This window comes from bacterium, assembly GCA_024224155.1.
Lineage (GTDB): Bacteria > Acidobacteriota > Thermoanaerobaculia > Multivoradales > JAHEKO01 > CALZIK01.
The window spans coordinates 1-51,058 of record JAAENP010000263.1 but is presented as its reverse complement, the minus strand read 5'-3'; the positions used below and the strand labels follow the sequence as shown (position 1 = coordinate 51,058).

The 51,058-nt window shown below is 63.7% G+C and carries 46 protein-coding genes and 1 other RNA gene; 10 read left to right on the top strand and 37 right to left on the bottom strand.

The features are described 5' to 3' along the window. The 32 genes from GY769_13940 to GY769_13785 all read right to left on the bottom strand — a co-directional run. A partial coding sequence (locus GY769_13940) for a glycosyltransferase family 4 protein (protein MCP4203019.1) occupies positions 1-904 on the bottom strand: 904 nt, incomplete at its 3' end. Further along, positions 901-1,830, bottom strand: a complete 930-nt coding sequence (locus tag GY769_13935) for a glycosyltransferase family 2 protein (GenBank protein ID MCP4203018.1) — start codon at positions 1,828-1,830, stop codon at positions 901-903. The genes GY769_13940 and GY769_13935, both read right to left, overlap by 4 nt. A 96-nt stretch (positions 1,831-1,926) precedes the next feature. Next, a complete protein-coding gene (locus GY769_13930; protein MCP4203017.1) occupies positions 1,927-2,472 on the bottom strand; it encodes a uracil-DNA glycosylase in 546 nt (181 codons plus the stop codon). Positions 2,473-2,608: 136 nt separating this feature from the next. Further along, on the bottom strand, positions 2,609-3,841 hold the full coding sequence (coaBC, locus tag GY769_13925) for a bifunctional phosphopantothenoylcysteine decarboxylase/phosphopantothenate--cysteine ligase CoaBC (protein ID MCP4203016.1): 1,233 nt from the start codon (positions 3,839-3,841) through the stop codon (positions 2,609-2,611). Positions 3,842-3,872: 31 nt separating this feature from the next. Continuing rightward, positions 3,873-4,100 (bottom strand): DNA-directed RNA polymerase subunit omega, encoded by a 228-nt coding sequence (gene rpoZ / locus GY769_13920; GenBank protein ID MCP4203015.1) that lies wholly within the window; start codon positions 4,098-4,100, stop codon positions 3,873-3,875. Between the two features lie 16 nt (positions 4,101-4,116). Beyond that, on the bottom strand, positions 4,117-4,770 hold the full coding sequence (gmk, locus tag GY769_13915) for a guanylate kinase (protein ID MCP4203014.1): 654 nt from the start codon (positions 4,768-4,770) through the stop codon (positions 4,117-4,119). A gap of 5 nt (positions 4,771-4,775) precedes the next feature. Further along, entirely contained in the window at positions 4,776-5,645 is an 870-nt protein-coding gene (locus tag GY769_13910) for a YicC family protein (protein ID MCP4203013.1), read from the bottom strand. An 18-nt stretch (positions 5,646-5,663) separates the two neighbouring features. Then, positions 5,664-7,499, bottom strand: a complete 1,836-nt coding sequence (locus GY769_13905) for an ABC transporter ATP-binding protein (GenBank protein MCP4203012.1) — start codon at positions 7,497-7,499, stop codon at positions 5,664-5,666. Further along, a complete protein-coding gene (gene lpxB / locus GY769_13900; protein MCP4203011.1) occupies positions 7,496-8,629 on the bottom strand; it encodes a lipid-A-disaccharide synthase in 1,134 nt (377 codons plus the stop codon). The genes GY769_13905 and lpxB overlap by 4 nt, the downstream gene beginning before the upstream one ends. A 27-nt stretch (positions 8,630-8,656) precedes the next feature. After that, a complete protein-coding gene (locus tag GY769_13895; GenBank protein MCP4203010.1) occupies positions 8,657-8,848 on the bottom strand; it encodes a hypothetical protein in 192 nt (63 codons plus the stop codon). Between the two features lie 9 nt (positions 8,849-8,857). Then, complete coding sequence (locus tag GY769_13890) at positions 8,858-9,268, bottom strand: hypothetical protein (GenBank protein MCP4203009.1); 411 nt, start codon at positions 9,266-9,268, stop codon at positions 8,858-8,860. Positions 9,269-9,292: 24 nt separating this feature from the next. Next, positions 9,293-9,574, bottom strand: coding sequence for an integration host factor subunit beta (locus GY769_13885; GenBank protein MCP4203008.1), 282 nt, complete (start codon positions 9,572-9,574; stop codon positions 9,293-9,295). Positions 9,575-9,658: 84 nt separating this feature from the next. Next, on the bottom strand, positions 9,659-11,626 hold the full coding sequence (locus GY769_13880; protein MCP4203007.1) for a 30S ribosomal protein S1: 1,968 nt from the start codon (positions 11,624-11,626) through the stop codon (positions 9,659-9,661). Between the two features lie 161 nt (positions 11,627-11,787). Continuing rightward, on the bottom strand, positions 11,788-12,969 hold the full coding sequence (gene queG / locus GY769_13875; protein MCP4203006.1) for a tRNA epoxyqueuosine(34) reductase QueG: 1,182 nt from the start codon (positions 12,967-12,969) through the stop codon (positions 11,788-11,790). Beyond that, the gene (locus GY769_13870; GenBank protein ID MCP4203005.1) at positions 12,947-13,609 is read right to left on the bottom strand and encodes a hypothetical protein; all 663 of its coding nucleotides are present in this window, start codon (positions 13,607-13,609) and stop codon (positions 12,947-12,949) included. The genes queG and GY769_13870 overlap by 23 nt, the downstream gene beginning before the upstream one ends. A gap of 140 nt (positions 13,610-13,749) precedes the next feature. After that, entirely contained in the window at positions 13,750-14,895 is a 1,146-nt protein-coding gene (locus tag GY769_13865; protein MCP4203004.1) for a winged helix-turn-helix domain-containing protein, read from the bottom strand. A gap of 115 nt (positions 14,896-15,010) precedes the next feature. After that, on the bottom strand, positions 15,011-15,694 hold the full coding sequence (locus GY769_13860) for a (d)CMP kinase (protein MCP4203003.1): 684 nt from the start codon (positions 15,692-15,694) through the stop codon (positions 15,011-15,013). An 8-nt stretch (positions 15,695-15,702) separates the two neighbouring features. Beyond that, positions 15,703-16,491 (bottom strand): rRNA pseudouridine synthase, encoded by a 789-nt coding sequence (locus GY769_13855; GenBank protein MCP4203002.1) that lies wholly within the window; start codon positions 16,489-16,491, stop codon positions 15,703-15,705. Continuing rightward, complete coding sequence (gene scpB, locus GY769_13850) at positions 16,488-17,159, bottom strand: SMC-Scp complex subunit ScpB (GenBank protein ID MCP4203001.1); 672 nt, start codon at positions 17,157-17,159, stop codon at positions 16,488-16,490. The genes GY769_13855 and scpB overlap by 4 nt, the downstream gene beginning before the upstream one ends. Before the next feature lie 28 nt (positions 17,160-17,187). After that, the gene (locus GY769_13845; GenBank protein ID MCP4203000.1) at positions 17,188-17,961 is read right to left on the bottom strand and encodes a segregation/condensation protein A; all 774 of its coding nucleotides are present in this window, start codon (positions 17,959-17,961) and stop codon (positions 17,188-17,190) included. Further along, positions 17,958-18,977, bottom strand: a complete 1,020-nt coding sequence (gene trpS / locus GY769_13840) for a tryptophan--tRNA ligase (GenBank protein MCP4202999.1) — start codon at positions 18,975-18,977, stop codon at positions 17,958-17,960. Before trpS ends, GY769_13845 begins: the two co-directional genes overlap by 4 nt. A gap of 13 nt (positions 18,978-18,990) precedes the next feature. Further along, the gene (locus GY769_13835) at positions 18,991-19,695 is read right to left on the bottom strand and encodes a site-2 protease family protein (GenBank protein MCP4202998.1); all 705 of its coding nucleotides are present in this window, start codon (positions 19,693-19,695) and stop codon (positions 18,991-18,993) included. Further along, on the bottom strand, positions 19,695-20,189 hold the full coding sequence (locus GY769_13830; protein ID MCP4202997.1) for a hypothetical protein: 495 nt from the start codon (positions 20,187-20,189) through the stop codon (positions 19,695-19,697). The genes GY769_13835 and GY769_13830 overlap by 1 nt, the downstream gene beginning before the upstream one ends. 2 nt (positions 20,190-20,191) lie before the next feature. Then, entirely contained in the window at positions 20,192-21,349 is a 1,158-nt protein-coding gene (locus tag GY769_13825; GenBank protein MCP4202996.1) for a glycosyltransferase family 4 protein, read from the bottom strand. Further along, positions 21,346-23,427, bottom strand: coding sequence for an ATP-dependent DNA helicase RecG (recG, locus tag GY769_13820; GenBank protein MCP4202995.1), 2,082 nt, complete (start codon positions 23,425-23,427; stop codon positions 21,346-21,348). Before recG ends, GY769_13825 begins: the two co-directional genes overlap by 4 nt. Before the next feature lie 22 nt (positions 23,428-23,449). Next, positions 23,450-24,259, bottom strand: coding sequence for a cyclic nucleotide-binding domain-containing protein (locus tag GY769_13815; GenBank protein MCP4202994.1), 810 nt, complete (start codon positions 24,257-24,259; stop codon positions 23,450-23,452). Continuing rightward, on the bottom strand, positions 24,256-25,176 hold the full coding sequence (locus GY769_13810) for an LD-carboxypeptidase (protein MCP4202993.1): 921 nt from the start codon (positions 25,174-25,176) through the stop codon (positions 24,256-24,258). Before GY769_13810 ends, GY769_13815 begins: the two co-directional genes overlap by 4 nt. 27 nt (positions 25,177-25,203) lie before the next feature. Further along, positions 25,204-25,599: RNase P RNA component class A (gene rnpB / locus GY769_13805), an RNA gene on the bottom strand. An 8-nt stretch (positions 25,600-25,607) separates the two neighbouring features. Beyond that, on the bottom strand, positions 25,608-27,065 hold the full coding sequence (locus GY769_13800) for a DnaJ domain-containing protein (protein ID MCP4202992.1): 1,458 nt from the start codon (positions 27,063-27,065) through the stop codon (positions 25,608-25,610). Between the two features lie 21 nt (positions 27,066-27,086). Then, positions 27,087-28,895, bottom strand: coding sequence for an excinuclease ABC subunit UvrC (gene uvrC / locus GY769_13795; protein ID MCP4202991.1), 1,809 nt, complete (start codon positions 28,893-28,895; stop codon positions 27,087-27,089). Positions 28,896-28,914: 19 nt separating this feature from the next. After that, positions 28,915-30,906 (bottom strand): excinuclease ABC subunit UvrB, encoded by a 1,992-nt coding sequence (uvrB, locus tag GY769_13790; protein ID MCP4202990.1) that lies wholly within the window; start codon positions 30,904-30,906, stop codon positions 28,915-28,917. Beyond that, complete coding sequence (locus GY769_13785) at positions 30,893-31,384, bottom strand: hypothetical protein (protein ID MCP4202989.1); 492 nt, start codon at positions 31,382-31,384, stop codon at positions 30,893-30,895. Before GY769_13785 ends, uvrB begins: the two co-directional genes overlap by 14 nt. A 53-nt stretch (positions 31,385-31,437) precedes the next feature. Between GY769_13785 and GY769_13780 the strand changes: the two genes are divergently transcribed. The 5 genes from GY769_13780 (at position 31,438) to GY769_13760 (ending at position 38,162) form a co-directional block, all read left to right on the top strand. Next, positions 31,438-33,813, top strand: a complete 2,376-nt coding sequence (locus GY769_13780) for a PBP1A family penicillin-binding protein (protein MCP4202988.1) — start codon at positions 31,438-31,440, stop codon at positions 33,811-33,813. 124 nt (positions 33,814-33,937) lie between these two features. Continuing rightward, positions 33,938-35,386 carry a hypothetical protein gene (locus GY769_13775; protein MCP4202987.1) on the top strand — a complete coding sequence of 483 codons (1,449 nt, stop codon included), beginning with the start codon at positions 33,938-33,940 and terminating at the stop codon, positions 35,384-35,386. Between the two features lie 152 nt (positions 35,387-35,538). Continuing rightward, a complete protein-coding gene (locus GY769_13770) occupies positions 35,539-37,008 on the top strand; it encodes a DNA-3-methyladenine glycosylase 2 family protein (GenBank protein MCP4202986.1) in 1,470 nt (489 codons plus the stop codon). After that, a complete protein-coding gene (locus GY769_13765) occupies positions 37,005-37,484 on the top strand; it encodes a methylated-DNA--[protein]-cysteine S-methyltransferase (protein MCP4202985.1) in 480 nt (159 codons plus the stop codon). The genes GY769_13770 and GY769_13765 overlap by 4 nt, the downstream gene beginning before the upstream one ends. Positions 37,485-37,493: 9 nt before the next feature. Then, entirely contained in the window at positions 37,494-38,162 is a 669-nt protein-coding gene (locus tag GY769_13760) for a hypothetical protein (GenBank protein ID MCP4202984.1), read from the top strand. Here GY769_13760 and hydA read toward each other — a convergent pair. Further along, a complete protein-coding gene (gene hydA, locus GY769_13755; protein ID MCP4202983.1) occupies positions 38,159-39,529 on the bottom strand; it encodes a dihydropyrimidinase in 1,371 nt (456 codons plus the stop codon). The genes GY769_13760 and hydA overlap by 4 nt on opposite strands. A 146-nt stretch (positions 39,530-39,675) precedes the next feature. On the opposite strand from hydA, the gene GY769_13750 reads away from it, so the two are divergent. Continuing rightward, positions 39,676-40,278, top strand: coding sequence for a nucleoside deaminase (locus GY769_13750; GenBank protein MCP4202982.1), 603 nt, complete (start codon positions 39,676-39,678; stop codon positions 40,276-40,278). Here GY769_13750 and GY769_13745 read toward each other — a convergent pair. Continuing rightward, a complete protein-coding gene (locus GY769_13745) occupies positions 40,275-41,441 on the bottom strand; it encodes a diaminopropionate ammonia-lyase (protein MCP4202981.1) in 1,167 nt (388 codons plus the stop codon). The genes GY769_13750 and GY769_13745 overlap by 4 nt on opposite strands. A gap of 96 nt (positions 41,442-41,537) precedes the next feature. Next, on the bottom strand, positions 41,538-42,500 hold the full coding sequence (gene arcC, locus GY769_13740; protein MCP4202980.1) for a carbamate kinase: 963 nt from the start codon (positions 42,498-42,500) through the stop codon (positions 41,538-41,540). Between the two features lie 168 nt (positions 42,501-42,668). On the opposite strand from arcC, the gene xdh reads away from it, so the two are divergent. After that, positions 42,669-45,305, top strand: a complete 2,637-nt coding sequence (gene xdh / locus GY769_13735; protein ID MCP4202979.1) for a selenium-dependent xanthine dehydrogenase — start codon at positions 42,669-42,671, stop codon at positions 45,303-45,305. Between the two features lie 69 nt (positions 45,306-45,374). Here xdh and GY769_13730 read toward each other — a convergent pair whose 3' ends face one another. Continuing rightward, positions 45,375-46,202 carry a hypothetical protein gene (locus tag GY769_13730; GenBank protein MCP4202978.1) on the bottom strand — a complete coding sequence of 276 codons (828 nt, stop codon included), beginning with the start codon at positions 46,200-46,202 and terminating at the stop codon, positions 45,375-45,377. Positions 46,203-46,554: 352 nt separating this feature from the next. Here GY769_13730 and GY769_13725 point away from each other — a divergent pair, with 352 nt between their 5' ends. Both GY769_13725 and ygeW read left to right on the top strand, forming a co-directional pair. Next, positions 46,555-48,033: a pyridoxal-phosphate dependent enzyme gene (locus GY769_13725; GenBank protein MCP4202977.1), complete on the top strand. Its 1,479-nt coding sequence runs from the start codon at positions 46,555-46,557 to the stop codon at positions 48,031-48,033. 56 nt (positions 48,034-48,089) lie between these two features. Beyond that, a complete protein-coding gene (gene ygeW, locus GY769_13720) occupies positions 48,090-49,283 on the top strand; it encodes a knotted carbamoyltransferase YgeW (GenBank protein ID MCP4202976.1) in 1,194 nt (397 codons plus the stop codon). 56 nt (positions 49,284-49,339) lie between these two features. On the opposite strand, the gene pyrB is transcribed toward ygeW, so the two are convergent. Further along, positions 49,340-50,293 carry an aspartate carbamoyltransferase gene (pyrB, locus tag GY769_13715; GenBank protein ID MCP4202975.1) on the bottom strand — a complete coding sequence of 318 codons (954 nt, stop codon included), beginning with the start codon at positions 50,291-50,293 and terminating at the stop codon, positions 49,340-49,342. A gap of 242 nt (positions 50,294-50,535) precedes the next feature. Here pyrB and GY769_13710 point away from each other — a divergent pair. Continuing rightward, positions 50,536-51,058 (top strand): carbamate kinase (locus GY769_13710; GenBank protein MCP4202974.1); only part of this gene is annotated, 523 nt, incomplete at its 3' end.

Below are 51,058 nucleotides of genomic sequence, written 5' to 3'. Positions count from 1 at the left end.
GTACGAAGATATCGGCGGCCCGGTAAAGATCCGGGAGGGTGTCCCGGAGCACGATACCGGGCAGGTGAACACGATCGGTCCACTTCGCGGTCCGTTCACGAAAGGCGGCCAGCAGATCGCCCTCTCCAGCCAGGCAGAAATGGCTCGATGGGAACTCCTCAAGCAGGCTCGGCAGAATCTCGAGCAGAACATGAAATCCCTTCTTCGTCACCATCCGGCCGACACCCAGAACCAGTGGCGCACCCTCCGGGACGCCCATCCGACTGCGCCACTCCATGCCCTGTTCGGCACCGGGCGAGAAGGTGTCCACGTCGACGCCGTAGGGAATCACGTGGGCCTGTTCGCGTGGGAATCCGAGGGCGCATACTCGATCCACCAGCTCCGGCGAGCAGCCCGTCAGGAAAGAGGATCTTGCGAGCACCCTGCCGACCAGCCGCCGCACACCGGCGCGCTCCGCTAGAAAGACATCGCTACCATGCAGCCCCGGGCCGATCGGCAGCCGCCGGGCGAACGGCGCGGCGACCAAGGCATTGGGCACTACCCAATGCGCATGAAGCAGGTCGAAGGAATCGCGCGCCGTCACCTGACGAAGCTTGCGCCTCGCTCCCAGTACGTACAGCGGCGTCGCCAGGAATACCCCGAGCCGGATCGACTCGTCGCGATCGAGACTTCGGCTGTAGCCCACCAGCTCGAGCCGCTCCGGCGCGTAGCGAAAACTCTCCACCCGCACACCATCCACGTTCCAAGCCGCTTCGACACCCGCGGCATGAGGCGTGAGTACCGTGACGGAGTCGCCGCCGGCTACCAGACCGCGCGCAAGCTCTCGAATGAAAGGACCGGCGGTGTCGTCCGCAAAGCGAGGAAAAGTCTGGGTGAGAAAAAGGACCTTCAGGGGGCGATTCAACCCACTTTTTCCTTGATCGAGTACGAATCCCGGCGATCGAAGCTCTTATAGGTGATCATCTCGCCGATCAGCCCGGTGGTCAGCACCTGAATGCCCACCAGCATCATCAGGATGCCTAACAGGAGGAGGGGCCGGTTTGACAGAGTCTCGTTGTTGAACCAGAGAATGGCCAGGTAGGTGTTGATCGCCAGCCCGATGGTCAGGGAAAGCAGGCCGATCGCCCCGAAAAGGTGAAGCGGCCGCCGAGTGTATTTGGTGATGAAGAAAACGGTGATCAGGTCGAGCAGGCCCTTGTAGTACCGATCCCAACCGTACTTGCTGACACCGTGCCGGCGCGGATGGTGCTGAACCGCGAGCTCTCCGACTCGAAATCCCTTCCGACTGGCGAGAACCGGGATGAATCTGTGCAGCTCGCCGTAGACCGCGATCTGGTCGAGAACCTCTCGCCGGTAGGCCTTGAAGCCGCAGTTGAAGTCATGCAGATCCATGTTTCCCATGATCCGGGTCGCCCAGTTGAAGACCTTCGACGGCAGACGCTTCGAAATCGGGTCGTGGCGCTTTTTCTTCCACCCGGAGACCAGATCGAGATCCTCGGCCTCCAGTCGCTCGAGGAATCGCGGAATCTCGGCGGGGTCGTCCTGAAGGTCGCCGTCCATGGTCACCAGAATCGCACCATGAGACGCGTCGAACCCGGCCGAGAGAGCAGCCGCTTTACCGAAGTTTCTCCGCAGCCTGACCAAACGAACCCGTGCATCCACCTGATTCATTTCCCGAACCCGTGCACAGGTCTGGTCGGACGAACCGTCGTCGACGAAGATAATCTCGAAGGCCTTGCCGAGGCCCTCCAGAACCTCGACGACCCGGGCCGACAGCGTGGCAACCGTGTCCTGCTCGTTCAGGACCGGCACCAGGACGCTGACGTCCAGATCGGATCCCGAGGCCCGCCGAACGCTCTCGCCTCGGTCCCGCTCCACAAGGCGCTCTAGTTCCATAGAGTGCAATGTTAGCAGTCCTGGGCGGCCCTACTTATTGAGCCGATCGCGCACCACCTGCATGTCTTCCCAAGTCGGTCGCTTCCAGGAAGCGTTCCGCAGGAGAGCCGCGGGATGATACGTCGCTCGCACCGGCACACCCTTGAAACTGTGCCAGTCGTTGCGTAGACGCCCCAGCGGAGCCGAGCTGTCCAGGAGGTTCTGCGCCGCCACTCTGCCCAGGGCCACGATAACGCGAGGCCGGATGAGCTCAACCTGACGCTCCAAGAACCCTCGGCAGGCCTTGGCCTCGTCGGGGTGGGGATCCCGGTTCTGCGGCGGCCGGCACTTGACGACGTTAGCGATGTAGACGTCGTCTCGCTGGAGACCTATGGCCTGAATGATCTTGGTCAGGAGCTCTCCGGCAGGCCCCACGAAAGGCAGACCCTGCCGATCCTCCTCCGCGCCCGGTCCCTCGCCAATGAACATGAGATCGGCGTCCGGGTTTCCCGAACCGAAGACGACGCTTTTCCTGGTCTTGCTCAGCCGGCACTCCTCGCAGCCGTTCGCCTCTTTGGCGACACCGGCAAGAGACAGCGCCCGTTCCGCCGCCGGTGGACTCTCTGCCCGCCGAAGGTCGACCTTGAGTTCTAGGTCGCTTCCGGCAGACTCGCCGGCAAGAACGTCGGCCGAGAGATCCTGATAGCCCAGGTCCCGCAAATAGGCCAGGGCCTCAACCAGAGATCGAGACAACTTTTCCACTCTTGGACTCCAGTTCCTCCGCGATGGCGTCGATGATTCTCCCAGCGATTTCCGCCTTCGCCGCTTTGGGCACGTCCAGAGAGTCTCCTCGCGCCCTCAGAATCGTCACCTCGTTGTCATCGCTCGCGAAACCGATATCCGATCGCGAGACATCGTTGGCGACAATCAGGTCCAGCCGTTTGGACCGAAGCTTGTCTCGAGCGAATTCCTCGAGCCGCTGGGTCTCGGCGGCAAAGCCGACGAGAACGGCGCTGGGGACGAGATCGCGAAGCCCGCTCAGAATATCCTCCGTGCGCTCGAGCTCGAGTCGATCGGAGGCCAGGGCCTTCTTGATCTTGTGATCCGCGGGCGAAGCCGGGCGCAGATCCGCAACCGCGGCCGCCATTGCGACTACGTCGCAGCCGATCGCCAGCTCACGAATCGCGTTCGCCATCTCTGCCGCGCTCACGATGTCCACGCGCTCGACGCCCGCCGGGGTCTCGAGCGCCACCGGGCCTGTAACCAGAACCACTTCCGCGCCCTCCGCCGCCGCCGCCGCGGCGACGGCGAAACCCATTTTGCCAGTGGAGCGGCTCGAGAGGAATCGAACCGGATCGATCGCCTCGCGCGTCGGGCCCGCGCTCACCAGCACTCGAACGCCCTTCAACGCCCCCGTCCGTTGCAGCAGACGCGCCGCCTCGGCGGCAATATCCTCCGGCTCGAGCATCCGCCCGATGCCCTTGTCCCCAGACGCCAGCTCACCGCTTGCCGGCCCGAGAAACCGGACCCCGCAGCGGTTGAGAGTGGCGACATGGGCCTGGAGCGCTCTCTGTCCCCACATCTTGGGATGCATCGCCGGTGCGGCAAGCACCGGACCGTCAAATGCCAGCAGCGAGGTCAGCAGGAAATCGTCGGCGATCCCGAGCGCGAATTTGGCAAGAAAGTTCGAGGTTGCGGGAGCGACACAGACCGCTTCCGCCCACTCCGCGGCCTCGATGTGGAGCTCGCGGCCGCTCTCGTTGGCTTCGAGGTAGCTCTGTCGATACACCGCAGCCTCCGAAACCACTTCCAGAGAGAGGGGCGCGACGAAAGACTCGGCCGCACGCGTCATGGCGCAGCGGACGTCGAAGCCTTGCTCTCGCAACCTACGTACGATCGCCGGCGCCTTGTAGGCGGCGATTCCCCCGGTGACCCCCAGCAGTAGGTTCCGTGATCTCATCGGCACCGAAGAAAAGGCCTTCTTTTCAGCCGGTCGGCTACGACTCGGTCTCTTCCGCCGGCTCCTCTTCCTCCTGGGGCTCGGGAGCCGGTCCGTAGTCCCAGTCGATCAGCTCTCGCCGGATCTCCTTCATGGCAACGCGACTCGGTTTGCCGGGGCCGGACTCGGTTTTCGGCTTCGCTCCACGCACAAGCTGTTCCGCCCTCGTGGCGGAAAGCAGAACGAATCTGAACTTACTGTCAATCTTGTCGGGATACTTCAACACGTCGGCCTACCTCCGGTCAGAATCCCTCCGTGCCGGCTTTGCCGAGTGAGCTCCGAAAGTCCTCAAGGATTTCGGCGACGCACTCGCTCTGCCGCTCACGGCGGTGTCGGATTGCTATGAGAATTGCGCGCAGGGTTTCCTGCGCGCGTATCAGATCATCGTTGATCATAACATAGCCGTACATCTCGTAACGCTCGATGGCCGGAAGAGACAGGGCGAGCCGCCGGGCCAGCTGGTCGGGTGGGTCTCCGCCGCGCTCGCGGATTCTCCTCTCCAGCTCGGCAAAGCTCGGTGGCAGAATCAGCACACTTTCCGCCTCGGAATAGCTTTGGAGCACCTGCGCGGCGCCCTGCACGTCGATGTCGAGAATGACGTCGAAGCCCCGCTCCAAGAGCGGCAGAACCGCGTTTCGGGAAGTGCCCTTGAGCTGGCCGTAGACATCCGCCCATTCGAGAAACTCGTCTCGCTCGAGCATGCTTCTAAAGACCGATTCATCCACGAAGTGGTAGTCGCGACCGTCGACTTCGTCCGAGCGGGCGGCCCGGGTCGTGTGGCTGACGGAAAAACGGACGCCCTCGAGCGCCGAGTCCTCTCCGGTCAGCGCGCGCCGAATCAACGTGGTCTTCCCGACCCCTGACGGAGCCGACACAATCAAGAGTGTTCCCCTCACGTTCTCTACTCTACGTTCTGTACCTGTTCCCGAAGCTGTTCACAGAGAACCTTGCCGTCGAGAACCAGCTGCGTCGCCTTCGAGTCGCGACACTTGGAGCCGATCGTGTTCAGTTCTCGCAGAATCTCCTGCGCGAGGAAGTCGAGGCGCTTGCCCACCGCATCCTCGGCGTCGAGGAGGGCCGCGAATCTCTCGACATGGGCATTCAGCCGATCGATCTCCTCCTGAACGTCGGCTCGATCGACCAGCAGCGCCACTTCTTGCGCCAACCGGCTTTCGTCAACGCCGACTTCGCCGGCCAGATCTTCGAGGCGATCACGTGTTCTTTCGTAGAGTGTCTGCTGGAGCCCGGAACGCAGCTGCGCCAGACGAGAAACCACCTTGGTCAGATCGCCCACCGTTCTTTGCAGCACTCCGGCCAGGTCAGCTCCTTCTCTCGATCGAACCGCAAGCAGGTTTTCGAGCGCTTCGTCCAGTGCCCTGCCGAGAGCCTCCTTGTCCCGGCTCGGTGTCGCAGCGTCGGCCGGTTCGACCGATACCACCTCTGGCAGGCGCAACAGGTCGCCACTCGCCAGGCCTTGCGCGACGCCATCCCTCTCGGCGAGCCGGTTCGATACCTCGACGTAGCGCGCCGCGACCTCTTCGTCGATGTGGACCCTGACCGCTCGTTCGCCCCTGGGCGTGACCGTGAGCCTGAGCTCCACTCGGCCCCTATCGAGCGCGTCCCGCAGCCTCTGGACCAACTCCGGCTCGTGCATCCTGAACTCCTCGGGCATGCGCACCGACAGGTCCAGAAAACGATGGTTGACCGTGCGCAAGACGGCGACAACCTCGAGCCGTTCGTTCTCGGCTCTTCCCTCACCGAAACCCGTCATGCTTCGCACACTCTTCCCCTACTCCTGAAACTGCAAGTCGTACAGTCGCTTGTAGACGCCACCGCCGGCCATCAACTCGTTGTGCTGCCCCTGCTCGACAACCCTCCCGTTATCGAGCACGACAATCCGATCCGCGATCTGCACCGTCGCCAAGCGATGCGCGATGACCATTGTCGTCCGGCCCTCCATGAGGTTCACCAGCGCCTTCTGGACCAAGGCTTCCGACTCGGCATCGAGCTGCGAAGTCGCTTCGTCGAGAATCAGAATCGGCGCGTCTTTGAAGAGCGCTCGCGCGATCGCCAGCCTCTGACGCTGTCCACCCGAAAGGTGAAGCCCCGACTCGCCGATAACGGTGTCGTACGCCTGTGGCAATCGCATGATGAACTCATCGGCGTAGGCGGCGGCCGACGCCTCGCGGATTCTCTCGAGCGAAACGTCTTGCTGTCCGTAGGCAATGTTGTTTCGCACGCTGTCGTTAAAGAGAATCGTGTCCTGGGTTACCAGGCCGATCAGGCCGCGCAGACTCTCGAGAGTGAAGTCGCGGATATCGATGCCGTCGATGCGAACACAGCCGGAGTCGGGATCAAAGAAGCGCGGCAGAAGGTTGACCAAAGTGCTCTTGCCGGCTCCGGACGGGCCCACCAGCGCCACCACCTCGCCCTTGCGAATTCGAAGGCTGACGTCGCGCAAGACGACCTGCTCGGTATAGGCAAAGGAAATGTTCTCGAAGGCGATGTCGGCCTCGACGTTCGGGATGACTTGGGCGTTGGGTCGATCGGCGATCTCGAGCGGGAGCTCGACCAGACCCTTGACCCTCTTGACCGCCGCCAACGACTGCTGGATCACGAGATTGACCTTGTTGAGCTTCCGGATCGGCTCATACATCCAGACCAGATTGAACAGGAACGCAATGAAGCCGGAGGCAGACATCGCGCCCTGGCGAATTTGAAGTCCCGCGTACACCAGCAACCCGCACATGCCGATCACACTCATCGTCTCGATCACCGGACTGGAGAGACTGTTCAACATCGAGGCCCAGAGATTGACTCGCAGGTGCCGGCGCGTAGCTTCGGCAAAGCGCCCCTGCTCGAAGTCCTCCATCCCGAAGGCCTTGACCACTCGATGCCCGCGCGCTCCTTCGCCCACCAAATTCGCCAGATCGGCCACGCGCTCCTGGCTCTTGTGACTGGTCCGTCCCATTCCCTGGCCGAATCTGACAATCGGAAACAAGACCGCCGGGATGCCGATGGCGCAAACAAGGGCGAGACTGCGGTTGTTTTGAAACAGCACCACCATCAGCACGACGAGCGTCATCGACTGCTGCACGAGATCGACGGCTCGCGTCGATACCGCGGCCTGCATCACGGCGATGTCGTTGACGATCCGGCTGGTGAGCTCACCGGACGGGTGCTGGGCGTGAAAGCGGCTGCTCTGCTCCAGGATTCTGCGATAGAGGCTGTTGCGAATATCGGTCATCACGCGCAGACCGATGTGCTGAAACAGGTACGAGCTGACGAAGGCCGCGACGCTTCTGAACAGGAACACCGCGATCACCAACAGCGGCACGAAGTAAACGACCGTGTCCTCGGTGACACCCCAGTAGTCCTTGAGCTGCTCGTATGCCTTGGCGGCGGCGGAGCGAACCGCGCTGGTCTTTTCTCCCGCACCCTCTAGAATGTCCCGAACCTGTTCGACGTCCTGGGCATTGGTTTGGAGGACCTCTTCGAAGACCGGCTCGATCAACACGACCAGTGCGCCGGTGGCCAGGGCGAAAACGCCCGCGGTAGCTGCGGCGAAGATGATCCACAGCCAGTAGCGCTTGAAGTAACCGCCCAGGAACCCGAGCACACTCATGCCGTCCCGCCTCCGAGAAAACTCGCGACCTCGGCGGCGGCGCGGGCGGCGGCGCCGGATTCCCCGAGCGCGCGCCTCAGCCCGCCCAACTCGGCACGCATCGTCTCGCGCCGAGCCTCGTTTCCGAGGAGATCCAGAGCCTCAGCAGCTATCTTGTCGGCCGCCGCTTCGCTTTGAATCAGCTCCGGCACGGCGGCCTTGCCCAGGACCAGGTTCACCAAACTGACGAATGGAACTTTCACCACGATCCGCCCCAGCCAATAACTGAACAAGCCAATTCGATACACGACGATCATGGGCGTTCGCAGCAATCCTACCTCCAGGGTAGCGGTTCCCGAAGCACACAGGGCGAGGTGGGCCGACGCGATCGCTTCGAACCGGTCGGCCTCCGGGACTCTTTCCACCTCGACACCGCTGTCCTCGAGGAGCCGCTCGATCACCCCAGCTCTCACCGTCGAAGCCTCGACCAGCACGACCTGAAGCGCGTCACGCACTCGCTTCAACTCACGGACGGCCGGCAGAAGGACCGGAAGAAGACGCTTGACCTCGCTGCTGCGGGAGCCGGGGAGTAGAACAACCTTGAGCGGCGTTTGTTCGCCCTTCGAATCCCAAACCTGCGGTCTCGACGGCACTTCGTCGACCAGGGGGTGACCCACGTGGATCACGTCGACTCGACCCCGATAAAAGGCCTCTTCGAATGGAAAGAAAACCAGCATCCTGTCGACGCACCGTGCCATTGACTTGACTCGCCCCTTCCGCCAAGCCCAGACCTGGGGGCTTACGTAATAGACGACCTTGATGCCCAACTCGCTCAGAACGGGCGCCAGGCGGAGGTTGAACTCGGGGAAGTCGATCAACACCGCGACGTCGGGGGGTTCGGCTTTCGCACGAGCCACGACCTCTCTGAAGATCTTGCGCGCCCGTGGAAGTACCCTGGCGACTTCCGCCAGTCCGATAACCGAGATCGTCGAGACGTCGGCGATGAGATCAACGCCCTGCGCCCTCATTCCCTCGCCCCCCAGGCCATACAGGTCGAGCTCGCCGACCTGGCTGCGCAGCTCGCGCAACAGTCGCGCGCCGTGGAGATCGCCCGAAGCCTCACCGGCGACAATCAGAACCCGCTTGTTCATCGTACCGTAGCGGCGCGGACCTAGGCGCTAGGTTCCCGGAGGCCCCGAAGGGAATGGGTACATCAGCCAGGCGAGAAGGATACCGCCACCCATGAGGCCGATAAACAGCTGAACGAACAACCGTATTCGCGCGGCCCTGGTTCGACGCCACAGAAAGGCGAAGAACGTGCTGACGATCAAGGCATACACGGTCATGAGCAAGACGTGGTTGACCGGCATCTCGCTACCCTAGTCCTTCTGCCCGGTGGCCAGATCCCAGCAATCCAGGACCAGCAACAGGTTCATCAGGCCGGCAGTGAGAATGAAGGCACTGCCGTACTCGTACGCCGGCGCCGTAATCTCCCCGGCGTAGCCCGCCAAGTAGCGCAGCACGAAGTAAGGGAACCCCACGCCCATCGATGCCAGTGTCGCCAGAACCGTAAGCGGTCGATCTCCAACGACCGTGTACAGATTGCCGTCCAGGCTGTAGCCGATCCAGAGGGAGACGAGGACGAGAGCCGAGAAAAGCAACGCGCGGCGGCGTTTCCCCAGATAGAAGTGGCCGGCTCCCGGAATCGCCCATGCCAGCAGAATCGTTCTCACGAGTTCACCCACTTTGGCGCCGGCGGCGCCGGAAATCTCTTTAGCTTGTTCTGCCACGAAAGCGCTGTCGCCGAGTCCCGACTACCCGTGAGTGTTCAACAGCTCCTTCAGTTCCTTGCCGGGTTTGAAGTAGGGAATCCGCTTGGGTGGAACATCGACACGATCACCGGTCTTGGGATTTCGGCCGATCCGGGGACCTCGATTGCGAATCCGAAAGCTGCCGAAGCCCCGCAATTCGATCTTGTCACCGTCTTTGAGCGAAGTAACGATGCTCTCGAAAACGGTGTTTACGATCAGTTCGGCGTGCTTCTTGGTGAGCTGTGTCGTTTTCGCCACCTCTTCAACCAGTTCCGCTTTCGTCATTCCTTTCGTCATCACCTACCTGGCTCCCCTCTCTATCTAGGTCTCCGTCTGTCGGGCATCGCAGAATGCACTATTCTAGGCGCGCTATTCTTCTTCGGCTGTCACTTTCTCCACTTCCGTCTCGTCTGAAGCATCGACGCCTTCCTCTTGCGCCTCTTCAGACGTCTCGGCCGCGGCCGTTTCCACCGCCGCTTCGCCCTCGTCCTCTTCGGCCTCGGCCTCCGGCGTGATCTCGGCGGCATCTGCGACAGGGGCGACCGGGGCGGCCTCGACGCTCGGCTCCGCTTCAGCCGAAACCTCGGTCGCAGAAGCCTCGGATGGCACCTCGTCCTCCACTGACTCGTCCGTGGACTCCGTGGTGCCGAGCTCGCGCTCGTACTCCGCCTGGAGCACCGCCACCTCATCCTCGTTCGGCTGGTCTACTCCACGCATGGTCAGACCGATCTTCTTATCGTCTTCTTCGATCCTGAGGATTCTCGCAGAGGCCCAATCTCCAACGCTGTAGAGATCCACCAAGGACTCGCCTTCGAGGTCGATCTCGCTGACGTGAGCCAGGCCCTCGAGGCCGCTCGCTATCTCGACGAACAACCCGAAGTCGGTGACGTTGACGACTCTTCCGGTAACCCTGTCACCGACCTTGTGAGCCGAAGCGAAGTCGTCCCACTCATTGGGCATGAACTCCTTGATCGACAGCGACACGCGCTGATTCTCGACATCGATACCGGTAATACGAGCCTTGATCTTGTCGCCCTTGTTGAGGACCTCGCCGGGGTGCTTGACACGCTTCGTCCAGCTCATATCCGAGACGTGGATCAAGCCGTCGATCTCGTCGGTGATCTGCACGAAGGCGCCGAACTCGGTGAGGTTCCTGACCTCGCCGTCGATCACATGGCCCACCGGATGGGACACCGAAAGCTCTTCCCAAGGATTCCGCTCAGCCTGACGCAACGAGAGACTGATCCGGCGCTGGTTGAGGTCCAGCTCCGAGACGATCGCCTCGATCTCGTCGCCGACTTCCAGGATCTTGGACGGGTTCACGACTTTCTTGGTCCACGACATTTCGCTGACGTGAATCAGGCCCTCGACACCGTCCTCGAGCTCTATGAAGGCACCGTAGTCGACCAGGCTGACAACCTTGCCGCGCACCCTCGAGCCGAGTGGATATTTCTTCTCCACGACGCTCCAGGGGTCCTCGGAACGCTGCTTGTAGCCCAGCGAAACCCTCTCCGAGGCCGCATCGAACTTGAGCACAACGACCTCGACCTCGTCGCCGACACCGAAATACTCCGAGGGGTGATTGACCCTTCCCCATGAGATATCGGTGATGTGCAGCAGGCCGTCGATTCCACCGAGGTCGACGAAGACTCCATAGTCGGTGATGTTCTTGACCACCCCCTGGATTCGCGCACCTTCGGCGAGCCGGTCCAGGGTCTCCGCCTTCTTCTTGGCGAATTCCTTTTCCAGTACCGCCTTGCGGGACAGCACAACATTGTTGCGACGCCGGTCGATGCTGATGACTTTGAATTCCAGCTCTTCACCGCACAGCGACTCGAGATTCTTGATCGGCTTGATATCGACCAGCGAACCAGGCAGAAAAGCTCGAATCCCGATGTCGACGGTCAAGCCGCCCTTAATTCGCTCGAGGACTCGCCCCTGAATGATCTCACCGGCGTTATGGCTGCGTTCCACTTCGGCCCAGACCTTCATCCTCTCGGCTTTGCGCTTCGAGAGCAGCACGTGGCCCTCGCCGTCTTCGGCCTTCTCCAAGAGAACGTCAACGTCCTGGCCGACTTCGACGTCGACCTTGCCGTCTCGCTTCGAGAATTCCGCTATTGGCACCAGTCCTTCGGACTTGTAGCCCACATCAATGATGACGTGATTGTTGGTTACATCGATCACCTTGCCGGTGACGATCTCGCCTTCACTCAGATGACGCATGCTCGCGTCGTAGAGCGCGACCATCTCGTCGTAGTTCATCTCTTCCTGAGTGTCGGTAGCGGCTGGAACGTCGGCCTCATTGGGCGACTCCGGCCGCTCTTCCGTCGGGTTCATCTAACAATACCTCCTAGTGCGATTTGATCGGGCCGAGAGCCCGTCGCCCGCGCGTTTTGCGGGTGCCGAGTACCACCTAAGCGCTTGGAAACTCGGAATTTGGGAGTATAGACACCCCTCTGAACGAGTGTCAAGAAATCGTTCGCCTCGACAACGGAGGCTCATTTTCGAGCGGCCGCGGACTCCCGCGACCGCCCCGGCTCGGTGGCCTCGAGCGCGACCTGGATTTCGGCGCGAACCTTGGCCACGGCTTCTCTGGCCAGTGCCGCTTCGAGCCTGGACCGGCGACCGTGGATCGTCTCGTCGTCGCTCACAACGAGCCGGCCCAGGGCCCATGCCGCGTGCTGCCGCACACCATCGTCATCGTCTTCGAGAGCCTCCGAGAGCGGCTCGAGATACAGACGATCCGCCCTGTTTCCCATGGCCACGGCCGTGTTTCGCTTGAGGCCCTCGAGTTTTGCCCGCTTCATCGGGCTGCCCCGGAATCTTTCCACGTATTCCTCGCGGTCGAGCCGAAGCAAGTCGGTCAGCGAGAGCTCGCGCCGTTTGTCGGCCAGCTCGAGCTCCGGATGGTGGGCCGGCTCCAGGTCGACGTTGGCCGGACAAACTTCCTGACAAACGTCACAGCCGAACACCCAGTCGCCGATCCCCGGGCGCACGGCCTCCGGAATCGTCCCCCGATGCTCGATGGTCCAGTAACTTATGCACAGCCGGCTATCCAATCGATACGGCTCGATGAGAGCTCCGGTGGGGCAAGCTTCGAGACACCGGGTGCAGGTCCCGCAGAGATCCGCGATCGGAGAGTCGGGCTCCAGCTCCGCCGTTGTGAGGACCTCGCCGAGCAGGAAGTACGACCCCATCTCCGCATCCAGCAGATTGCAGTTCTTCCCGAAGGCTCCCAGACCGGCCTTGGCCGCTAAATCCCTCTCCAAGACCGGTCCGGTATCGACATAGCGCCTGGTTCTCGTGCCAGGAATCGCCGCGGCGATCTCCTTCTCGAGCCGCTCCAGACGTTCGAGCATCACGTCGTGGTAATCGAGCCCTCGAGCGTAGCGGGCGACTCCGGACCAGAGATCGTCGCCGGCTTCCGCTTCCGGCAGAGCCCCCGACAGCGGCCAGTAACGCAAAGCCACGCACAGGGCGCTTTGCGCGCCGGGAAGCACTTCTTTGGGGTCGAGCCGCTTCTCCACCCGCCGCGCCAGGTACCCCATGCCTGCCTGCTCACCGTCCGCCAGCCATTTGAGAAAGGCCCGACCGGTTGCGGCCGGACCAACCGCGGCCACGCCGACGCGATCGAAGCCGATGCGCTCGGCGACTCGCTTAAGGCTCTCGGCCCGAGTCATCTCGACCGCGCTCCAGCGACACCAGCGTATCGGTGCCCAGGTAGCCGCCTCCCTGGTTGTAGTACCAGGCTCGCCTCTTCGGCAGCCTGAGGACGCCCACCGCCGCGATGTCCTGGAGCGTTATGTGCTCGCCGTCGTTCTTGCTCTCGTCATGAAAGAACCGGTAACCCACGAGGGCCGAGGTCACCGGGTCGAAGTAGAAGTACCAAGTGTCGCCGCCCACCGCCTCGTCATAGGTGACCTTGAGGGAAAGCACGTCGAGGCCCTGAAACTCGGTCGCCACCACCTCTTCGGCTAGGTGAGTACCGGCATCTCGGAGCTTCATCGGCAGGCCCCACAGATAGGTGTAGTAATTCCGAATCCACCTCAGACGCTCGCAGGTGAGCCGGTGCTCGTCTCGCTCGCCGTCGGTGATGTTTGTTCGGCCGTCGAGAAGAAGCTCGCAGCTCTTGCCATCGAGGCCTCCGGCGAGCCGATGGCCATCGCGGGTCGTCGACCAAGAGAATCGCTCGCCGGCGATATCGATTCCGACCTCCGTCGTCCGGGCGGGTCCCTCGGGCCGGGTCTCCTCGATCGTCAACTCGAGCGCGGTCGAGCTCCAAACGCCCTCCGGGTCATGAACAGCGATTGACGCCGCCATCAACTCTTCACCCGAGGGCAAGCCTGCGGCTTCACAGATCGCAGAGCACATAACGAACGGAAAAAACCATGCGAAGCCTCGGCGGCCGAGATTCATAAGGCCGATTCTAGACAATCTCCGCGCATCTCTTCCGCCCGGAATCAGCGTAATCGCCAACCCTTCGGCTCCAACCCGAGCGCGCCGGCGTAGCGATCGAGAGCGCTGCGGGCGGCCTCGCCGTCCGCGGGGGTCGATGGACGACCGTCTCCGGTGCCCTCGAAGCGGCACGAAAGGACGCGCAGCGCTCGTTTCTTGCGATCGGCCTTCAGGTCGAAACGCGCCACAAAGCGCTCGCCGGCGAGCACCGGCAGGCAGTAGTAGCCGTAGATTCGCCTGGGTGCCGGCTTGAAGATCTCGAGCATCTGCTCGAAACCGAAGAGGCGTTTGACCCTGAGCCGGTCCCATAACACCGGATCGAAAGGCGACAGCAGCACGCCCCTGTCCCGGCGCGGCCGGACTCTCTCGAGCCGCGCGGCCAGTTCGAGGTGACTCGTCCGAATCCAGCCCGGCGTCGGCTGGCCGGCCGGATTCTCGAGCCCGCAGCGCACGATCTCGCCGCGCTCCGACAGACGACCGAGCGCTCCGAGAATCTCCTTCTTCCGATTCACCAGCCGCCAGGTCTGGGCCAGCGTGCCGGTGGGTGCCCAACCGTGCCCATCGAGGGCTTTGAGAAGCAAAACGTCTTGAGCATCGCGCTTCCCGAGCGGATGCGACCGAACGGACTCCGGGATCACGCGCTCCGCCAGGTCGTAGGTCCTCTGAAAATTCCTGCGCTCCCGGATGGCGAGCTCCCCACTGGACCACAGCGCCAGGGCCACGCGCTTGGCCACTTTGAGGTCCCACCAGCCACTGCTGCCCTTTCCCTCCATGTCCACCGAGCGCAGGGGCCCTTCTTCCCGAATGCGCTGGCGCAGTCTCTGCGCCACCCTTCGGTTGCGAGCCACGACGTTGCCCCACCAAGGGTGCCGTCCCAGGAACTCCCGGCGGCGAAACTCGAAGGCCGGATATAGCTCGATGGGCATCCAGCTCGCCTCGTGCCCCCAGTACTCGAAAACCGGCTCGCCCGGCTGCAGCAGTTCTTCACCCAGCGTCGGATCCAAGCCCTCGAGCCGCGAAAGCAGGACGATGGCGTGACTTCGAGCACCGGCGATAGCAACGGTATCGAGCTGGAGATAGCCGAAGCCCCGCACCACTGAATGAGCGGCCTCGCGCGCCCGCGCCCCCCGCCCTTTCGCTCGCCTCGGCAAACCGGTCCACTCCGGCTTCAAAAGGCCGGCTCGGCACAACGCCAGCCGCCGCGCCGATCTGATGCTGAGCGTCTCCACGGAGGCACATCTTGCCACGGTCCGAGAACTGCGCCGCTCAGCCGTCTTCCGAAGCGTTCGGCTGCGACCCGACTTCGGTTGTGATCTCGGCGATGACCTCATCCACCGAGAGCTCGCCGGTGTCGATGACACGGTAGGTCTCGTCCCAACTCAGGGGCGAGTCGTCTCTCGAACTGTCGCGCTCGTCACGCTCGCGGACCTCGCGCTCGATGTCGGCCAAGTCGGGGGTCTCGACACCGGCCTGCCGCAACTGACGCCAACGGCGCTCGGCTCGGACCTCGGGTGCGGCGGTCAGGAAGAACTTGAAGGGCGTTTCCGGCACCACCCGGGTGCCGATATCGCGGCCCTCGAGGACTCCTCCCCGCTCCATCGCACAGGACCTCTGGAGCCGCCGCATCTGCTCACGCACACCGGGATAGGCCGAGATCTTGGAGGTCGCGTCGGTGACCCTCAGACCGTAGATCCGCGCGCCCACCGGCTCGCCGCCAACTTGAATCGCGAACGACCCGTCCTCGAGCGGCTGGAGATGAAGGTCGAAGGATGCCGCCAGATCCTCGACCGAGTCCCTATCCTCGGGATCGATACCTCGCTCGAGGACCTCGAGACCGAGAGCGCGATACATGGCTCCGGTCTCGAGGTAAGGCAAGCCCAGCTCCCGAGCCACGGCCCGGGCGACCGTGGATTTGCCGACTCCCGACGGCCCATCGATCGCGATGATCATCGTGCCGCTCACGTCCGTCTCTTTCTCGCGGGCGGTCCTTTCGGGGAGCTCACGCCTGCCAGCTGGCGGACCTCGGCCTCGGACAGGTCCCGAAAGGCCCCTCGCGGCAGATCGCGATCCCCGACGCGCCCGATCGCGGTGCGACGCAAACGCAACACGGGATGACCGATCCGAGCGAACATCTCTCGAATCTGCCTTGTTCTGCCCTCCGTGAGCTCGACTCTCCACCAGGTGTTGGACTCCGCCGCACGCCGGCCCCGGGTGCCCCCCAGAGCCGCGATTCGGGCCGGCCGGGTGCGCCTGCGGTCGAGCCTGATTCCTGACCTGAGCCTCTGGATCGAGTCCTCCGAAGGCCTTCCCTTCACCTTTACCTCGTAGGTCTTGGCACAGCCGTGCCGAGGATGACTCACAAGCTGCGCGAGGTCGCCGTCATCGGTCAAGAGCAGCAGGCCCTCGGTCTCGAAATCCAGCCGACCGACCGCAAACAGGCCCCGCCGAGCCTGGGGCGGCAACAGGTCGAACACCGTCGCGCGACCCTCCGGGTCGGACTTCGTGGTCATGTATCCGGCCGGCTTGTTGAGCAGCAGGTAGCGGTTGCGCTCAGGCTTCTGAATGCGCTTACCGTCGACCTTGACGAAATCGGTGCGCAGGTCGACCTTCTGTCCGATCCGTGCGATCTCGCCGTTGACCGTCACCCGTCCCTGTCGGATCAACTCCTCGGACGCGCGGCGCGAGGCCACACCGGATCTGGCAAGAGCCTTCTGGAGCCTCTCCACGCCCTCAGAATCCCGACTCACCCCTCCTCCGGAGTCTCGGGTTCGGCCGCGGCGGGCCCGGACTCTCCAGCCTGCGGTGACTCGCCAGAGACCGATTCGGCCGTGGACGCCCTCTCCTCGAAGGGCAGCACGTCCGCCTCGATGGTTGCCATTTGTCCGAAGGTCTCTTCGAACTCCTCGAGGGGCGGCAGGTCGTCAAGGCTCTTGAGTCCGAAATGCATCAGGAACTCTCGCGTCGTCGCATAGAGAAACGGTTTACCCACGACCAGTTTGCGCCCAGCGATCCGAATCAGCCGCTTCTCCAGCAATGTCCGCAGCACACCGCTCGAGCTCACGCTGCGCAGCTCCTGGATCTCGGGTCCGGTGACCGGCTGTCGATAGGCGATGATCGCCAGGGTCTCGAGAGCGGGCATCGACAACCGGTTCTGGCCGGTGATCTCGAACAGCTTGCGCAGGTAGCCGTGAAGCTCCGGCCGAGTTACCAAGCGGAGGCCGCTGGCCACCTCCTCGACTACTACGCCCCGATTCGCATCCGCCCGGTAGCGTGCGAGAACTCTCTCCAGAGCGGCGCTGGCTTCCTCGCGAGCGCGAGCTCCGAAGACCTCCAGAATCTTGCGCCGTCGTATCGGCTGGGGTGTCACGAACAGGGCCGCCTCGATCGCGGCTTCGATTTCCTGAGGATCCGTCATGTCATTGCGTCCCAATTGATTCGACTGCCTATCCAGTAATGGCTTCAAGCTCGTGGGGCTCGAGTTGCCGGTCCGTCCGGTACATCAGAACCTGTTTCGTCGAAGTCTGGTGCAGGTGGATGAGACTAAGCCGTGACAGCTCCAAAACGGCGAGAAACGCGGCGACAGCCTCGGCCCGGCAGCTCCTCCCACCCAGATCGTCGAGCAGATCCACCGGACGGCCTCCGGCGAGCGCTCCGAGGAGGCGCTCGAACTGGTCCCGGGTCGAAAAGCTCTCGGCGCTCAGGTGAAGAGCCGGCGGGTGCTCGCGGTCGTAGCGAACCAGAACGGACTTGAGTGCGCCGAGAAGATCGTAGAGCGATATCTCGCTGAGATCGACGGCTTCGTCGTCTCCGCCCGAGAGCCGCTCCTCGGGCCGCGTCCAGACTCCGCGCCGTACGCTGTGAATCTCGGCGAGCGACTGGGCGGCGTCCTTGAGCTTGCGGTACTCGAGAAGTCGCTCTACCAGATCCTGGCGCGGGTCCTCTTCCTCGCCATGTTCGTCCTTGGTGGCCGGCAGAAGCAGCTTCGACTTCAGGTGAATCAGATACGCCGCCTCGTAGACGTAGTCGGCGGCGATGTCCAAATTGAGCTCCTCCATGAGACCGAGGTATTCCTGGAACTGGTCACAGATCAGCGCCACCGGGATGTCGGTGATCTCGACTTCGTTGATCCGAACCAGATGCAGCAAGAGGTCGAGCGGGCCCTCAAAGGCCGGCAACTTGACCCGCCAGTCTGCGGGGAGAGCGCCGGCCGGAGTCACTCGGCAACCGCCTTCGGCTCGAGGCGGTCGTAGTCCAGTTTCATGCCTTCACGGACTCTGGCCATGGTCTCCGCCGCTCTTTCCCGAGCCCTGTCGCTCCCCTTCTTCAAGATATTGAGGAGCTCGCCCTTGTCTGCGGCGAGCTCTTCCCGCCGGCGGCGAATCGGCTCCAGGAAGGCGATCAGCTGATCGGCGATCAGTGCCTTGTCGTCGACACAGCCGATCTGCGCCAGCGGACACTCTCGCAGAACCCGTTGCTTGACCTCCGGCGTCGAGACCAGCTCATGGAACTCGAAGAGGTTGCAGGTGTCGGGGTGCCCCGGGTCGGTCCGGCGCAACCGAGTCGGATCGGTGAACATGCTCTTGCACTTGAGCCTGATCTCGTCGGGAGTATCGGCCAGGTCGATCGCGTTGCCGTAGGACTTGGACATCTTGCGCCCATCGAGGCCCGGCACTTTGGGCGTCGGAGTGAACAGGGCCTTCGGCTCGGGGAATATGTCGCCGAACTTGCCGTTGAAGCGCCGCGTGATTTCGCGGCTCAACTCGAGATGGCTGGCCTGATCCTCCCCCACCGGAACGAAATCGGCCCTGTAGAGCAGGATGTCGGCCGTCTGCAGCACGGGATAGCCCAGAAAACCGTAGGTCGACAGATCTCGCTTCTTGAGCTCGCGGATCTGATCCTTGTAGGTGGGGACCCGCTCGAGCCAGCCCAACGGCGTCATCATAGAGAGCAGAAGATGCAGCTCGGCGTGCTCGGGCACGAACGACTGCAAGAAGATCACCGAGCGCTCGGGGTCGAGGCCGGCCGCCAGCCAGTCGGCCAGCACCTCGAGAGAGTTCTCGGCGACCTGGGTCGTGTCGTCGTAATCGGTGGTCAGGGCATGCCAGTCCGCGATGAAGTAGTAGCACCGGTATTTCCCCTGGAGGTCCACCCAGTTCTTGACCGCGCCAAAGTAGTTTCCCAGATGTAGCCTTCCGGTCGCACGATTCCCGGAGAGCACAACTTTTTCCTGCACCACAAATACCTCGTTAGCCTGAGATCTGAATTACCAGAGCGATGATCAGATAGACCGGCAGCACCATCACGGAGAGCACATTCAAAGCCGCCAGCGCGAGCACGATCATAAAGCCATAGGGCCGGATTACCGAATACTTGCTCGCCCAGGCTCTTGGCAAGAGATGAAGAGTCACCTGCCCGCCGTCGAAGGGTGGAACCGGGATCATGTTGAAGACGCCAAGAAAGCCGTTCAAGAAGGCGAACTGGACCATCGTGTAGAGGATCGGGAAGTTCGCCCCCTGCGCCGCGCCATCGATGTCGCCAACCAGGCACAGACCCGCGGTGCGTGCCCCATCCGGTCCAAGCACCGAGATCACCGCGGAGAGCGACACCAGGGCCGCCATGCCCACCAGCAGGTTGGACAGTGGCCCCGCCAGAACCACCCGCAGGTGGTCCCTGTCCGGGTGCCGGAGGCTCCCTACCCTGACCGGAGTCGGCTTGGCCCAGCCGAACACGGGACCGCCGGCGAAGATCAGAACCACGGGGACCACGATCGAGCCCAGAACGTCGATATGCCGCAGTGGGTTGAACGAAATCCTACCGAGCTCCGCACCGGTCGAGTCGCCCGCGCGCAGCGCCGTGATGGCGTGAGCGGATTCGTGAATCGAGATGGCTAGGAGTAGAACCAGGAACTGGATGGCTCCGGCGAAGAGTCCGTTCTGGCCGGAATCGAGCATCAGGGCCCGATTCCCTCGCGCTCGCGCACGCTTCGATTCGCGAGGTTCATCAGATTCTCGTTCTGGGTCAGCACCAGAAACTCGAGGTACAGCGCCCTGAACTGCGCGGCCACGGCCAAGTAGAACAGGCTCCAGTGGACCCACTTGGGCAGGACCCGGGTCTCGACGCCTCCGCCGAGGATGAAAGTGGCCATCGCGAGACCCATCGCGATCATCAACCACGGGTAGGACCGGTTCTTGAACTCCTTGGTCCTCTCGATCCACTCTTCCGGCAGTCCGTGCTCGGCCACCGCCTCTTTGAGCACCTTTCCGGTACCGATTAGATAGAACATGATCCAGGAGTGCGAGAACAGGAGTAGGAAGCCCGCGGCCAGACCCAGCACGACATGCCGGTCCACGGTCGGCGAATCGACAACCATGTAACCGAGGACACCCGTGGCGATAAACGCGAGCGTCGCCAGAGCTCCGACCATCAGCAGGGCTCGTCCCATCATCTCTAAGTGTCCTCTCTGAGCATTCCGTGTTTCGAGGGCTCGACGGCCTCTTCCCAGAGGCTCGCCACCTGCTCCGGCCTGTAGTCGCGCTCCAAGCGCTCGCGTCCAGCGGCTCCTCTCCGACGCGCTTCCGTCGGGTCGCCCAAGGCGTCCTCGAGGGCCCGAGCAAGAGCCACCGGATCCTCGCACGGAACCAGCCACCCGGTCTCGCCGTCTAGCACGACCTCGGGGATTCCGCTGACCGCGCTGGCAGCCACGGCGAGACCGCGCTGCATGGCCTCGACAATCACCAGCGGCATTCCCTCGTAGAGAGACGGAACGACCAGGACCGTGGACGAGTCCATCAGGGCCTGGACCTCCTCGCGGGACCTGCGCCCCAGAAACTGCACCCGATCCTCGAGGCCAAGCTCTCGCGAAACCCGCTCGAGGCGGAGACGATGCTCGCCGTCGCCGACAACCAGGAGGCGGGCCTCGAACCCGGACGACTCCAACAAGGAGACGGCGTGAAGCGCAACCTCGACCCCCTTGCGCAGGCGCAAGCGCCCGACGAAGAGCGCTGCTGGATGGCGGGGAACAGCGCCGGCCTCTGGACTCCGGTCCACGGGCGCCGTCGCATTCGGCACCACCCAGACCTTCGAAACACCGTAGTCGCGCCGCAGCTCCGCAGCGGTGGCTGCGCTCGGAGCCAGAACGGCGTCCGCAAGCCAGGCGGTCAACCAACCCAAGGCGATCTGCAACGGTGCCTTGAACCAGCGAAACCGCCGCTCTTCCCAGCCCGGCCGTCCCAGCACCCGACCCTCATGACGAATTGCGCGAACCGCGAGGAATTCCTGCCAGTAGCTCACCTGCAACAGAGCCAGCAGCTTGGGCTCGGGGCATAGAGCCGAGCCCAACGTCTTCAACGTCAAGGCCGCCAGCGCTCCATCGGACTCGTGCACCTGCACCACCTCCGGCCGGAAGCGGCGCACCTCACGAAGAAACGGAGGCACGACGGCGAGCGGAAAAAACAGCTTCGGTCCGCGGGCTCCACCCACGCCCCGCCCCAGGATCCGGACCTCGTGTCCTCGCTCCTCCAGGCCACGTGAGAGCTGCAGCACCTGCTCTCCGACCCCCGAAAGATCTTCGGGAGGTAGGGTGTTCGCCACCAGGAGGATTTTCATCCGCCCGCCAGGTGCTCCTGGGCGCCGACCCGTGATTCGAGATCCGCGAGAAAGCCCTCCCCGTCCCGGGGCCGGTCCCTGACCAGGCGGCGCGCGTCTTGTCGTGCCAGCTCTATCCAGTTCCGGTGCTTGGCGAGATCGGTGAGGCGCAAATTGGGCACTCCGGCTTGGCGCGTGCCGAGAAGATCGCCTGGTCCTCTCATCTGCAAATCCGCTTCGGCCAACTCGAAGCCGTCATGGGTCGAACAGAAGGCGCGCAAGCGCGCCTGCGCGTCTTCCGAAAGCCGTCCGTGGATCGCGATACACGTCGAGGGCCGGTCGCTCCGACCGACCCGGCCTCTGAGCTGGTGGAGTTGAGCCAGACCGAATCTCTCGGCGCTTTCGATCACCATCACGGTTGCCTCCGGTACGTCGACCCCGACCTCGATCAGCGTCGTGGCGATCAGAACCCCAGAGCCCCCCTGCGCGAAGGACTTCATCAACCTGGATTTGGTCGCCGAGTCCATTCGTCCATGCAAAACGGTTGGCCGGTGGGCGGCGAGCCGCGCGGCGAGATCTCGCCCCAGTCCCTCGACCGCTTCAGCCTCGACGCGGTCGCTCTCTTCGATCAATGGCAGCACGACAAAGGCCTTGTTCCCGCGTTCGAGCTCGCCCCGCAGCCACTCGTATACCTCGTCCCGCGCTTCGAAAGACTCTACTCTGGTTTCGACCGGCCGTCGTCCGGGAGGCAGCTCGTCAATGACCGAGAGAGACAGGTCTCCATAGATAGTCATGGCCAAGGACCGTGGAATCGGTGTCGCGGTCATCACCAGAAGGTCAGGCCGTTCTCCCTTGGCGAGTAGCTCTCGACGCTGAGCCACGCCGAAGCGGTGCTGCTCGTCCACCACCGCTAGGGCGAGGCGCTCGAACTCGACCGCATTCTGCATCAACGCGTGGGTACCGACGGCCAGTTGCGCGCGGCCGCTTCGCAGATCCTCACGGGCCTCCCGCGTGGCAGCCGACGAGGTCAACAATCTCAAGCCATAGCGATCGCCTAGAAGGCTGCTGAGGCTGGCATGATGCTGCTCGGCGAGAAGCTCGGTGGGCGCCATCAGAGCCGCCTGAAGACCGCTCTCGGCAGCCGCAGCCATCGCGACGCCGGCGACCACCGTCTTACCACTACCGACATCTCCCTGCAGCAATCGCATCATCGGCGAGCGACGATCCAGGTCGGCGATGATCTCGTCGAGGACCCTGTCCTGGGAGGCGGTGAGGCAAAACGGCAGGTGCCCCGCCACCCGGGCTCGAACGCCCGTGAGGTCAGCGTAGCCATGGCTCTTCTCCAGGCTGCGGACTCCGCTGCGCGCGAGCGCAAGCTCGGTCTGCAATCGGAGCAGCTCTCCGTAGACCAGCCGGCAGTGAGCACGGCTCTCACGAGCGTTGAGCTCCTCCACGGCGCCATCTCGAGCGGGCCTATGAAGCTCTCTGAGCGCGTCTCCGAGCGCGGGCAGATCGTGCTCCTTTCTTAGGTCGGCCGGTAGAGGCTCTTCGAGATCGCGCAGCACGATCGATTGCACCGCGTTCTGAACGATTTGCCTGACGAGCGCGGGCCCCAGGCTCCCGATTGCTGAATACACGGGCACGATGTTGGTGCCGAGTCTGGCTTTGTCGCGCGGCTCGAGGCTCGGGTTCACCAGCTCCAGGATCTCGCCTCTGCGCCGGACCTTCCCGTGCAGAAGATACTCGGCGCCCTCCGTGACCGTGCCCGCCAGATACGGCCGATTGAACCAAGCTACGGCGAGGCTGCCCTTGGCACCGCACAATGTCGCCCTGACCAGCGTCATTCGACGGCGATACACACGAACCGTATTCACCTTTTCCAGCCTACCGACGAGCGTGTAGGCACCCTCGACGTCGACCTCGCCCACCTCGGTCACGGTTCGCCGGTCTTCGTAACGGAGAGGCAGGTGCAGTATGAGGTCCAGAATGGTCTCTACGCCGGCTTCCCGCAGAGCCTTCTCGCGCGCCGGCCCAATGCCTTTGAGCGCGCTCACGGGGCTGTGCGCGGCCAGCGCCTCGCCGCTCGAATCTCTTGTCATCGACCCGGGGAGTCGTTCGCGACTAGGCTGTGAACTCCAACGTGACCAAGCCGAACCGAACGCGATCGCCCGAGGCCATGCGTGCCGGCACGCCGGTCCCCAACCGGTCCTCGTTCAGAAAGGTGCCGTTGGTCGTACTGATGTCCTCGGCCAGAAAATAGGCATCGCCTTCCGGGTAGATCCGAGCGTGCTGTCGGCTGCAAGAGCGCTCGGGATCGATCGGCGTCAGATCGACCGTCGGCTTGATACCGGTAATCGGGTCTCGTCTGCCGACCAGAGACGTTTCCTCACGCATCAAGTTGAACACGACCCCGGTGCCGGGATGCACGAGGCGAGGTCCTCCGGCAACCGCCACCGAAGCCCTGGGTTCCTCCTCTTGCCCGGCCGGGCTGAGCGCGCCCGTTTGCCCGGCATCCGTGACTTCGGAAGCCGGCGGCACGGGGGCGCCGCGCTCCAGGAGAAGCTCCTCGAGACGGCGGACCCGTTGGGAGAGCTTGCGCATGATTCGAATCGCCACTTCCGGGTCCTTGCGAAGCAGTCGGCTGAACGTGGCTTCGTTGATTTGAACCAGCTTCGAATCGACGGCGGCCCGAGCCGACGCGGTTCTCGCGGCGCCCTCGAGAATCGCCATCTCACCGAAGAAATCCCCCTTCTCCAGCACCGCTATGGGTCTGGGGTCTATGTCGGTGTTCATGATCTCGATGGCACCCTCGTGGATAACGTACATCTCGGTGCCGAGATCGCCCTGCTCGAAGACGTAGTCTCCCTTGGCGAGCTCCACGACTCGGCGCTGAGGCGAAGCCGCGCTGGTCGTCTTGAATCGGGCTTTCACCTTTGCCAAGTTCTTCCCCCCTCGACCCCGAGCTCGAGGATTCCGGCCTCGAGGTCGAGCACTGCCTCGGCTCCCAGAGGGAGCGTCAGGTTCGGTCTGCAGTGGCCGCTCGCCGCCCCCCAGGCCGCCGGGCAGCCGACCTCACGACCGAAGCCCTCCAGCAGGGTCGACACGCCGTTCGTCACGGAATCTGATTCGAGGAGCTCGATGCGACCGGCAACCATGGCGTTGATTTCGGAGAGGCTACCCGAGAGCCTCAGCTGGGTCAACATTCGATCGAGTCTGTAGAGCGGCTCGGCAACGTCCTCCCAGAACAGCACCGCGCCCTTCAAATCGGCGGCGAGCTCGGTACCGGCGGTCGCCGCCAAGAGGCTCAGGCAACCGCCCTTGAGAACACCACGAGCGGTTCCGCCGCTACCTTCGACGGCCACCTCGAGGGCCTGTGCGCCGGTAAGAGCACCCCAGAGCGACTCCCGCTCCTCGGCCCGGAGGCCATCCGCGCACTCGACGGCCACCATCGGACCATGAAAGGCCACTAGGCCCAGCCGGTCGACGACCAGATTCAAGAACGGAGTCACGTCGGAGTAACCGACATAGGCGCGGGGGAATCTGGCCAGGAGCCTCCAATCGATGCCGGAGAGCACGCGGAGAATGCCGTGCCCGCCCCGGGCGAAAAAGATCGCCTTGAGGTCCGGATTGGCGGCCAGGGCCATGAAGGCGTCCAGGCGCTCACCGTCGCCACCGGCAAAGAGACCGGCGTTGCTGTCGAGATTGGTTGCCAGGACCGGCTTCAGACCCAGGCCGGCCAGCGTCTCGATGCCCGCCTCGAGAGCCGCCGGATCCACCGGACCCGACAGTGCGGCCACGCCCACCGGATCGCCTTCGGCCAACGGCGGTGGAAAACTTGCGGCAGGCATGAAGAGAGTCTGCTGATGAAAGAAGATGGCCGGAGAGCTCTGTAAGCCGGATTCTGTCCCCGCCGAAGCGGGTGACGGTCATTCCTCTGCGAACGGCGTTGCCACCGTCCTCTAGCAACCTACCCGAAAACGCGTGCTCGGGAGGGAACCTCCAGAGCCCTCGGGACGGGTGGCCCGAAGTCGTTTTCCTATTCGGTCTTGCTCCGCATGGGGTTTGCCGTGCCTCGTCCGTCGCCGGCCGAGCGGTGCGCTCTTACCGCACCGTTTCACCCTTGCCCGGGTGGCTACGCCCCTCAGGCGGTCTACTCTCTGCTGCACTTTCCGTCGCGTCGCCGCGCCTCGCCGTTAGCGAGCATGCTACCCGTAGGAGTCCGGACTTTCCTCTCCCGCCCAAATGGCGAAAGCGACCGTCCTGAGCTCTCCTGCCTCGTCTATGTTACCTCTTTGGAGTCCGAGCCGCCGAGAAGCTTGCGCCACCATGGAACATCGGCTTCCTTCTGCTTGACTTTAGCGTCAACCCTCTGCAGGCCGCTCGCCGCCTCGGGATGCCCGGGCAGAATACCCAGAGCGGCCTGGTACTCGGCTCGTGCTCGCGCCCGGTGGCCGGCCCTCTCGTAGACGGCTCCCAGCGCCGCACGAAGGTCGGCGTCCTTGGGACTGAGCTGAATGGCTCGACCGTAGCTCGAGATGGCCTTGTCGTACCACTGCGGATTCTGGGACTGGCATTCGGCCAGAAGCGCGAAGTATTCGGGTCTTGCTTCCATTCGAATCGCCTGATTCAACAACTCGATCGCGTAGTAGTAGTCTTGGCGATTGACCAACTGCTTTGCCATGTGGAAGTTCCGGCCGGCAAGCTCCTCGACCTCTTCTTTGCGCGACTCCTCGCTACGACCGAACAGGCTGCCGTCGCCGAAGGCCCCCACCTTCTGCAGGTACTGGCCACGTCGATCCTGGTCACTCAAGGTCAAATAGGCCTCCGTGGCACTCTCGAACAGCAGCACGACTCCAGCCTCCTTGCCTTCCAGACCGAGGCCCTTGGCATGGCTGGCGTGCACCAGCCGAGCCAGCCGCGTGTAGGCATCGTGAATCTCGTCGGCACTGGAGCCGACGCTGATCCCGAGCAGCTCGTAGTAGTTGAGCCCACCCAGACGCGCCATGAGATCCGCGAGTTTGCGCCGATGGGCCTCGGCGTCGATCTCGATGGGATTTCGTTTCAAGTCCTCCCCAATCCGAGCGTCGAAGCGCTCCAGAAGCTTGGGGCTCAGGAGCGAGCTCGGGTCGTCGCCCTGATGCCGCTGATAGGGGCGAATCAGGTCGATCGCGGCCATTCTGCAAAGCCTCTGGGCTACTCCGAGCGGCTCCATCTCCCGCAGGCGCAGCAGGTCCCGAACCGCCGCCGGCTGCTCCAGACGACTCAACAGGAAGGCCTCCTCCGGGTCGAGATGGACTTCTTCTGCGAGCGGCGCATTCACGTTGGCGATGTAGACCCGTTCCTCACCGCCCAGCGATCGCAGTAGCTGGAACTCGTCGAGTCCGCGCACTGCTCCCCACATGATCAAGGTAGCGGTCGTGACCGGCCCCAGGAGCTCCGTCGAAATCCCCGCGGTGCCCTCGGTAAAGTGATGATTCACCTCACCCAGCGCATCAAAGTAGTCGAGAACCTTGTCCATCCAATCCTGGCTGAGCGGCTCCGCCACCGACGGTGAGCCGGCCGCTTTGGCCAGCGCATGCTCGCGATCCAAATAGAGATCTCCGCTGACGAAGTAGAACAGTCGCTCCGCGCCGGCGGCTTCCACGGCGAGCTTCCCCGTGCGCCGTTCGAGCAAACACTCTCGCAACAGAGACAGAAGGGTCTGCCGCCCCCCGGAACTCGCACTCTCGATGGCCATACGCAGGAGATTGTAACGCGGTCAATCGAGCCGAGCCGCTGCCGAGGTCATCGCCGCATGCAGGCGCTCGCCGAGCCGCTCTCCCAGGACCTCCTGCAGCTCCGCGAGCTCGGCCTCTCGCACCCCGGCCAGGCTGCCGAATCTTGTGAGCAGAAGCCTTCGCCTTTTCGGCCCGATTCCGGCCACCGAATCCAAACCGCTGCGCAGGGTCGCTCTTCGGCGCCTGCTGCGATGCCGCGTAATCGCGAATCGGTGAGCCTCGTCGCGAATCCGCTGCAGCTGTTGCAGGCCCGGGTCCTTGCGCGGAAGGCGAGCCGGCTCGGGCCGGTCCACGAGGTAGAGCTCCTCTTCACGCTTCGCCAGAGCCACCACCGGGGTTTCCTCCACTCCCAGCTCCGCCAGCGCCCGCAGGCCGGCGTTGAGCTGCCCCCGGCCGCCATCGATCACGATCAGGTCGGGCATCTCGCCGACTTCATTCAGCCGGCGGCGGTAGCGCCGGAAGATGGCCTCTTGGAGAGAAGCGGTGTCGTCCGGACCCCGGTCGCCTCGGATATTGAAACTCCGGTACTCGGTCTTGCGCATGCGTCCGTCCTCGCAGACCACCATCGAAGCAACCTTCTTGTCGCCCTGAAAATTGGAGATGTCGAAGCCCTCGATTCTCTGGGGAAGGCCGTCGAGCGCAAGCAGATCTCTGAGGGCCTCCAGCCCCGCCTGGGCCGGGCCGGCGGTTCGGAACCGGCGCCTGTGCGCCAGCTTCGCGTTGCGGTTGGCGAGCTCGATCCGCTGGGCCTTGGGGCCTCGCGCAGGGAGACGTACGTAGACCCTCTCCCCCTTGCGCTCCGAGAGCCACGAGCAGAGCTCTGCTTCTCCGTCCACCGGAACCGGAAGGTGAATCTCCTTCGGGATGAAAGTCGTGCGATCGTAAACCTGCGGAAGAAGCTCGGAGAGCAGCCGCTCGACCGTGACCTCGTTGCGGTCTTCCCAGAAGATCTCGCGCCGATCCAGAACCTGCCCCCCCCTCATCACCAGGATGACCACTGCCGCATTCGGGCCCCGAACCTCGGCGCCGAAAATGTCGACGTCCTCACCTCGGGTCGAGGACAGCTTCCGTCGTTGACTCGCGCTCTCTACGTCGGAGATCAGGTCCCGCAGCCTGGCCGCCTCCTCGAACTCGAGTGCCTCGGACGCCGCCTTCATCGAACGCCTCAATCCGCGAATCAGCTCCTGGCTCCGGCCCTGGAGAAAGAGACGGGCCTCCTCGACCGCCGTCGAGTAGGCCTCGTGGCTGGTCAGACCGTCGACGCAGGGCCCCAGGCAGCGACGCATGTCGTAGTAGAGACAGGGCCTCGGCAGTTTGCCGTCGATCTCGATGGTACAGACCCTCACCTGGAACAGCTTCTGGACGAGTTTGATCGCCCGCCTGGCGATCCCCCCCGGCAGGTAGGGCCCAAAGTACTCGCCGCCATCGTCCCGGATCCTGCGAGTGAAGGCGATTCTCGGATAGCTGTCCGTCAGCGTTAACTTCAGGTAGGGATAGGTCTTGTCGTCGCGAAGCAGGATGTTGTAGCGAGGCTGCTTGCGCTTGATCCAGTTGTTTTCGAGAAGTAGCGCTTCCGCACCGCTGTCGGTCACCAGGAAGTCCAGGTCGTGCGCCTCCGAGAGCATCGCCTCCAGCCGCGGCTCGTGGCCACCCTTCAAGTAGCTCGCGACCCGCTTGCGCAGCGAGTTCGCCTTACCGACGTACAGTGGACGATCCTCGACGTCCTTGAAGATGTAGATCCCGGGCCGGGCCGGAAGCGCCTTGACTTTGCGAGCGACGCTAGCCTGCATCGATCATGGCCTCGGACGGCTACCCCGCCAGAATCTGGAGCTCCTTGAGCTCGCGCAACCTGTCGCGCAGCACGGCCGCCTGTTCGAACTCGAGATTCTTTGCCGCCCTGCGCATCTCTCTTTCCAACTCGACGATGCGCACATTCAACGGTCGGTCGGAATCCTCGGCGACCTCCGACAGGCGCATCAGCGAGCTGTCGTGGTAGTCGAGGTTGCTCATCTGGATCAGCGGGTTGTGGATGTCCTTGAGAATGGTCTTGGGCTCGATGCCGTGCTCGTCGTTGTGCTCGGCCTGTCGCTTGCGGCGCCGCTCGGTCTCGCTCATCGATCGCTGCATCGAGTCGGTCACCCTGTCGGCATAGAAGATCACGCGCCCGCCGACGTTGCGAGCGGCGCGACCGGCGGTCTGGATGAGCGATGTTTCGCTTCGCAGAAAGCCCTCTTTGTCGGCGTCAAGCACGGCGACCAGCGAAACCTCTGGCAGATCCAGCCCCTCACGCAGCAGGTTGATACCGACCAGGACGTCAAAATCGCCTCGCCTCAGGCCGGTGACGATCTCGACCCTCTCCAGAGTGTCGATATCACTGTGCAGGTATCGCACCCGCACGTCGAGCTCGGTCAGGTACTGAGTGAGCTCCTCGGCCATCCTCTTGGTCAAGGTCGTGACCAGGGCGCGCTCGGATCTCCCCACGACGGTCCTGATTCCGGCCAACAGATCGTCCACTTGGCCTCGCGCCGGACGCACTTCGATCTCGGGATCGAGCAGGCCGGTCGGCCGAATGAGCTGTTCGGCGACCAGCCCCTCGGCTTGTTCGAGCTCCCATGGGCCGGGAGTGGCGGAAACGAAAATCCTCTGGCCGGTTCGTTGCTCGAACTCTTCGAATGTCAACGGGCGATTGTCGAGCGCGCTGGGCAACCGAAAACCGTAATCGACGAGGGTTTGCTTGCGAGACCGGTCGCCGTGGAACATACCTCGCACCTGCGGAATGGTCTGATGGCTCTCGTCGACTACCAGCAGCCAATCCTCGGGCAGATAGTCCAGCAGCGTCGGCGGCGGCTCGCCGGGCTCTCTTCCCGAGAGATGGCGCGAGTAGTTCTCGATTCCGTGGCAGTAGCCCACCTCTCTCAGCATCTCCAGATCGAACAGCGTACGTTGTTCGAGACGCTGGCGCTCCAAAAGCAGCTCCTGGCTCTCAAGCTCGCCGAGCCGCTCACGCAGCTCGTTCCGGATTCCGGTCACGGCTTGGAGCAGGCGTTCTCGGGGCGTAACGTAGTGCGTCTTGGGATAGACCGCGACCTTGTCGACGGCCTCGTGCACATCGCCGGTAAGCAGGTGAAAGCGCACGATCTGCTCGATCTCGTCACCGAAATACTCCACTCGGATACCGACCTCTTCGTAGGCCGGAAAAATCTCGAGGACGTCACCGCGGACCCTGAAACTGCCCGGGAAGAGATCGAGCGGCGTTCGCTCGTACTGCATGTCGACGAGTTTCCGCAGCGCGACGTCCATTCCCTGACCGTCGCCAGCCTCGAAAAAATGCAGCATTCCATAGAAGGCCTCGGGAGATCCGAGTCCGTAGATACACGAGACCGAGGCGACGATCAGGACGTCACGCCGCTCGAACAGGACCTTGGTCGCCCGCAGCCTGAGGCGATCGATCTGTTCGTTGACGCTGGTCTCCTTCTCGATGTAGGTGTCCGACTGGGGTACGTAGGCCTCGGGTTGGTAGTAGTCGTAGTACGACACGAAGTACTCGACCGCGTTCTCCGGGAAAAAACTCCGGAACTCCTGAAACAGCTGAGCGGCCAGAGTCTTGTTGTGGGATAGAACCAGAGTCGGTCGATTCAACTCCTCGATCAGTTTGGCGATCGTGAAGGTCTTGCCCGAGCCGGTGACCCCCAGCAGCACCTGGTCGCGGCGGCCGCTCTTGACCCCTTCCACCAGTTCCCGAATCGCTCCCACCTGATCGCCCTGCGGCGAAAACGGAGAAACGACCTTAAACGACGGCATGATGAGCTGACGCCGTCGTACCCGGCTCCGGCGCTCCCAGGGGACTCGCCTCGGGAAACTCCACCGGTGCTCCGGCCAGCGACTCCAGCACCTCGCTCAATTCCCTCACGGTGTCCGGAGTAATCGGCTGATCGGGTTTGGGCGGAGAAGACATGAAGCGCTGTAGCTTCTGCAGAGCGCTCGGTTCCATCCGATTCTCGCGGATGGCGGCGCGAGCGTCTTCAAAGGCACTGACCAAGCGCTCTCGTTCCTCGACCGTCACCTCCTCCGCCAGATTGGCGACGACCGCAGTCTGATACTGAAGCAGTGCCCAATCCAGCATGTTCCTGGCCTTGGCCAGAAACACGACGAATCCGATCGCCAGGAGGACCAATACCGCCAGGCAGCCGATGACCACGGGCTTGCCGCAGCCACCCAAATCGGCGGGCTCGGGCTCGAACGGGGTGCGGACTTCGGGAGTCTGCGCTTCGTCGTTCATGAGCGTGCATCCTATCGAACCGCGCTCCACCCAGCGCGGCCTATAATCGCTCGATGCCGAGCGCTTCGCCCAATGCCCTGACCTGGCTCAAGCGCCTCATCCCGGTGATCGCGCTCGCGGTCCTTGGAGCCGTGGTCGGCGTTGGTTTCGCCTCGGTCATCAATATGCCGATGGTGGAGTCGATCGCGGACTTCAAGCCCGGCCAGATAACTCAGCTGTACGATCGCAATGGCGAGCCGTTCGCCTCGTTCGCCAAGGAGCGCCGCGTGCTCCTCGAGGAAGGTGAAGTCCCCGAGCTGATCCAGCAGGCGGTGCTCGCCGCCGAAGACCGTAACTTCATGCAGCACGGCGGCGTCGACGCCGAAGGCGTGGTGAGGGCGGCCCTGCGCAATCTGACCAGCCGGCGCGCCACCGCGTTCGGGGGATCGACCATCACCATGCAGCTCGCCCGGCGTCTGTTCTTGAGTCCGAAGAAGCTCTGGCGGCGCAAAATCGAGGAAGCACTGCTCGCCGTCGAGCTCGAAAAGAACTTCAGCAAAGAGCAGATTCTGACCCTGTACTGCAACTTCATGTTCCTGGGGCACGGCAACTACGGCATGGAAGCGGCGTCCCGGTCGTACTTCGGAAAGAGTGCCACCGACCTCGACGCGGCCGAGGCCGCCAGCCTGGTTGGAATCCTCCAACGGCCCAGTGAATACAGTCCGTACAAAAGACCCGACCTGGTTTTGAACCGGCGCAATTACGTCCTTCGCCGGATGCGCGAAGAGGCCTTCATCAGCCAGGAGACCTTCGACGCCGCGCTCGCCAGGCCCCTCAAGGTCAAGAAGACCCATCGCGAGCGCCAGCTGGCTTCGTACTTCGCCGAGGAGGTTCGCAAGGGGGTCGAGGTCCGACATGGCAGCGAGGCCGTCTTTCAGCGTGGGCTTCAGATCTCGACGACCCTGGATCCGATGATTCAAGCAGCGGCCGAAGAGGCCCTGCGCCGGGGCCTGTCGGCTCTCGACCAGCGCAAGGGCTGGCGAGGCCCGGCCGGTCATGTCGAACTGGGCGATGAAACGCCAACCCTGCCAAGCTGGATCTCCGTCGACTACTCACCGGGAGCCTGGAACGAGGGCATCGTGCTGGCGGTCGAAGGCCGCTCCGCCAGAGTCCAGATCGGCGAGCGTACCTATGAGCTGCTGCCAGCCGGCATGGAATGGACCAAGCGCGGCCGGCCACGGAGCATTCTCAAACGCGGCGACCTAGCCTGGTTCCAAATCCCGGACGAGTCCGATTCGACCGAACTGCGGCTCGTGCAGGTTCCGGAGCTCGAGGGCGCCGTACTGGTGCTCGAGTCCGCAACCGGCGCCGTGCGAGCCATGGTCGGGGGCTGGAGCTACGAAGACAGCAAGTTCAACCGGGCGACTCAGGCGAAACGCCAGGTGGGCTCGGCCTTCAAACCCTTCGTTTACGGAGCGGCTCTCGAATCCGGGTATACCGCGGCCGACACCTTCTTTGACGGTCCGGCGGCCTTCCCCGGACCGACCAACGAGCCCACTTACAGCCCGCGGAACTACTACCGCGACTACTATGGCATCGCCACCATGAGGCGGGCGCTCGAGCTCTCCATGAACGTCACGGCGGTGAAGGTGCTCGACCTCGTGGGCGTGGAGCGGGTCATCGATTTTGCCCGGCGCTCCGGAATCGAATCCGATCTTCCGCCGTTTCCAAGTCTTGCGCTGGGTACCGCCGATCTCTCGCCCCTCGAGCTTGCCTCGGCCTACGCGGCGCTTTCCAACCACGGTATTCACGTGCAGCCGTACCTGATCGAGCACATCAAGTCACCGGACGGCCGCATCCTCGAGGAGCATACGACCCAGGCTCGAAAGACCACCGAGCCCCAGATCGCCTTCGTCCTCACCAACCTGCTGGAGGGCGTCATCGATCGGGGCACCGCTACTCTGGTCAGAGACTTCGACCTCGATCTCGCCGGCAAGACCGGTACCACCGACGACTATTCGGACGCCTGGTTCGTCGGCTACAGCCCGCGCTATACGATGTTGACCTGGGTCGGTTACGACTTGAAGAAGAAGATCGGCAGGAACATGACCGGGGCGGCGGCCGCGCTGCCAATCTGGAGGGAGCTGGTCGAGGCCGGGCTCAGGGACGGCTGGCTGACACCGGGCGAGCGCTTCAGCGAGCCGCCGGGGTTATCGATTCAGGAGGTCGAGTATTTCTCGGGCCTGGTGGCTCGGCCCGGAGCCGAAAGAGTCGTTCAAGAGCTGTTCATTCAAGGCACCGAACCGGTGCTGCAGTATACGAAGGAACTGGAAAAGATCTTTACGATGCCCTGGTACCAGCAGCGCGCCCACTACATCGCCAAGGACCGCGAGCGCATGCCGGAAGACGTCGAGGATTGGACCGAGATCCTCGAGGTATGGGCCGAATAGGCGTTCTTCTCACTTGACCGATCAGGCAAGAGGCCGGTAGACTCCGCCCCAGCCGCACCCGCCGACCGCTCCGGTCGGCTAAGTATCCTCAAATAAACGACATTCTGCCCGGAGGCTCGAACTTATGCCTAACTCCCGGATCACTTTCTTCGGTCTGGTCGCCGCGCTTCTCGTCGGCTTGCCCACCCTTGCCACGACCGAACAACGCGTCGAGACCTTCATCATCGACGATGGCAAGCACCCGACCGGCCACCAGGAAGCCTTTGTAGTTGCGAACGACATCGAAGATGACGTCCACCTCTGTTTCGGCTACGCCAACAGCTTCAACAAGGCCAATACGGGATCTCTCCGTGGCAGGGCATCGCTCACCCGGTTCGATCCGGACACCGGTGAAGGCGTGGTCGAGAAGTTTGGCAAGCGCGGAAAACTCGACAAGAACAAGTGGCTTCGCTGCGTCCAGACCGGGCCCGTCCGGCAGGGCGACATGGTGGTCATGGACTACGAATTCAGCGGGTTTCCGCGGCCACGAGGCGGCACGATCCACATCCGTAGCGGCCTGGGCAAGGACCGGCTGCTGATCAGCGAGCTGCGCGGCCCCATTCCAAACGCCGAGCCCGCCGAAGAGAATGAGGTCCACCATCGCAACCGAGCGATCGTCGCCGAGAACGGCAAGCACAGAAAGGACTGGCAGCAGGGCTGGGTGATCTCCCAGGACAGCGTCGATATGGTCCAGTTCTGCTTCGGCTACGGCAACAACTTCAACAAGGGCAGCCAGGGCTCGGTCGAGGGCATCGCCGAGATCACTCGGCTGGATCCCGACACCGGCGAAACGTCCACCGAGAGAATCAGGAAGAAGGGCAACGTCAAGAAAAACAAGTTCGTCAAGTGCGCCGAGACGGATCCGGTCCGGCTGGGTGATTCCGTCGTCGTCGACTACGCGTTCACCGGCTTCCCCAGGCTGCGCGGCAACGCCAAGGTGGCCGGCGCCGCGGCAGCGGCGGGTGGCGATGCCTTCGAGATCGCGACCGGCATCGGAGCCGCGGAACTTGGCAAGGCCGAGCTCCTGGGGCCAGCGCCGGCGGGCGGCGGCGGCGATGGCGGCGGCGGCGACAACCCCGACCCGCCGACCAGCGGCGCCCTGTCCGCGGCGGACCAGGCCGCGGTGCGCAAGCTGCTCAACAAGGCCCTTCCTACCGCTCAGCTCTGGAGGCCCAAGGGGAGAATCCTCGGCAAGTGGACGGCGATCGGCCCCAAGTTTCAGCTCGGCAACGTGCTCAATGTCAACCCCGCCACGGTCGGCCAGGGAAATACGATCGCCGAGGCGGTTGCGGACTACGAGAAAAAGCGGGGACCGCTCCCGAGTGTCAGCGGCGGGCTGACCGCGGCCGAACAGGAGTGCATCGCCTGGCTCGGTACCATCAACCCGTCCCAGGGCTCGACCGCGATCCGGTGGGGACCGGGCGGCAGCGGCTGGCACGGCGAGTTCTTCCGGCCCTCGACCGGGCCGATAGGACAGAGGGCTAGCAGCATGCTCGCCGCCTGCCAGTGGATACGGGCCAACCTCCCGAGCTGAGGCCTGCAGATAGCTTGATTCCCGGCCGGGGCGCTTTCGGGCTCCCCGGCCTTTTTCGCGCCCGGCGCCCGCGGACATCGAGGTCCGAAAACGGCCAGACAAGGCCAGCATGAGCGTGTACATTGCATCCGTACCGTGGGCGGAGCAAGCGCATGAATCTCGACACCAGAATCTGCGAACGAGCGCGCCTGGCCCGTGACCCGCGTTTCGACGGGCGGTTCTTCGTAGGTGTCTTGACCACAGGCATCTTCTGTCGCCCGATCTGCCCGGCACGGCCGCCCAAGGCCCGCAACGTGCGGTTTTTTCCCACGGCGGCAGCCGCTTCGAGCGCTGGTTTGCGGCCGTGCTTGCGATGCCGACCCGAGACCGCTCCCGGTACACCGGCCTGGAGCGGCACTTCGGCCACGGTCGCCCGCGCTCTGCGCCAGATCGAAGCGGGCGTCCTGGATGAATGCGGGGTCGAGGACATGGCGACACGACTCGGCATTGGCACGCGCCACCTGAGCCGGCTGTTTCAAAAGCATCTCGGGGCCTCTCCGGTCGCCGTCGCGCAGACACGCCGGCTGCTGTTTGCGAAGAAGCTTCTGGACGAGACCGATCTCTCGATGGCGGACGTCGCGTTCGCCGCGGGCTTCGGTAGCGTGCGCCGGTTCAACCACTTGATTCGACGGACCTATGCGCGCAGCCCCAGTGACCTCCGGCGACGCCCCGGGCGGGGACTCCACCCGTCCCGCCGGGCCGTGATCGAGCTCAGACTTCCGTTTCGGCAGCCGTTCGATTGGGACGCGCTGATCGCGTTCTTGGCGCCGCGAGCGATTCCGGGAGTCGAGACGATCGTCGGAAGCGCCTACCGGCGCAACATCCGCTTGGAGGACCAAGTCGGCCGGCTGGAGGTCCGGCCCGTCCGAGCCGGCAACGCGCTCGTCCTGGCGGTCGACTTCCCGAGCTCGAAGGTCCTCTTGACGATCGCCGCGCGAGTCCGCCGGCTCTTCGATCTCGATTCTGATCCGGCCGAGATTCGTTCGCACCTGGAGCTCGACCCGCTGCTGAGCTCGTTGGTCAGCCATCGGCCGGGACTCCGGGTACCGGGCGCCTGGGATGGCTTCGAGTTGGCGACGCGGGCCATCCTGGGCCAGCAGGTCACCGTCAAGGGCGCCACCACTTTGTCGGGCCGACTCGTCGAAGAGTACGGTCGCCGAGTCCCAGGGGGTTTCGTGTTCCCCGAGCCGCGGCAGCTGGCGCGTGCGAGGTTCACTCGGGTCGGAATGCCGAAGAGCCGGGCCGTCGCAATCCGTCGACTCGCCGGCGCTTGCGCGAGCGGCGAGCTCCGCCTCGAACCCGGCGTCGATCCCGGCGAAGCCACCGAGGTTCTGCTGAGCCTTCCCGGAGTCGGGGACTGGACAGCCCAGTACATCGCCATGAGGGCCCTGGGGGAGCCCGACGCTTTCCCCGCGAGCGATCTCGGGCTGCTCAAGGCCTCCGGACGGCTCGCCGGACCCGACGGCACCGTTCTCCGCCCGGCCGAGATGCGTCGCATGGCCGAGAGCTGGCGGCCTTGGCGAGCCTACGGCGCAATGCACCTGTGGCGGTCCCTTTCTGAGCTCGGAGGAACGAACGAGTGAAATACACGAGCTACAAGAGTCCGCTCGGAGAGCTGCTTCTCGCCGGTGACGCCGAAGGCCTCAGACTCGTCGACTTCCGGAGCGGCACGCACCCTGTACCGATCCGACCCGAGTGGCAAAGGGACCCTGGTTTCTTCTCCGAGACCGTCTCCCAGCTGCGAGCCTACTTCGCCGGAACCCGCGAGGAGTTCGATCTCCCTCTCGCTCCCCACGGCTCGGCGTTTCAGCGTCGGGTCTGGGACGAGCTCCAGAGGATCCCATTCGGAACCACGATCTCCTACGGCGAGCTGGCCGAGCGAATCCGGAGACCGAAGGCCGTGCGTGCCGTGGGAGCCGCCAACGGCGCCAATCCGATTCCGATCGTGATTCCCTGCCATCGGGTCATCGGCGCCAACGGCAAGCTGACCGGCTACGGCGGAGGAATAGAGATCAAGGAAAAGCTGCTGGCGCACGAGGGCGCCCTCTTGGCGCTCTAGCCCGAGGATATGCAACCCACCGCCACCTTGGCCCGAGAAACGACCCCGGAGGGCAAGGAGCTCGTGCTCTACCGCCGAAACGGAGTCTACGCTCTGCGGTTGGACGGTCTCGAGTTGATGTCGAGCCGGGCTCATGGCTCGGAAGACGCCTTGGCGCGCCTGGCCTGCGAAGACCTCGGAAACCGTGCCGCTCCGCGGGTTCTCGTCGGCGGACTTGGATTCGGCTACACCCTCCGGGCAACGCTCGATCAGCTGCCCGCTCGGGCCAGTGTGGTGGTCTGTGAGTTGTTCTCCTCGCTGCTGACCTGGAACCGCGTTTTTGTGGCCGATCTGGCCAGGAGGCCTCTCGAAGATCCGCGAGTCGAGGTGCTCCATGCCGACGTCTGGGACGCCCTCGAAGTCGCCGAGCCTTACGACGCGATCCTCCTGGACGTCGACAACGGCCCCTGGGCCTTCACGCTGCGGACCAACGAGCGGCTTTATCAACGCGAGGGCCTGGCCCGCCTCGCCGCCGCTCTGAGCCAGGGTGGCAGGCTCGCGATCTGGTCCGCGGATTCCGCGCCGAGCTTCGAGCGCCGACTCCGGCGGGCCGGCTTCCGAGTCCGAACCGAGAGCGCGCGCGCCCGGGGCCGGACCGGTCCGCGGCACACGATCTTCGTGGCCGTCCGAAGCCGCTAGCCGAAGCGACGCTCGAGGAACCGGCCTTCACCGCGCCGGACTCGGAGGTCTCCGTCGCGGTAGCGCAGGCGGCCCGCGGCGACCACGCTCGAAGCCGCGCCGGTGATCTCGAAGCTCTCGAAGATGCTTCGATCACAGCGGTGGTGATGGCTTTGCGCCGAGATGATCGACGTGGCCGTGGGGTCCCAGACGACCAAATCGGCGTCGGCCCCCACCGCGATCGTGCCCTTGCGCGGATAGAGCCCGAAAAGCTGAGCGGGCCGGGTCGAAACCAGATCCACGAAACGGCGGAAATCGATCCGCCCCGTCCTTACGCCATAGGTGTACAGCAACGACAGCCGGTGCTCGATCCCCGCGGCCCCGCCCGGAATCAGGCGAAAGTCGTTTCGTCCGAGCTCTTTCTGTCCGGCCATGTTGAACGGGCAGTGGTCGGTGCCGATGGTCTCCAGCGTGCCCTCGCGCAGGGCCGACCACAGCACCTCCTGATGGCCGCGGGGACGGATCGGAGGCGCGATAACGAAGGCCGCGCTCTCGAAATCCGGCTTGTCGTAAACCGAGTCGTCGAGGAGCAGATACTGCGGGCAGGTCTCACCATAGACCGACCAGCCTCGGCGGTGGGCATCCGCAATGGCCTCGACGGATTCCCTGCAGGTTACGTGGACCACATACAGCCTGGCTCCGACCGCTCCGGCAAGGCAGGCTGCCCGCCCCGTCGCTTCGCCCTCGAGCGGCGACGGTCGAGAGAGCGCGTGATACCTGGGCTCGGTCTTGCCCTCTCGCGCAAAACGCTCCCGCAGGTGCTCGACCATCTCGCCGTGCTCGGCGTGGACGAGCATCAGGGCATCGAGATCGGCAACCGCCTGCAGAACCTCGATTACGTCTACGTCGTCGAGACCCACGGTCGCCTTGTAGGCCAGATAGACCTTGAACGAGGGCACTCCCCGAGCCACGCAACGCGCCATCTGCTCAACGGTGCCATCGCCCCACCAGGTGACCGCCATATGGAGCCCGTAGTCGACGACGGACTTCGCGGCCTCCTCGAGCCGGGATTCCAATGCCCCGAGAAAGTCCTCGCCCCGCTCCGGATGAACGAAGTCGATGATCGTCGTCGTGCCGCCCGCGATTCCGGCCGCGGTGCCGCTTTCGAAGTCGTCCGACGACACGGTTCCCGCCACCGCGAGCTCCATGTGCACATGGGGGTCGATCGCCCCTGGGAACACGTACTGGCCCGAAGCGTCGAGAACCTCTTCCCGCCCCGGCTCGAGCTCACGCCCCACCTCGACGATCTTGCCGTCCCGACAGCGTACATCGCCCGGGCCGCTGGCCTCGCTCGTCACGAGCGTGCCGTTCTTGACCAACAGTGACATGACTTCTCATTCTACGCCCCACAAACGCTGGTCGTGCCGGCGGTGCCGGCCGGACAAGTCATGACAGAATTCAATCTCGTTGGCGCCGCAGCAGACATCAAAGGAGAGCGGCCGGCGCCGAGCGCTGAACCACCAGGAGAACCGCCGTGCAGACCGACTCACCCGCGCCCTTGATTGCCCGTTTTCTCGAAGTGATCGAGAACGACATCGCCCCACTCACCCAGGCAGGCGTGCAACGAGGCGACAAAGTCTTCGGTGCGGCGGTTCTGAGCAAAGCCGACGGTGCGCTAGTCGTTGCGGGTACCAACGAGGAGACCCAGTGCCCCCTGTGGCACGGTGAGGTCGTGGCCATCCGGAGGTTTCACGAGTTGCCTTCCGGGGAACGACCGAATCCCAGGGAGTGCCTGTTTCTGAGCACCCATGAGCCGTGCTCGCTGTGCCTCTCCGCGATCACCTGGGCCGGCTTCGACAACTTCTACTATTTGTTCAGCTACGAGGATTCCCGCGACGATTTCGACATCCCGCACGATCTGCGGATCCTGGAAGAGGTCTTTGGCTGTGCCAACGGCGAATACGCGTCCGAGAACGCCTACTGGAAGAGTAACGACCTGGTTGCCATGATCGAGGCGTTCGATGGGACCGAGCGCGATGACCTTGGCGCTCATGTGCGGCAGCTGCGAGCTCGCTACTCCGAGCTGTCGCTGATCTATCAGGAATCGAAAAGCGACAACGAGATCCCCCTGGCCTAGTGCCCGTAGCGGTGTTCCTCGGGCACCGCGTTGACGCCCTCCCAGACGACACGGCGGAAGTAGTCCGGATCGGTATTCCCCTCCGAGTTGACCAGGAGAACCTGCGAGTCGGCGCCCAGACCAAGATGTCGCTTGAGCGCAGCGCCCTCCGGCGCCTCCATCGCAAACATCAGAGCCCCCAGGGTCACCGCTCCCGACTCGCCCGATATCACCGCGGGATCGCCGTCCAGGGGAACGCCGAAGACCCTCATGCCTTTGGCGGCGACGTAGTCGGGCACCGCGGCGAAGACGTCCGCGCGATCCCACAGGAGGTCCCAGGCGATCGGGCTCGGGTCTCCGCAAGCCAGGCCCGCCATAATCGTGTCCAAATCCCCCGGGAAGTGGTGAGCCCGACCGTCTCCAACCCGAGCCGACTTCAGTAGACAGGCCGCTTGGCTGGGCTCGACCACGACACAGGTCGGAGCGTCACCGCCGAGTACCCGATGGTAGAAGCCAACGCAGGAAGCTGCGAGAGCGCCGACGCCGGCCTGAATGAACACGTGACTCGGTCTGACCAGGCCCTGCGCCGCCATTTGCTCCTGTGCTTCCGAGAACAAGGTCGTATAGCCCTGCATGATCCAGATCGGTATCTCTTCGTAGCCTTCCCAAGATGTGTCCGAGATCACCTGCCAACCGTTTCGTTTGGCATCGCGGTCGATCTTTCGCACCGCGTCGTCGTAGGTACCATCGACGATCTCGACGCGGGCACCGTGGTTCTCGATGGCCTTGATCCGGGCCCGCGAGGTCTTGCTGTGAACGTAGACGACCGACCGCTGGCCGAGCTTGCTGGCCGCCCAGGCCACGCCCCGACCGTGGTTGCCGTCGGTCGCGGTGGCGAAGGTGATCTCCCCCAGTCGCTCACGGCTCTCGGCGGAGGTGAGCTCGGCGAACGTGAGGTCTCCGGTCTCGCGTGCCAGTCGCCGCGCGAGGAACTTGTAGATGGCGAACGACCCACCCAGAACCTTGAACGAGCTGAGACTGAGCCTCTCGGCCTCATCTTTGACCCAAAGGCCGCCCAAACCCAGCATCCCGGCCAGACCACTCAGGCCTTTGAGCGGGCTGTACCGGAAGCCGGGGATCTGGCGGTGGAACTCGCGAGCTGCCTCGAGCGCGCCGTCCGGCAAGATGGTGTCCAGAGAGTCCGTTCTCTCGCCCAGCGAGGGGTTGGGATTGGCGGTCCAGTCCAGCGGTTCTTCAGTCGCCAACGGCCGTCCTCCTGTTCAGCCCACGACGATCTCGGTGCCGGTTTCGCCGGCCAGCGCGCGAGTCAGATTCCCCGGGTCGGTGATCAGTCCACGCCCGCCGCAGTGCTCTACAAAATCGATCATCGCCTCGATCTTCGGGCCCATGCTTCCCGCGGCGAACTGCCCCTGCGCCTGGTACTCGCGAGCCTCGGCGAGGGTCAGCCGACTCAGCCATCGCTGATCCGGCTTGCCGAAGTTGACTGCCACCTTCTCCACCGCGGTCGTGATCAGCAGCATTTCGGCGCCGAGCTCCCGAGCCAGGAGGCTCGAGGCGTCGTCCTTGTCGATGACCGCCTCGACCCGCCGGAGCTCGCCGGTCTCGTCTTCGAAGACCGGCAGTCCCCCACCGCCGCAGGCGATCGCCACCGTACCCCCCGTCGCCAGGCTGCGGATCACTTCGAGCTCGACAATCGCCACCGACCGAGGCGACGGCACCACCCGGCGCCAGCCTCGCCCGGAATCCTCTCGGATCACCCAGCCCTGTTCGGCGGCCCGCTGACGAGCGGTCGCCTCGTCGAGATGAGGACCGATCGGCTTCGTCGGCTCGCTGAAGGCCGAGTCATTCCGGTCCACCAGCGTCTGCGTGATCAACGAGACCACCTCGCGCCCGATGCCACGGCGCCGGAACTCGTTTCTCAACGCCCGCTGGAACATGTACCCGATCGAGCCCTGGGTATTGGAGGTCGCATAGTCCATCGGAATCGGGGGCACCTCACTGATTCCGATCTCCGAGCGCCGTAAGATGAAGCCCACCTGGGGTCCGTTGCCGTGAGTGATGACCAGATTCCAGCCCTGCTCGATCATCGCGGCGATCTGGTGAGCGGTCGCGGTCGCGGTCGCCGACTGGTCGAAGATCGTCGCGTGCGCAGCATCGGCGATAAGCGAGTTGCCGCCGACTGCGACAACGGCCAGTTTCGAGGCAGTAGCTGAGGGACTCAATCTTCCATCCGATCCGGCTCGCTGACGAGAGCAGCGAGGCCGAGTCTATCCTTCGGCGGCCGAGAGTCTCCGCCCGACCCCGTCTGCTTGCCCGGCCTGAACCGCTGCGGTACCCTCAGCCAACATCCGGACGCCGCGAATCAACGCTGAGCTCGGAGAAATCGGAGCATGCTAGAGATTTCCTTCACCCTGAACGGTGAACCCCGCAAGGTGTCGATCCGGCCCGAGGAGTCCGTGCTCGAGACGCTTCGAACGCGATGCGGCGTAACTTCGCCCAAGGACGGCTGCCAACCCCAGGGCCAGTGCGGATGCTGCTTGGCGCTGGTCGACGGAGTTGCCAAGACCACCTGTGCGACCTCGGCCGCCAAGATCGAGGGCAAGGAGATCGTCACCCTCGAGGGCCTGCCGGAAGAGGAGCGCCAACTCATCGCCAGGAGCTTCGTCACCGTGGCGGGCCTTCAGTGTGGATTCTGCATCCCGGGAATCGCGCTTCGAGCCAAGAGCTTTCTGGACAAGACGCCGGACCCGACTCGGGATCAGATCGCCCGCTCGCTGGCGGGGCACCTCTGCCGGTGCACCGGCTACACCAAGATCCTCGATGCCATCGAGCTGATGGCCAGAGCAAGACGTGGCGAAGAGATCCCCGAGCCCTGCACGGACGGCCGCGTCGGCAGCTCGCTGGCCCGCTATACCGGTTCGGAGCTGACTCTCGGCGACCGTCCCTATGTCGACGACATGGAGCGACCCGGAATGCTCCACGGAGCCGTGCTTCTGTCACCGCATGCACAGGCAAGGGTATTGCGCATCGACACTTCCAGGGCCGCGGCGCACCCGGGGGTGACGGCGGTAGCGACCGCCCAGGATGTTCCCGGCGAGCGCTGGTACGGTCTGGTCTACGACGATTGGCCGGGCTTCGTCGCCGAGGGCGAGGAGGTTCGCTGCGTGGGCGATATCTTGGCCGCCGTCGCCGCGATCGACGAAGCCACCGCGCGTGAAGCCGCGGCCATGATCGAAGTGCAGTACGAAGTCCTCGAGCCGGTTCTTGATCCCGAGAAAGCGCTCGAGCAAGGCGCGCCCCGGGTCAATCCCGCGCACGCCAATTTGCTCTCGAGCACGACGGTGCGCCAGGGCGATGCGGAGAGAGCGCTGACCGAGAGCGCCCACGTCGTCCAAGGCACCTGGACGACTCAACGCATCGAGCATCTCTACCTCGAGCCCGAGGCCGCGGTCGTCGAGCCGGCCGAAGACGGCAAGCTCAGACTCTACACCCAGGGGCAGGGCATCTTCGATGACCGCCGCCAGGTGGCCCGGTTTCTGGGCATCGCGGAAGAGGATCTCTACGTCGAGCTGGTGCCCAATGGCGGCGCCTTCGGCGGCAAAGAAGACATGTCGATCCAGGCGCAAACGGCGCTTCTGGCGCGCATGACCAATCGACCGGTCAAGATTGCCCTGACCCGGGAAGAGTCGATCCGAATCCATCCCAAGCGCCACCCGGTGACCATGCACTACACCGTCGGATGCGACGAGGAGGGGCGGCTGACCGCGGTCAAGGCGCGGATGCTCGGCGACAGCGGCGCCTACGCCTCGGTGGGCTCGAAGGTGCTCGAACGGGCCGCCGGTCATGCCTGTGGCCCCTACAAGGTCGCCAATGTCGACGTAATCTCCCAGGGGGCCTACACCAACAACCCGCCCTGCGGCGCGATGCGCGGGTTCGGCGCCAACCAGGTCCACTTCGCGATGGAAGGCTGCATGGATCTGCTCGCCGAAAAGGCCGGATTGGACGGCTGGGAGATCCGTTGGCGCAACGCGGTTGCGGTCGGAGACGTCTTCTCCACCGGGCAGGTTCTGGAGAAGTCCGTTGGGATCAAGAAGACGCTCGAGGCAGTCAAGGACGCCTACTACGAAGCCAAGAACGCGGGTCGCGCCACCGGCATCGCCTGCGGCATCAAAAACAGCGGCATAGGCAACGGCGCCAAGGAGCACGGCAAGGCCGCGTTGGCAGTCGAATCCGACGGCACCGTCTCGATCTACAACGGCTTTACCGAAATGGGTCAGGGGCTTCTGACCATCGTCATCCAGTGCGCGGTCGAAGTCACCGGGCTACCGGCCTCTGTCTTCAGCTCCAGGGTCGACTCGACCTACGAGCTCGGCTGCGGCCAGACCACCGGATCCCGTGGAACGCTCCTGGCCGGCCGAGCGGTCGAGGACGCCGCCAGGAAGCTCAAAGTCGACCTCGACGCCGGCCAGAGCCTGGAAGAACTGGCCGGACGAACCTACACCGGTGAAGTCGTGATCGACGACACCACCGCGCCCGGCCAGGTCACCGACAAGGTCAAGACCCACACCGCCTTCGGCTTCGCCACCCAGGTTTGCATTCTGGACGAGGACGGCAAGCTCGACCGGTTCATCGCCGCCCACGATGTCGGCCGGGCAATCAACCCGGCGCTCTGCGAAGGCCAGATCGAGGGCTCGGTGCACATGGGCCTGGGCTACGCGCTCACCGAAGACCTCCCCTGCCCCGACGGCATGCCCGCCACCTTCAAACTGCGTGAGCTCGGCGTGATTCGCGCCCGGGAGATGCCCGAGATCGAGGTCATGCTGATAGAGGATCCCGAGCCCGAAGGCCCGTTCGGCGCCAAGGGCGTGGGAGAGATCGGCCTGGTTCCCACCGCTGGCGCGGTGGCCGGCGCGCTCGAGGCCTTCGACGGCATCCGCCGATACGTCCTGCCGATGAAAGACTCGGCGGCGGCGAAGGCCACCGGCGTTGGCCGGATTCGCAGCCTCGAGCGGGGACACAATACGTAACATCGTCGTGCCACGGTCAGGCCCGAGACGTTCGAGGCCGCACAGTCAGTCAGCCGTGTTACGACGACGTTACGTATTGTGTCCCCCGGAACTCCCCCGAACCCGCTCTTCCGCGGCGCGCAAGCCTTTGTAGACCTCCAGACAGCAGGCAACGTGGTCTCGCATTCCCCTTTCCTCGGGGAACCAGTCGAGCGGCGGGATCAACTCCAGGTCCGGCTTGATGCCCCGGCTCTCGAGGACCTCTCCGTAGAGATGTCGGTGCTTGCCCTCGAGATTGTCGAGCTCCACCTCAGCGCACTCCTTCCAGCGCAGCGTCTCGGGGACATAGTCGAGATCGAAGCGCTCCAGGACCTGCGGGAAGACCTCGCTGGGGCTGTTGCGAAAGTCCGAGGAGTCGACGATCAGATGGGGTATCCCCTCATTTCGACAGTGGGTGATCTGCGAAGCGATCAGTTCCCACCCCGTTTCCACCAAGGGGAAGAACGGACTGTCACCGACCTCCCGCTTCTTCCTGATCCTCGACGAGATGTTCAGGCGCGGGTCGCGCATCAAGAAGATGATCGGTTTCGTCGCCAATCCGGCCAAGAGAGGGAACCTCTCGCCGACCTGATACGGCATTTCTTTGATCACCAACGCCCGGCCATCGGTGTCACCACGCACGTGTTTGAGCTCAACAAGATCGATGGGCGCGTCGAGCTTTTCGACAACCTCCTGCAAGCCCTGTCCCATGTAGTAGGTGACCTCGAACGGCTCGTGGCAGTAGTACCGCACCGATGGCTGCTCCCAAAACACTCGCGAGAATGCCGTCGAGCTGCACCGCGGTGGCGAAACGATCGTGTAGATCCGGGGATGATGATCCCGTATGCGTTCGAGCCCTTTCGGAAGGCTGTTGTCCATGTCTTCTCCCACAGCACGCCACTCGCCCGATCGGACGACACTCCAAACAAGCACCGAATTGAACTGAAATTTGAAGCGGCTCGGATGATGTGGCTATCCGCTCCGACCGTATCAGAGTCGGCATTCACGGCCGGCCTCCGAGCGCCGATTGACCTTGGTCGCCCCTTAAGCTTAGTCTTTCCACGGCGGGCCCGACGACTGCCTGTCGGAGGCCCGTAGCGAGACCCAATCCGGATCCGGCTTCGGGGCCACAAGGACTGCGAACGGACGGCATCTTGGGAGGGGGGCGAGGGGTGGTGGGCTGCCGGATGGGTTCGTCATCAATCTGTTGACCGGGGGAACGCCTATGAAGATCATCGATTCCATCAACGAAGAAGTGCTCGCCAAGTCAATTGCCCGCGCTCGTGAACGCAACATTATTCTTCCCACCTTCGCCGAGCAGAAGGATCCCTCTCGAATCCCGCCCAAGATCGTGACGGGCCTCGCGGAGGTCGGCCTCTGGGACGTCAACCCGCTCAATCTGTTTCGCATCACCTGGCACAACGAGGCCAAAGAGAAGGGCAGTGGCTTCGGTGAGGGCAACTGGATCGAGTTCCCTCCCGAGCTGACCGGAGTCGACGCCACCATCGTCGGCATCGTTGGTGAGTGGTTTCCGACCGGCGCCCACAAGGTCGGCGCGGCCTACGGCTGCCTGGTGCCACGGCTGGTCTCCGGCAACTTCGACCCCACGACCCAGAAGGCGGTTTGGCCGTCGACTGGAAACTACTGCCGCGGCGGCGCCTATGACTGCGCGCTCCTCGACTGCCCCGCGATCGCCATCCTGCCGGAGGGCATGAGCCGCGAGCGATTCGAGTGGCTTCGGGAGATCGGTACCGACGAGGTCATCGCCACGCCCGGAACCGAGTCCAACGTCAAGGAGATCTACGACAAGTGCTGGGAGCTGCGCCACGAGCGCGGCGACAAGATCGTCATCTTCAACCAGTTCGAGGAGTTCGGCAACGCCATCTGGCACTACCAGATGACCGGGTCCATCATCCAGCAGATCTACGAACGGCACTACAAGACCGAAAACAGCCGTCTCGCCGCCTACAGCAGCGCCACCGGCTCGGCCGGAACCATTGCCGCCGGTGACTACCTACGCAGTCAGTATCCCTCTCTTCGCGTGACCGCAGTCGAGGCGCTCCAGTGCCCGACGCTCTATCAGTTCGGCTTCGGCGAACACCGCATTGAGGGCATCGGCGACAAGCACGTGCCCTGGATCCACAACGTCCGCAACACCGACATGGTGTGTGCCGTGGACGACGAGCAGACCATGCAGCTCCTGCGGTTGTTCAACGAAGAGGCGGGACAGAACGAGCTGGTCCGGCGCGGTGTGGATCAGACCTTGATCGACCAGCTGCAGCTGTTGGGCATCTCCAGCGCGTGCAACCTGGTCGCCAGCATCAAGACCGCCAAGTATTACGACATGGACTCGCGCGACGTGCTCTTCTGCCCGCTGACCGATGGCATGCAGCTCTACGCCTCGCGCCTCGAGGAGATGCGAGAGTGCTATGGAAGTTTCTCCTCAGAGGACGCGCTGGCTGCAGGTGCGCGCTACCTAGACGGCACGACAACCGACCACATGCGGGAGTTGACCTACTTCGACCAGAAGAGCCTGCACAACTTCAAATACTTCACCTGGGTGGAGCAGCAGGGGCGCACGTCGGAGGAGCTCAACCGGCTCTGGGATGATGATTTCTGGAAAGAGACCTTTGCACAGGAGCAGGTGGACGAGTGGGACCGGCTGATCGGACGATTCAACGACGCCACAGGTCTCACGAAGGCCCTCTAGCCGCCCCCCACTGACAACTCCACACGACACTACACAACACCGAGGGAGAAAGACGAATGCCGGAGCCCATGCGATCGCTCATTGAAGAGCTCAAGATGCTACGCACCAATCTCAGCAGCCACGACTTCCTGCTTAGCTGGGAACAGTCTGAAGCTGACCTGAGAGCGGTGCTGCTGACCGCGGAAATCTTCGAGCAATTCTACCGCGCCGGCATCGACGCTCGGGTCTTCCGCGGTGGCCTCGCGGTTTCGATCTTCAGAGACAAATCGACTCGCACGCGTTTTTCCTTTGCCAGCGCCGCTACTCTGCTTGGCTTGTCGCTCATGGACTTCGATGAGACCAAGACGCAGGTGGCGCATGGCGAGACGGTACGCGAAACCGCCAACATGATCTCCTTCCTCACCGAGGCCATAGGAGTTCGCGACGACATGTTCATCGGCGAAGGCCACGAGTACATGGTCGAGGTATCCGAGGCGGTCAAACAGGGCTTCGAGGAAGGCGTGCTGCCGCAGAAACCCTCGATCATCAACCTGCAGTGCGATCGCGACCATCCGACTCAGTCCATGGCCGATCTGATGCATTTGAGAAAGACCTTTGGATCCTTGAAGGCCCTCCGAGGAAAGAAAATCGCCATGAGCTGGGCCTATTCCCCCTCGTACGGCAAGCCGCTGTCGGTGCCGCAGGGGATTGTCGGCCTGCTCACGCGCTTCGGCATGAACGTCAGCCTGGCTCACCCCGAGGGCTATGGCCTGATGCCGGAAATAGCCCCAATCGCCAGGCGGCAGGCCAGCGAGTCGGGGGGCTCGTTCGAGATCGTCCACAGCATAGAGGAAGCGTTCGCCGACGCCGACATCGTCTATCCCAAGAGCTGGGCGCCGTACGAGGTCATGCAGCAGCGAACCGAGTACCTGCGCGCCGGCCAGAGCCAGAAGCTCGAAACGCTCGAAGGCGAATGCCTGGAGATGAACGCCAAGCACAAGGACTGGGAGTGCACCGAGGACATGATGGCGAAGACCCGCGACGGCAAAGCTCTCTACATGCATTGTCTTCCCGCGGATATCACGGGCGTGAGCTGCGAGGAAGGTGAAGTCGCCGCCAGTGTCTTCGACCGCTACCGCACCGCCACCTACTACGAGGCCGAGCACAAACCGTACGTCATGGCCGCAATGATCCTGCTCAATCGTTTCGAGCACCCCGACAGGGTGCTGTACAAGCTGCTCAACCGCGAGCTACCGCGGCGCCGCGGCTAGGCGACACCGGACGCCTCCAGTCGGGAGGCGACACGAAGGAAAGGTGTCCCCGAGGGCTACTCTTTGGCGCCGAGGACGAGGGCCAGAAGCGCCATGCGCATGACCACGCCGTAGAAGGCCTCCTGCCAATACCTCGACCAGTGCGTGATATCGACGTCGGAGGGAATCTCGTCCATGCGCGGCAGCGAGTGCAACAGAATGGCGTCGGACTTGCCCTTGGTTGCCAGCAGTTCACGGGTGATCTTGAAGTTCTCCGGAGTCAGCCCCACGTCACCGTCGCGTTCGTCACGCGATTTGGTGTAGTCCGGCTGAACGACCGGCTCGACCAGAATGACGTCCGCCTCGGCGATGCCCTGGTCGACGTGATCGGCTTCGGTGAAGTTGAGGTTGTATCCCTCCAACTCGTGCGTGAACTCCGGAGTAAACGCCAACTCGTGGGGGCACACGAAGGTGATGGGGCAGTCGAACTGGCTCAGGCCGTAGGCGAGGGAATGCATGGTGCGCATGCGCATGTCGCCGACCGCCAGCCAGCGGAGTCCGTCGATGCGGCCCTTCTCTCGTAGCACCGTGTAGAGATCGGTCAGAATCTGGGTCGGGTGCTCGCCCCATCCATCACCACCGTTGATGACCGGGATCGAAGCCCATTTCGCGGCCTCCTGCGGCGCTCCCTGTTGGTAGTGCCGCATGACGATGACGTCGCCATAGAACTCGAGCATCTTGACCGTGTCTTTGATCGACTCCTGGTAGAAATCGCCTGCGCGGGTCATCTTGTCGTCCGCGAAGCCGGTCACCTGTCCGCCGAGTCGGATCATGGCGGCTTCATGCGCCAAACGAGTCCGCGTCGATGGCTGGTAGAAGGCGGTGACGAGAGTCTTGTGTTTCAGGAGGTCGACATTGCGCCGGTTGCGAGCAATAGGCTCCAACTCTTGGGCGACCTCGAAGATACGGAAGAAATCTTGGCGCTCGAAACCCTTGAGCGAGAGAATGTCCCGGCCATTGAAACTGCGCATCGTGGTCTCCTTCTTCGAAGAATAATCCTGAGCAGATCCTAGTCTCATACGAGCAACCGCCGCACCCCCTTTTCGGGCGGGTCCGCTCCCCCATCGACGGTCCGGCTCCGCTGCGGGCGGCGGGACTCGGTCCGGGGGCCTGGCTACGACCCAGATTCCTTCTGTATGATCCTGCTTCCTTCTTCGCGACCGCCGAGGGCCGAGTCCCGGCTCGGTGGTGCGATCAAGGCGAAAGGTATCGAATGCGAGAACTCGTGGTCATCGCCATTGGCGGCAACTCCCTGATCAGGGACTCGCAGCACATGACGGTCTTCGATCAGTACCGAGCTTGCGGCGAGACCAGCAGACACATCGCCGGCATCGTCGAAAAGGGCTACCGGGTCATCATCACCCACGGCAACGGGCCCCAGGTAGGGTTCATCCTGTTGCGCTCCGAGATGGCCAGGGAAGCGATCCACGAAGTGCCCCTCGACACCTGCGGCGCCGACACCCAGGGCGCCATCGGCTACCAGATCGCGCAGACCCTGGATAACGAACTGAAGCGCCACGGCATCGACAAGACGGTCGCAGCCGTGGTGACGCAGGCGGTCGTCGACCGGAATGACCCCGGGTTTCAGAACCCATCCAAGCCGATTGGTCCCTTCTACCCCAACGAGTCGGCCCGGGAGCACCAGGCGAACGAAGGCTGGATCATGAGGGAAGACGCGAACCGAGGCTGGAGACGTGTGGTGCCGTCACCGCGGCCGCTCGAGATCGTCGAGGAGG

Coding starts and splice junctions, on each gene's coding strand:
- uvrB (MCP4202990.1), bottom strand. CDS start 30,906: ATGCCGTCGTTTAAGGTCGTTTCTCCGTTTTCGCCGCAGGGCGATCAG.
- GY769_13800 (MCP4202992.1), bottom strand. CDS start 27,065: ATGGCCATCGAGAGTGCGAGTTCCGGGGGGCGGCAGACCCTTCTGTCT.
- recG (MCP4202995.1), bottom strand. CDS start 23,427: ATGACAAGAGATTCGAGCGGCGAGGCGCTGGCCGCGCACAGCCCCGTG.
- GY769_13885 (MCP4203008.1), bottom strand. CDS start 9,574: ATGACGAAAGCGGAACTGGTTGAAGAGGTGGCGAAAACGACACAGCTC.
- GY769_13770 (MCP4202986.1), top strand. CDS start 35,539: ATGAATCTCGACACCAGAATCTGCGAACGAGCGCGCCTGGCCCGTGAC.
- GY769_13825 (MCP4202996.1), bottom strand. CDS start 21,349: ATGAAAATCCTCCTGGTGGCGAACACCCTACCTCCCGAAGATCTTTCG.
- hydA (MCP4202983.1), bottom strand. CDS start 39,529: ATGTCACTGTTGGTCAAGAACGGCACGCTCGTGACGAGCGAGGCCAGC.
- xdh (MCP4202979.1), top strand. CDS start 42,669: ATGCTAGAGATTTCCTTCACCCTGAACGGTGAACCCCGCAAGGTGTCG.
- GY769_13835 (MCP4202998.1), bottom strand. CDS start 19,695: ATGCTCGATTCCGGCCAGAACGGACTCTTCGCCGGAGCCATCCAGTTC.
- queG (MCP4203006.1), bottom strand. CDS start 12,969: ATGACTCGGGCCGAGAGCCTTAAGCGAGTCGCCGAGCGCATCGGCTTC.
- ygeW (MCP4202976.1), top strand. CDS start 48,090: ATGCCGGAGCCCATGCGATCGCTCATTGAAGAGCTCAAGATGCTACGC.
- GY769_13895 (MCP4203010.1), bottom strand. CDS start 8,848: ATGCCGGTCAACCACGTCTTGCTCATGACCGTGTATGCCTTGATCGTC.
- GY769_13910 (MCP4203013.1), bottom strand. CDS start 5,645: ATGACGGGTTTCGGTGAGGGAAGAGCCGAGAACGAACGGCTCGAGGTT.
- pyrB (MCP4202975.1), bottom strand. CDS start 50,293: ATGCGCAGTTTCAATGGCCGGGACATTCTCTCGCTCAAGGGTTTCGAG.
- GY769_13860 (MCP4203003.1), bottom strand. CDS start 15,694: ATGATCATCGCGATCGATGGGCCGTCGGGAGTCGGCAAATCCACGGTC.
- lpxB (MCP4203011.1), bottom strand. CDS start 8,629: ATGAACAAGCGGGTTCTGATTGTCGCCGGTGAGGCTTCGGGCGATCTC.
- scpB (MCP4203001.1), bottom strand. CDS start 17,159: ATGACGGATCCTCAGGAAATCGAAGCCGCGATCGAGGCGGCCCTGTTC.
- GY769_13810 (MCP4202993.1), bottom strand. CDS start 25,176: ATGCCTGCCGCAAGTTTTCCACCGCCGTTGGCCGAAGGCGATCCGGTG.
- GY769_13775 (MCP4202987.1), top strand. CDS start 33,938: ATGCCTAACTCCCGGATCACTTTCTTCGGTCTGGTCGCCGCGCTTCTC.
- GY769_13760 (MCP4202984.1), top strand. CDS start 37,494: ATGCAACCCACCGCCACCTTGGCCCGAGAAACGACCCCGGAGGGCAAG.
- GY769_13870 (MCP4203005.1), bottom strand. CDS start 13,609: ATGGCGGCGTCAATCGCTGTTCATGACCCGGAGGGCGTTTGGAGCTCG.
- uvrC (MCP4202991.1), bottom strand. CDS start 28,895: ATGCAGGCTAGCGTCGCTCGCAAAGTCAAGGCGCTTCCGGCCCGGCCC.
- GY769_13780 (MCP4202988.1), top strand. CDS start 31,438: ATGCCGAGCGCTTCGCCCAATGCCCTGACCTGGCTCAAGCGCCTCATC.
- GY769_13880 (MCP4203007.1), bottom strand. CDS start 11,626: ATGAACCCGACGGAAGAGCGGCCGGAGTCGCCCAATGAGGCCGACGTT.
- GY769_13830 (MCP4202997.1), bottom strand. CDS start 20,189: ATGATGGGACGAGCCCTGCTGATGGTCGGAGCTCTGGCGACGCTCGCG.
- GY769_13905 (MCP4203012.1), bottom strand. CDS start 7,499: ATGAGTGTGCTCGGGTTCCTGGGCGGTTACTTCAAGCGCTACTGGCTG.
- GY769_13730 (MCP4202978.1), bottom strand. CDS start 46,202: ATGGACAACAGCCTTCCGAAAGGGCTCGAACGCATACGGGATCATCAT.
- GY769_13785 (MCP4202989.1), bottom strand. CDS start 31,384: ATGAACGACGAAGCGCAGACTCCCGAAGTCCGCACCCCGTTCGAGCCC.